Source organism: Streptomyces sp. NPDC102279 (assembly GCF_044766365.1).
GTDB lineage: Bacteria > Actinomycetota > Actinomycetes > Streptomycetales > Streptomycetaceae > Streptomyces.
In genome coordinates this window covers 1-54,227 of record NZ_JBIWLU010000012.1, presented here as the reverse complement: position 1 = coordinate 54,227, position 54,227 = coordinate 1, and the positions used below count along the sequence as shown (strand labels likewise).

Here is a 54,227-nt window from a genome sequence, read left to right as displayed (position 1 = left end):
GGGAGGCGCCTGCCGCAGGCCTCTCCGGGGAGCGCCATGAGGACGACAGGCCGGCTGTGCCGCGTCGTCGGCACACCCCCGTGATCGTCGCGGTCGCCGCGGCGGTGCTGCTCGTCGGGGGCGGCGGCGCGTACGTCGCCACGAGCGCGGCGGGCGGCAGCGGCTCCTCGGGGGCGCCCGGCGGCAATGGCACTCCCCCGCCGCTCACGCTCGACGGTTACTCCGAGACGGCCACGAGCACCGGACCCACCGGCGGCTCGAACGGCATCGCGCCCGGCGAGCCCGACCCCTACGGCACGACCTACCGCGCCGAGGGCAAGCTGCCGGCGGGGCCCGGTTCCGCGCCGGTCCGCTGGGCCGAGGGCAGCGTGACGCGGGTGGAGGTGGAGCGGCTGGCGAAGGCGCTGGACCTGGCCGGTACGCCCCGGCTGGTCGGGGACGCCTGGACGGTCGGTGCGGTGAAGGACGGTTCGGAGCCCAATCTGCGGGTGAACGCGGACGCTCCGGGGACCTGGACGTTCAGCTACGCGGTCCCCGGGACCGACAACTGCCCCCGGGGAAAGCCGTGCCGGCCCGGCGGGTCGGGCGGCCTGTCGGGGAAGGGGCCGGGTCCGGTCGGCGAGGCCGCGGCGAAGAAGGCGGCGGCTCCCGTGCTGAAGGCCGTGGGCCAGGACGAGGCGAAGGTCGACGCGACCCAACTCATGGACCGGGTACGGGTGGTGAACGCCGACCCGGTGGTGGGCGGTCTGCCGACCTACGGGTGGACGACGGGGCTCCAGATCGACGGTGAGGGTCATGTCATCGGCGGCAGCGGTCAGTTGAAGACGCCGGTGAAGGGCGACACGTACCCGGTCGTCGGGGCGCGCCGGACACTGGACCTGATGAACGGATCCACCTCGGGCGCCTCGCCGTCGGGAGGCGGGCGCATGGGGATCGGCGGCTGCGCCAGCCCCGTACCGCTGAAGGACCGGGACGAGATGCCGTGCGAGCACCCCACCGCGGCGGGCCGGGCGCCGACGGTGACCGTGGAGAAGGCGACCTTCGGACTGGCGGCGCACCGGGCGGACGGGCGGCAGGCGCTGGTGCCGTCGTGGCTGTTCGAGGTGCGGGCGCCGGGTGGAGGGGACACCTACACCGTGACGCATCCGGCGATCGACCCGGAGTTCCTGACCGCGCCCGAGTCACCGGGGCAGCCGACTCCCGCTCCCACCTCGCCGGGCGGCGAGCCGTCCCCGTCGGTGACCACGCGGGACGTGCACGTCCAGGGCTACACGGCGGACGGCAGGGAGCTGACCGTCTCCTTCACGGGCGGGGTGTGCGCCCACTACACGGTCGCGGCGAAGGAGAGCGGGGACCAGGTGACCGTCACGGTCACGGAGAAGCCCGAGCAGGGCAAGGTCTGCATCCTGATCGCCAAGATCTACGAGCGGACGGTGCGTCTGGACGGGCCTCTGGACGGCCGGAGCGTCGTCGGGAGTGACGGCCGGGCGATCCACCAGGGGCGGGTCACCGAGCCCGGAGCGTCCGGATCCACCGCCGCGGGACCGCGCTAGCGACGGCGGTCACGGCGGAGCGCGAGGTCGGCTGCGGCGGCCCGGCGGGTTCCGGATACACGAAGGCGGCGTCCCTGTCGGAGGGGGACGCCGCCTTCGTCCGTACTCGGCGTGCGGACGTGTTCGGCCGGAGCCGTGAGCCGCGGGCTCGGCTCAGTGGCAGTCGGCACCGGCGAACCCGGGCCCGGTCGATGCCGGGCCCGGCCGGGCCGTGCCGTCCTAGCTGAAGGAGTCGCCGCAGGCGCAGGAGCCGGTCGCGTTCGGGTTGTCGATCGTGAAGCCCTGCTTCTCGATGGTGTCCACGAAGTCGATCGAGGCGCCGCCGAGGTACGGGGCGCTCATGCGGTCGGTGACGACCTTGACGCCGTCGAAGTCCTTCACGACGTCGCCGTCGAGGGAGCGCTCGTCGAAGAACAGCTGATACCGCAGACCGGAGCAGCCGCCGGGCTGAACGGCGACGCGCAGCGCCAGGTCCTCACGGCCTTCCTGGTCGAGCAGGGCCTTGACCTTGCCCGCGGCGGCGTCCGACAGCATGATGCCGTCGCTCACGGTGGTGGTCTCGTCCGATACGGACATCTGCTTCTCTCCCGGGTTGTACGGAGACTGCTTGCCGACGGTTCCAACCGGCGGGGCCGCGGATTCATTCCGGGCCGTGTGCGTGTCTTTGCCTTCTCCGTTCATGCTCGCACACACGCCCGCGCACGGGCCACGGCCTGTGGACAACCCCACGGACACCGGGGGCACCCCGCCGGAACGGCGACCGGGATTCACGTCACATGGACGCTATGGACGTCGTCAACATGACGTGAAGCGGTTATGATAGATAACGTCAATTCGACGAAAAGGCACCGTTCCCGCCGGGCCCGCTCCCTTACGAGCCCGGCGAGCCGCAGAACAGAAAGGGTGCGTGTCGTGACCACCGCCCAGACCCAGGATCTCGACGTACAGCCGACGCCCCTCGCCCTGCTGCTGCTCGGCCGCGAGGCCGACCCGAGGAGCGAGCGCGGCGTCGAGTGCCCCGGCGACCTGCCCTCCCCGTCCGACCCGGACCTGGTCGAGCGCGCCCGCGCGGCCAAGGAGAAGCTCGGCGACAAGGTCTTCGTGCTCGGCCACCACTACCAGCGCGACGAGGTCATCCAGTTCGCGGACGTGACCGGTGACTCCTTCAAGCTCGCCCGCGACGCGGCGGGCCGCCCGGAGGCCGAGTACATCGTGTTCTGCGGTGTGCACTTCATGGCCGAGTCCGCGGACATCCTCACCGGCGACGACCAGAAGGTCGTCCTTCCCGACCTCGCCGCGGGCTGCTCGATGGCCGACATGGCCACCGCCGAGCAGGTCGCCGAGTGCTGGGACGTGCTGACGGAGGCCGGCATAGCCGAGCAGGTCGTGCCCGTGTCGTACATGAACTCGTCCGCCGACATCAAGGCGTTCACCGGCCGGCACGGCGGCACGATCTGCACGTCCTCGAACGCCGAGCGGGCCCTGGAGTGGGCCTTCGAGCAGGGTTCGAAGGTGCTCTTCCTGCCCGACCAGCACCTCGGCCGCAACACCGCCGTCCGCGACCTGGGCATGTCCCTGGACGACTGCGTGCTCTACAACCCGCACAAGCCGAACGGCGGGCTCACCACGGAGCAGCTGCGCGACGCGAAGATGATCCTGTGGCGCGGCCACTGCTCGGTGCACGGCCGCTTCAGCGTGGACTCGGTGAACGACGTGCGCGAGCGCATTCCCGGCGTCAACGTCCTCGTGCACCCCGAGTGCAAGCACGAGGTCGTGGCGGCGGCGGACTACGTCGGCTCCACGGAGTACATCATCAAGGCCCTGGAGGCCGCCCCGGCCGGGTCCAAGTGGGCGATCGGCACGGAGCTGAACCTCGTGCGGCGCCTCGCGAAGCGCTTCGCGCCCGAGGACAAGGAGATCGTCTTCCTCGACAAGACGGTCTGCTTCTGCTCGACGATGAACCGCATCGACCTGCCGCACCTGGTGTGGACCCTTGAGTCCCTCGCCGAGGGCAACCTCGTCAACCGGATCGAGGTCGACAAGGAGACCGAGGCGTTCGCCAAGCTGGCGCTGGAGCGGATGCTGGCGCTGCCGTAGTCCGTGCTCCGCGGGCCGTGCGTCCGCGGAGCACACGAGGGCCCCCGTCCCGGCGCGTGAACGCCGGGACGGGGGCCCTGTGCGGAACCGGGTCAGACTCCGGCCGGCTCCGGGGACCTGTCCTCGTGGCTGACGTCGTCCTGACCGGACGTCGCCGCCCGCTTCGCCGCCTTCTTCTTCGCCCGGCGCTCCTTGCGGAGTTCGACCATCGCGTAGAGCGTCGGGACGAGCAGCAGGGTCAGCAGGGTCGAGGTGATGAGACCGCCGATCACGACCACCGCGAGCGGCTGCGCGATGAAGCCGCCCTCGCCGGTCACACCCAGCGCCATCGGCAGCAGGGCGAAGATCGTCGCCAGTGCCGTCATCAGGATCGGACGGAGCCGGTGCCGGCCGCCCTCGACGACGGCCTCGACCACGCCGTACCCCTGCCTGCGGTACTGGTTGACGAGGTCGATCAGCACGATCGCGTTGGTCACCACGATGCCGATGAGCATCAGCATGCCGATCATCGCCGGCACGCCCATGGGGGTGCCGGTGAGGACGAGCAGGCCGATCGCGCCGGTCGAGGCGAACGGGATCGACACGAGCAGGATCAGCGGCTGGATCAGCGAGCGGAACGTCGCCACCAGCAGCATGAAGACGATCGCGATCGCCGCCAGCATCGCGAGGCCCAGCGACGCGAACGCGTCGTCCTGGTCCGACGAGACGCCGCCGATCGACGCCGTGGCGCCCGCGGGCAGCTTCAGCTTGTCGAGCTTCGCCGAGAGGTCCGCGCTGACCGCGCCCGTGTTGTCGCCGGTCGGCTTGGCCGTGACGGTGGCCGCGCGCTGACCGTCGATCCGGGTCATCGAGACCGGCCCGTCGACCAGCTCGACGTCCGCGATGTCACCGAGCTTCACCGCGCCGAGCCGCAGCCCGCGCAGCTCCGCGAGGGTGGTGGCCGGCTCGGCGGACCTGATGACGACGTCCCGCTCGGAGTCGTCCAGGATCGCCTTGCCGCTGGTCGTGCCGCGGACCGCCTCGCCGACGGCCGCGCCGAGCGTGGCGTCGTCGAAACCGGCCGCGGCCGCCTTGGAGTTGGCCTTGACCGAGATGCGCGGCACGCTCTGCGCGAGGTCGCTCGTGACGTCGGTGACGTCGTCGAGCTTCGCGACCTCGTCGCGGACCTTGCCCGCGGCCTCGCGCAGCACGTCCCCGTCGGCCGCCTTCACGACGACGCTGAGGTCCTGGCTGCCGAAGCCGTCACCGGCGGACACCGTGGTGGTACCGACGCCGGAGAGCTCGCCGAGCCCCTTCTCGATGCGGTTCTGGACGTCCTCGTACGACGCCGAGTCGTCCAGCATGACCTGGTAGGACGCCTGGTTGGTGTCCGTACCGCCGCCGAAGGCCGCCATGAAACCGGAGGAGCCGATGGTGACCTGGTAGTTCTTGACGCCCTTGATGCCGCCGAGGAGCTTCTCCACCTTCTTCGCCTGCGCGTCGGTCGCGGCCAGGCTGGTGCCGGGCTTCAACTCCTGCTTGACGGTGAGGACTTCCTGATCGCCCTGGTCGAAGAAGTTCGTCTTCAGCAGGGGCGCCATGCCGAACGTGCCGACGAGGACGGCGGCCGCGATCAGCACACTGGTGAGCCGGCGACGCGTCGCGAAGCGCAGGACGGGGACGTAGAAGCGCTGCAGGCGGCTGCGCTCCTCCTTCTCCTCGGCCTTGCGCCGGGCCTCCTCGGCGTCCGCGGGCGTGCCCTTGGGTGCGCGCAGGAACCAGTAGGAGAGCACCGGGACGACCGTCAGCGAGACGAGCAGGGAGGCGAGGAGCGCCGCCGTGACCGTCAGGCTGAAGGAGCCGAACAGTTCGCCCACCATGCCGCCGGTCAGGCCGATCGGCAGGAAGACGGCGACCGTGGTGAGGGTCGAGGAGGTGACCGCTCCGGCCACCTCGCGTACCGCCGCGAGGATCGCCTGTTCGCGCTCCTCGCCGTATCCGAGGTGCCGCTTGATGTTCTCCAGGACGACGATCGAGTCGTCGACGACCCGGCCGATCGCGATGGTGAGCGCGCCGAGCGTCAGCATGTTGAGCGACAGGTCGCGGGTCCACAGCACGACCAGCGCCAGCACCACGGACAGCGGGATGGACACCGCGGTGACCAGCGTCGAGCGGACCGACGCGAGGAACAGCAGGATGACCAGGACCGCGAAGAGGAGGCCGAGGGCGCCCTCGGTGGTCAGTCCGTGGATGGACTTGGAGACGGCGGGTCCCTGGTCGCTGACGACGGTGATCGTCGAGCCGGCGCCGAGGTCCTCGCGCAGACCGGGGAGCTTGTCCTGGACGGCGTCGGAGATGGCGACCGCGCTGCCGTCGTGGTCCATGGTGACGCTCACGGCGAGGCTCGGACGGCCGTCGGTGCGCGTGATGGAGTCGGCCGGGGCCTGCTCCTGCCGGACGGTGGCGACGGCGCCGAGGCGCACCGGCTTCTTGCCGGGGCCGCCGGAGACCATCAGGTCCTTGATCTGTCCGAGCGAGGTGAAGCCGCCGCCGACCTGGACGGTGCGGTTGCTGCCGTCCTCGTCGAAGGAGCCGGCCGGGACGGTCGCCCCGCCGGCCTGCAGCGCCTGGCCGAGGGCGGTGGAGCCGAGTCCGGCCTTCGCCATCTTCCCGTCGTCGGGCGTGACGGTGACCTGGAGGTCCCGCACACCGGCGACGGTGACCCGGCCGACGCCGTCGACGTCCTCGAGGGCCGGGACGACGGTGCGGTCGAGCCGGTCGGAGAGCGCCTGCTGGTCCTTGTCGGAGGTGACGGCGAGGACGACGGTCGGCATGTCGTCGGTCGAACCCGCGATGACCTGCGGGTCCACGCTGTCCGGGAGCTGGGCGCGGGCCCGGTTCACGGCCTGCTGGACGTCGGCGACGAGCTGCTTGGTGTCGTTGCCGTAGTCGAAGGACGCCATGATCACGGCGTTGCCCTCGGCGGCGGTGGAGGTGACACCCGTGATGCCGTCGACGCCTTCGAGGTTGTCCTCGATGGGCTCGACGACCTGCTTCTCGACCACATCCGGAGAGGCACCCTGGTACGGCGCGAGCACGGACACCATGGGCAGTTCGATGGTGGGCAGCAGTTGCTGCTTGAGCTGGGGGATCGCTATCGCCCCGAAAGCGAGCGCGATGATCGACATCAGCCCGATGAGGGCCCGCTGCGCGAGGCTGAATCTGGACAGCCAGGACATGGGTGGTGGGTCTCTCTTCTGTGGTTCGAGCGGAAGGCGGGGAGCGTGGGATCCCCACGTCACACCCTGGGCCATGAACGGGCGACGATCCGTAGCCCCTGGGTCCATTTCCTTACGCGGAACCTACTCCAGGCGCAGTACGCCCAGGTGAACCTCAGTCCACCCGTGGACGTACCAGGCCGGACTCGTACGCGATCACGACGAGTTGGGCCCGGTCGCGGGCGCCGAGCTTGGCCATGGCCCGGTTGACGTGCGTCTTCACCGTGAGCGGGCTGACTTCGAGGCGCTCGGCGATCTCGTCGTTGGAGTGGCCTCCGGCGACCTGGACGAGGACCTCGCGCTCGCGTCCGGTGAGTGCGGCGAGCCGGCCGGCACCGGCCGGGCCGGGCCCGTCCTCGGCGCCGTCGCCCTGCGCGAGGAACTTGGCGATCAGCCCCTTGGTCGCCGCCGGGGACAGCAGGGCCTCGCCGCCGGCCGCGATCCGGATGGCGGCGAGCAGTTCGTCGGGTTCGGCGCCCTTGCCGAGGAACCCGGAGGCGCCGGCCCGTAGCGACTGCACCACGTACTCGTCGACCTCGAACGTCGTCAGCATCACGACCCGGACGTGCGCGAGGCCCGGGTCGGCGGTGATGAGGCGGGTGGCGGCGAGACCGTCCGTGCCGGGCATACGGATGTCCATGAGCACGACGTCGGCCCGCTCGCTGCGGGTCAGCGCGACCGCCTCGGCGCCGTCGGCCGCCTCGGCCACGACCTCCATGTCCGGCTCCGAGTCGACCAGCACGCGGAACGCGCTGCGCAGCAGTGCCTGGTCGTCGGCGAGCACGACACGGATGGTCATACGGGGTCCCCCAGGGCAGGCGTGCGGTTCTTGACCGGAAGGATCGCATGGACGCGGAAGCCGCCTCCGTAGCGGGGACCGGCCGTGCAGGTGCCGCCGATCGCCGTGACCCGCTCCCGCATGCCGAGCAGTCCGTGCCCGCCGCCCTCCTGCGGGCCGATGTCCTGTCCCGGCCCGTTGTCGAGGACGGTCACCTCCACGTTGGTGCCGACCCGCACGACGCTGACCTCGGCCTTCGCCCCCGGCCCCGCGTGCTTGCGGACGTTGGTCAGGGCCTCCTGGATCACGCGGTACGCGGCGAGGTCGACGGCGGCGGGCAGCACGGTGTCCCGGTCGGAACGGGCCACTTCCACGGGCAGGCCCGCGTTGCGGAAGGTGTCGGCGAGTTCGTCGAGCCGGGCCAGTCCGGGGGCGGGTTCGGTGGGGGCCTCGGGGTCGCCGGTCTGGCGCAGCAGGCCGACGGTGGCGCGCAGCTCGTTCAGCGCCGACCGGCTGGCCTCGCGTACGTGGGCGAGGGCCTCCTTGGCCTGGTCGGGCCGCTTGTCCATGACGTGGGAGGCGACGCCCGCCTGCACGTTGACGAGCGCGATGTGGTGGGCGACGACGTCGTGCAGGTCACGGGCGATGCGCAGCCGTTCCTCGGCGACCCGTCGGCGCGCCTCCTCCTCGCGGGTGCGTTCGGCGCGTTCGGCGCGCTCCCGGATGGCGTGCACGAAGGCGCGCCGGCTGCGGACGGCGTCGCCCGCGGCGGCGGCCATGCCGGTCCAGGCGAAGATGCCGAGGTTCTCCTGGGCGTACCAGGGCAGCGGCCCGGCGAGCATCGCGACAGCGGTCAGGACGGTCATGGTGACCAGTCCGACCCGCCAGGTCGTGGGACGGTCGGTCGTCGAGGCCACGGTGTACAGGGCGACGACGGCGGACATCACCACCGGGGCCCGGGGATCGCCGGTGAACAGCTCGACGAGGGAGAACCCGACGGTCGCCAGAAGGACCTTCATGGGGGCCCGGCGGCGGAAGACCAGCGCGCCGGCGCCGAGCACCATGAGGACGAGGCTGAGGGCGTCGGGGGTGCGGGCGCTCCAGGTCGTGCCGTTCTCACCGTGCGGGTCGACGAAGGAGCCGGCCGCCATACAGGCGAGGACGCCGGCGGCGAGGGCGGCGTCCAGGGCGAGGGGGTGGGCCCGCAGCCAGTCCCTCGTACGCTCCAGGGTGCTCACCCCGCCCACGGTACGGTGCCCTGCCGTGGCCGGGACCGGGTGGTACGGGTGCTGTCGGCCACGCTCCCGCCGCTGTCCCGGGCCGCGCCGGACACCGGCACCGGGACCGGGGCCGACCCCGCCGTTGGAGGTGGGGTCAGCCCGGGATCAGGCCGTCGTCGCTGAGCATCTCCCGGACCTCTTCGAGCGTGGCGTCCGGGGACGGGAGGATGAGTTCCGACGGCTCCAGCGAGTCGTCGGGGAGCGGGGACCCGGCCGCGCGGACCGCGTCCAGGAGTGCCCCCAGGGTGCGGCGGAAGCCGGAGTCGTCGCCGCGCTGCATCTCGGCGAGCAGCTCGTCGTCCAGCCTGTTCAGCTCGGTGAGGCGGGCATCGTCCAGCCTCACCTGCCCCTCCCCCATGATCCGTACGATCATGTCGCCTCCTCAGGCGTGGGCCCGGTAGGTCACTGCTTGTCGAAACGGGGTGTGTCCTGGGGCTGCGGCGACGACTGGGACTGACCCGGGCCGCCCTCGATCGCCTGCTGCGACGACGAGGAACCGCCGGCCAGCTCCGCCTTCATGCGCTGCAGCTCCAGCTCTACATCCGTACCACCGGAGAGCCGGTCCAGCTCGCTCTGGATGTCGTCCTTGGCCAGACCCGACTGGTCGTCCAGGGCGCCGGAGGCGAGCAGTTCGTCGATCGCGCCGGCCCGCGCCTGGAGCTGCGCGGTCTTGTCCTCGGCCCGCTGGATGGCCATGCCGACGTCGCCCATCTCCTCGGAGATGCCGGAGAAGGCCTCCCCGATCCGGGTCTGCGCCTGCGCCGCCGTGTACGTGGCCTTGATCGTCTCCTTCTTCGTGCGGAAGGCGTCGACCTTGGCCTGGAGGCGTTGGGCCGCGAGGGTGAGCTTCTCCTCCTCGCCCTGCAGCGTCTGGTGCTGCGTCTCCAGGTCGGTCACCTGCTGCTGCAGCGCGGCGCGACGGGACAGCGCCTCACGGGCGAGGTCCTCGCGGCCGAGCGCGAGGGCCTTGCGGCCCTGGTCCTCCAGCTTGGTGGACTGGCTCTGGAGCTGGTTCAGCTGCAGTTCCAGGCGCTTGCGGCTGGTCGCCACGTCGGCGACACCACGGCGCACCTTCTGGAGCAGCTCCAGCTGCTTCTGGTACGAGTAATCGAGGGTTTCGCGCGGGTCCTCGGCCCGGTCAAGGGCCTTGTTCGCCTTCGCGCGGAAGATCATCCCCATACGCTTCATGACACCGCTCATGGGCTTCGCGCGCCCCCTTCTGACGGACTCCAGCTCCAGGTACTGCAACAGAACCCACAGTACGGGCCCTGCATCCATTACCGCACTGTTCGGGGACGGATGCGCTCATCCCCAAGGACGACTGCGAGCGGCACCACTCCGGCGTAGGGAGTAGGTGACACCCGGGTTCCACCCGGGCGCAACGTCCCCTCTGTCCCACTACAGACGTACGGTGTTGCCGGATCGTTCCCCACTCGCACGACGTCCATGCCCGCGAACCCCGTACCCTTGGGTTTTGTGTTCCGAAGCCGTGCGAAGGAAGAGAAGGCCCCCGCCGCCAAGGCGCAGGCCGACTCCAAGATGACCCGTGACCCGCAGGCCCCCAAGGGCCGCCCCACTCCGAAGCGCAGTGAGGCCCAGACCCAGCGCCGCAGCGTCGCCACGACGCCGACGACGCGCAAGGAGGCGGCCAAGCGCCAGCGCGACGACCGTCGCACCCAGATGGAGCGCCAGCGCCAGGCACTGGCCAGCGGCGACGAGCGCTACCTGCCCGCGCGCGACAAGGGCCCGGTGCGCCGCTTCGCGCGTGACTTCGTGGACTCGCGGTTCTGTGTCGCCGAGTTCTTCCTGCCCATGGCCGTGGTCATCCTCATCATGAGCATGCTGCGCGTCGGCGCGCTGCAGAACATCGCGCTGCTGCTGTGGCTGGTCGTCATCGTGCTGATCGTGCTCGACTCGGTCGGCATCGCGATCCGCATGAGGAAGCAGCTCGCCCAGCGCTTCCCCGACCAGCCCACCAAGGGCGCGGTCCGCTACGCGCTGATGCGCACCCTCCAGATGCGTCGTCTCCGGCTGCCGAAGCCGCAGGTCAAGCGCGGAGAGCGGCCCTGAGCGCGACGTCTTTCTCCGGGGGCGCGGCGGATGCCTGGCTGAGCAGGCTGAGCGGCCTGCGTGATGTCGTACGACAGGAGCTGGTGGCCCGGCAGCTCGACGAGCAGATAGCCGGGCGCTACCCGGTGGGGCAGCGGCTGCGGGTGCTGGACGTCGGGATGGGCCAGGGCACGCAGGCGCTGCGGCTCGCCCGGGCCGGCCACCAGGTGACCGGCCTCGAACAGGACGCGACGATGCTGTCCGCGGCCCGGCAGGCGCTGGCCGCCGAGCCCGAGGGCATCCGGAGCCGGGTGCGTCTCATCGAGGGCGACGGGCGCGAGACCGGTGTGCACTTCCTGCCGGGCAGTTTCGACGTGGTGCTGTGCCACGGCGTCCTGATGTACGTCCAGGAGCCGGACGCGCTCCTCGCGGGCCTCGCGCGGATGCTGGCCCCGGGCGGCCTGCTCTCGCTGCTGGTGCGCAACGCGGACGCGCTGGCCATGCGCCCCGGTCTGCACGGCGACTGGGCGGCGACGCTGTCCGCCTTCGACACGACCGCCTACACGAACCGACTCGGGCTGGACGTCCGCGCCGACCGGCTCTCGACGCTGACCGGCGCGCTCGCCGGGATCGGGGCACCGCTGCACGCCTGGTACGGGGTGCGGGTCTTCACGGACACCGCGACCGACGGTGCGGCCGTTCCCGGGGACGTGGAGACGCTGCTGGCCGCCGAGGAGCGGGCCGGGCGCACCGATCCGTACCGCCAGGTGGCGGCACTGCTGCACCTGTGCGGCGTACGGGGCTGACGGCCCGGCCGACAGCAGGGCCCGTAAGAGCCCCTCGACCCGTTCGGGTGAGCACCGGAGGCAGTGACGCCCGGCGCGAAGCGACACTTCGGGCATGGATGCCTCCCGTGCCCCCGCCCGCGCCCGTGTTCATCCCCTCCGCCGCCGCGCGTCGCTGGCGCTGCTGGCCGGCGTGGCGGTGCTGGTGTCCGGCTGCTCGGCCGACGAGGCGGCGACCGGCTCCGGCCGGAAGGAGGGCTCGACCACCACGCGGGCGGCGGTGCCCGCGGCGGCAGACGACCTCCAGGACAACTACCTGAAGGTGATCAAGAACGTTCTGCCGTCGGTGGTGCAGATCCAGGCGAGCGGCGCGCTCGGCTCGGGCGTGGTGTACGACGACTCGGGACGCATCGTCACCAACGCGCACGTCGTCGGGGACGAGAAGAAGTTCACGGTCACGACGGCCAGCGACGAGGGCGAGCTGACGGCGAGCCTGGTCTACGCGTACCCGGAGCAGGACCTCGCGGTCATCAAGCTGGACAAGCCGCCGCAGGGACTGAAGGCGGCGGTCTTCGGGGACTCCTCGAAGGTGCAGGTCGGGCACATCGTGCTCGCGATGGGCTCTCCGCTCGGCCTGTCGTCCAGCGTGACCCAGGGCATCGTGTCGGCGACCGGACGCACCGTCAGCGAGGGCGGTTCCGGGGGCGGTACGGGCGCCACCATCGCCAACATGGTGCAGACCTCGGCGGCGATCAACCCGGGCAACAGCGGGGGCGCGCTGGTGAACCTCGACGGCCAGGTCATCGGCATCCCGACCCTCGCCGCCACCGACCCCGACCTCGGCAACAGCGCGGCGCCCGGCATCGGCTTCGCGATCCCCGCCTCCATGGTGAGAACGGTCGCGGACCAGATCATCAAGGACGGCCGGGTCACCGACTCGGGCCGGGCCGCGCTCGGCATCACCGGACGGACCGTGGTGGACTCCGCCTCGCAGCCCGCGGGCGTCGCCGTGGCTCAGGTGAAGAGCGGCGGCGCGGCCGACAAGGCCGGGATCGAGCCGGGCGACGTCATCGTCGGGCTCGACGACACGGCGGTCACCAGCATCACCTCGCTCTCCGAGGCGCTCGCCGCGGACAAGCCGGGCGACAAGGCCAAGGTGACGTACACCCGCGACGGGAACCGCAGGACGGTCGAGGTGACGCTGGGTGAGATCTAGGGCGTGATCCGAACCAGGGGCCCCGGGACGGGCCGGCCGCGCGGGTTGCCGGGGCGGGGCCCCGGCAACCCCGACCGGCCTACTCCGGTTCGGCGTGCAGACTCATCGGACCATAGATCCGCGTGCTGTCCTCGGAGAGGAACACCTGGTCCGCGCCGCCCGCCAGCAGGTCCTTCCAGACCTCGCCGATCCAGGACTCGGCGTCGCCCTGCGTGGTGAACTCCTCGGGCTGCACCGCGGGTTGGACCTCTGTCCCGTCGGACTTCTCGAACCGCCACGTCCATGCCGCCATGTACGCCTCCAAGATGTGAGCACACTGCACAGCGCGAGCCGGACAAGATCCGGCTCCCGTCAGAAGCCTAGCCGGACGCGCAAGACCTGCGGGGACACGGGAAAATCGTCGGCGTGGAACTGACTCTGCTCGGCACCGGTGCCCCCGCGGGCCTGCCCCGCCCCGACTGTCCCTGCGCGGCCTGCGCGTCCGCGCTCGGTGAGAGGGCGCGCGCGGCGACCGCGCTGCTCGTCGACGGCACGCTGCTCCTCGACCTGACCCCGGGCGCCGCGTTCGCGGCGGCGCGGGCCGGACAGTCGCTGAGCGGCGTCCGGCAGGCCCTGCTCTCGCATCCGCACGACGGGCCCGCCGTCGAGGTGCCGGCCGGGCTGCCGCAACCCGGCCGGGTGCCGGACGGGCGGGAGTTGACGCTGCTGACCGGACACCGGGTACGGGCGGTGCCGATGGACGCGCCCGGCACGGGATACGCGGTGACCGGGCCGGACGGGCTGCGGCTGCTGTATCTGCCGCCGGGCGGCGCGCCGGCGGGCCTGGACGAGAACGGCGATTCGTACAACATGGTGCTCGCCGACGTCGTGGGGCGGCCTGACGCGCTGGCGAGGCTGCGGGCGGCCGGTGCGATCGGCCCGACGACGGACGTGATCGCGGTGCACCTCGACCACGACGTGCCGCCCGGGCCCGAGCTGCGGCGGCGGCTCGCGGCGGCGGGCGCGCGGGCGGTGCCCGACGGGACGACGCTCGACGTGGGTGTCTACGAGGACGTGCCGGACGTGCCGCGCAGGACGCTGGTGCTCGGCGGGGCGCGGTCGGGCAAGTCGGTGGAGGCGGAGCGGCGCCTGGAGGCGTTCCCGGACGTGCTGTACGTCGCCACCGGGGGCACGCGCGGCGGGGACTCCGAGTGGGCGTCGCGCGTCAGCACCCACCGTGAGCGGCGGCCCGGGTCCTGGCGCACCGTCGAGACCTGCGACCTGGTCCCGCTCCTCACGGAGAACGGGCCGCCGCTGCTCGTCGACTGCCTCTCCCTGTGGCTGACCGACGCCATGGACGAGGTGAACGCGTGGGACGACGCCGAGTGGTCCGGCGGCGGCGAACGCGCCCTGCGCGCCCGTACACGGGAACTGGTCGCCGCGGTCCGCGCCACCCGCCGTACGCTCGTCGCCGTCTCGAACGAGGTCGGCTCGGGCATCGTCCCGGCCACGGCGTCAGGGCGCCGCTACCGTGACGAACTCGGGCGACTGAACGCGCAGTTCGCCGACGAGTGCGAACACGTGCTGCTGCTGGTGGCGGGGCAGGCGTTGCGGCTGCGGGGCTGAGGCGGAGGCCGCGCGGCTCTTCCCTCAGGGCTCCCGGCGGGCGACGACGCGGTACGCGTTCGAGAAGCGGGTGCGGCGCAGGAGGGGGGCCATCAGATGGTCGAGGGCCGCGGTGGTGGCGAGCAGCGGGGCGGACGCCCTGGTCAGGCCCGTCCGCAGCCTGCGCTTCAGGGGCGTCGGGGGCGCGGGGCGCCAGGGGGCGTCGAGGCCGGGGAGGGCCCGGCCGATGGCCAGCGCGACGGCGCCCGCGAGGTCGTAGGGGACGTGCGGCTCGCGGCGGTCCGTCACGACGACGGCGCAGCCGAGGGACTCCAGTTCGCCGAGCAGGTTGGGCAGCGGCATGAGGTGGAGATGGCGCGGCTGGCCGTACGCCACCCACCACTTGCCGAGCAGGGGGCCGAACGCGCTGTCCGGGTCGGGGACTTCGACGAGGAGGTGGCCGCCGGGGCGGAGCACCTCCAGGGCGGCGCGCAGTTCCTCGCGCGGGTCGGGGGTGTGCTCCAGATGGTGGAACATGCTCACGACGTCGTACCGGCCGCGCAGCCGCTCGGCGATCCGCGGGTCGGTGAGCAGGCCGACGTGGGCCTCCTCCACCCGCCCGGCGGCGCGCGCCGTCTCGACACGCCGTGTCGCGTCGAGCCCGTCGAAGGACGTGTACGGGAGGACCTCCCGCGCCGCCTCCGGGAAGTGTCCGAGCCCGGTGCCGATGTCGAGCCAGCTCTCCGGCTCGGGGAAGGGCAGCATGGCGCGGGCGGCGGCGCGGTGGCGGCGGGTGCCGCCGCGGGCGCCGAGCAGCCGGTCGGCCAGGCCCGCGTGGGCCTCCTCCCGGCCGTCCCGGTCATAGAAGGCCAGCCCCTCGGCGGTGAGCCGGGGGTTCTGGAAGGCGTGGGCGCAGTCCCCGCACTGATCGACGACGAACGTCCCCGGCTTGCGCTGCCGCAGGTCGGGCGTCCGCAGCCGGGTGCGCAGGCGCCGCGAGCCGCACCAGGGGCAGTCGGCGCGGCGCGGTTCGTGGAACCGCTCGGTGCCCTGGGCGAGTTCGGCCGCGTAGGCGGCCCGGCGTTCGGCGATCGGCAGCGAGGTGGGGGGCATGGGCGCTCCTGTCGGGGACGAGCCGTACGACAATCCGACACAAACGGTACGTATGTGAGCGCGTTCCGGAGCGCAACGACGTGGCGCGGACGTGTTCGATCGGGGCCGGTACTGTTCGGCGAATGAGCTCGCTTAATCTCGACGACTTCACCGATCTGATCGAGCGCCCCGACGGAGGCGTACGCCGTGACGCCGAGGCGCGGCGGGAGCGGCAGATCGTCCCGCCCGGCGCCCTGGGCCGCCTCGACGACCTGGGTGAGTGGCTGGCGGCGGCGCAGTCCGCGGTGCCGGTGCGGCCGATCGAGCACCCGCGTGTCGTGCTGTTCGCGGGTGACCACGGGATCGCCGCCCTGGGCGTGTCGGCACGTCCCGCGGGCAGCGCCTCCCTTCTGGTCCGGTCGGTTCTGGAGGGCGCCAGCCCCGCCGCGGTGCTGGCCCGCCGGCTCGGCGTGCCGGTGCGGGTGATCGACATGGCGCTGGAGGCCGACCCCGAGGGGCTGCCCGACGAGGTCGTGCGGCATCGGATCCGGCGCGGTTCGGGCCGGATCGACGTCGAGGACGCGATGACGCTGGAGGAGGCGGAGGCCGCTTTCCGTGCCGGGGTCGCCCTCGCGGACGAGGAGGCGGACTCCGGTACGGACCTGGTGGTGCTCGGCGACATCAGTGTCGGCGGGACCACGGCGGCGGCCGTGCTGGTCGCGGCACTGTGCGGGACGGACGCGTCGGTCGTGACCGGCCGGGGCGGCGAGGCCATCGACGACCTCACGTGGATGCGCAAGTGCGCCGCCGTGCGGGACGCGCTGCGGCGCGCCCGGCCGGTGCTCGGCGACCAGTTGCAGCTGCTCGCGACCGTGGGCGGTGCCGACCTGGCGGCGATGACCGGGTTCCTGCTGCAGAGCGCGGCGCGGAAGATGCCGGTCATCCTCGACGGTGTCGTGTCGGCCGCGTGCGCGCTCGTCGGCCAGCGCGTCGCGTTCCGCGCCCCGGACTGGTGGCTGGCCGGACAGAACAGCGGGGAGCCGGCGCAGGCGAAGGCGCTGGACCGGATGGCCCTCGAACCGCTCCTCGACCACGGGGTGACGGTGGGCGAGGGTGCGGGCGCGCTGCTGGCGCTCCCCCTGGTCCAGGCCGCGGCAGGCCTCGCGGCGGACCTCCCGGAGGCCCCCTCCCCCGCGGCCGCCCCGGAGCCCGGGACCAAGCCCGACCCGGACCCCGACCCCGACCCCGGGTCAGAGCCGGTTCCCGAGCCCGGCACCGGCTCCTGAACCAGAACCGCCCCGGCCCCTGACGACGAGCCCGCCGCCGGGGGCCCGCCGCGTTCCCGGACCACACCCGGTCCGGGCCCGGGCGGGCGGCACCCTTCCCGTGCGGTGCCGCCCGGCGTCGAGAGTGGGCAGCGTCCGGAGCGGCGGGGCCTCGGTCGGCACGCGGGTCCGGGGCGCGTCGCCCGTCCCGTCCCTCCCTCGCACCGGCGGTCGCGCCCCATATCATCGCGATTTATGGGAGATGCCCGAATTGCGGTAGATCAGGAACGGGCGCCGGCCCGCCGGAGCGACGGGGACCGGCGGTCCACTGCCGCCTCACGGCGGGCCGCGTCCTTCGCCGTCTGGTATCTGCGCGCGGTCACGTTCATCAACTTTCTGAGCGCCGCGTGGGTCTCGCTCGGACAGGACGTACGGCGGCACAACACGGAGAACTACTTCACGCCCTACCTGCTGACCGCGGGTTTCGCGTCCGGGGTGTTCACCATGTTCCTGGCCATCACGATGCGGCGCCGCAAACGGGCCGCGTGGATCCTCAACTCCGTTCTCAGCGGTCTGTTCCTGCTGCTCTTCACGGTCGCGATGGCGTTCCCGGAGATCCGCCAGTACGCGCAGAACTGGGTCTCCCTCGCGCTGACCGCGGGCTTCGTGGCCGCGCTGGCCGCCGGCCGCCGGGAGTTCTACGCCAAGGGCGACCGGTCGAACCCGAGGCTCGCCGCGGTCGTCGCGGTCGGCGGCCTGCTGGCCACCTCACTGCTCGCGGCCCTGCTGGTCACGGTCACCAACACCGCGGGCGACGCGTACCGTTCGACCTTCCTGGACCGCTGGCGCTACGGCACCCTGCGGCTCGTGTCGGTCGCCGCGGACGACTCCCACTACTCCGGCATCACGACGCCCAACTGGGTCAACGTCACCGTCAACGTGCTCAGCACCCTGCTCGTCCTCGCCGTGCTCTACGCCGCGTTCCGCTCCCGGCGCGCCGTCGACCCGTTCACGGAGGAGGACGAGAAGCACCTGCGGGTCCTGCTCGAACGCAACGGCGACCGGGATTCGCTCGGCTACTTCGCGCTGCGCCGGGAGAAGAGCGTGGTCTGGTCGCCGACCGGCAAGGCGGCGGTGGCGTACCGCGTGGTGGGCGGGGTCTCGCTGGCCAGCGGCGACCCGCTCGGCGACCCCGAGGCCTGGCCCGGCGCCATCGAGCCCTGGCTCGCCGAGGCGCGGGAGCACGGCTGGATCCCGGCGGTGATGGGCGCGAGCGAAGAGGCCGGCACGATCTACGCCCGGCATGGTCTCGACGCGCTGGAACTGGGCGACGAAGCCCTGGTCGAGACCGCCGACTTCACCCTCGAAGGGCGCGCGATGCGCACCGTCCGGCAGGCCTACAACCGGGTCCGGCGAGCCGGGTACCGGGTGCGCGTCCGGCGGCACGAGGAGATCCCGGCCGACGAGATGGCGTACCTGCTGCGGCGCGCGGACGACTGGCGCGACGGGGCCACCGAGCGGGGCTTCAGCATGGCGCTCGGCCGACTCGGCGATCCGGACGACGGGCGCTGCGTGATGCTCGAATGCACGGACGCCGAGGGTGAGTTGAGGGCGGTGCTGTCCTTCGTCCCCTGGGGTCCGAACGGGCTGTCCCTGGACCTGATGCGACGTGACCGCGACTCCGAGAACGGGCTGATGGAGTTCATGGTGATCGAACTCCTGCGGAACGCCAGGGAGATCGGGAGCACGCAGGTCTCACTGAACTTCGCCATGTTCCGCTCGGTCTTCGAACGTGGCGCGCGCCTCGGCGCCGGACCGGTGTTGCGGCTGTGGCGCTCGCTGCTCAGCTTCTTCTCCCGCTGGTGGCAGATCGAGTCGCTGTACCGCGCCAACGCCAAGTACCGGCCCATCTGGGAACCGCGGTTCCTGCTCTTCGAGAAGAGCGCGGACCTGCTGCGCATCGGTGTCGCGTCCGCGCGGGCCGAGGGGTTCCTGGAGGCGCCGGGCCTGCCGAAGTGGCTGCACCGCAAGCATTTGGAGTCGCACAGATGAGACGGACGGGGACCGACGCGGGGCGAGCCGCGGGAACCCGCGGATGAACCGACTCGCCCGCTGGGCCCGCGCCGAGTGGGGTCCGCTGTACCTCGCCGTGCGGCGGGGCCTCGCGCGGCGGCGGTGGCGGGCGGTCCCGGTGACGCTCGGCGCGGTGTGCCTGACGGCGGCGCTGCAGTTCGTCCAGAACCGGTCGTGGGGCTTCCAGGCGGTGCAGGACTTCGGCTCGGTGCGGGCCGAGGACCCGCTGTGGCTCGCCCTGCTGCGCACCCCGCTCTCCCTGTTCGTACCGGCGCTGGACCTGCCGGTGTGGGGCGCGCTGGCCCAGATCCTGATCGTGTTCGGGATCGCCGAGATCTGTCTGGGCTGGTGGCGCACGCTCGTCATCGCGTACGTCGCCACGCTGGCCGGGACCCTGTACGCGCGGGTCGGCATCGCGCTCGGCCCGCACCATCCGCTGGGACTGCCCGGCGCCGACGCGCAGATCGTGGACACCGGCCCGTCGGCGGCCGTGGTGGGCCTCGCGGTGTTCCTCGGCTGGCGCTACCGGGCGTACGTGACGGCGGGCCTGGTGATCGCGGCGATGGTGGTCGAGGTGCTCCTCAAGGACAACCTGGCCGGCAAGGAGCATCTGGCGGCCATCGCGGCCGTGCTGGTGATGTGCGGCGTCTCCGCCGCACGTCACCGCCGGTCGGGCAGGGCTCGGGCGGGCTCCGGGTCGGGTTTGCCGCCGATCCATTCCTGAACTCTGCGGCTGGGGCCCGCCCAGCGGCGGTCGTGCCGGTAGGCACGCAGCCGGGACCGGGCACGCGCGCGCGGCCGGCGCCGGTAGAAGCGCTTGGCCCAGGGCGAGCCGGGCTTGGCCAGCCGGATCATGCCGATGAGCGCGACGAAGGGGACGATGATCCCGAAGATCGCCGTGCGCGCCTTGCCCTTGCTGAGGGCGAGCAGCGCGAAGCAGAAGTTGAGGGCGATGGTCACGATCGCGCTCGTGCGGTCCTGGAGTTCCTGGTCGTTGACGTCGTTGACGCCGAAGGGCGAGAAGCCGCTGAGCACCAGGCCGACGAGGGCCGCCGTCAGCACCACGACCTCGACGCTCTTGCGCCCGTCCTCGGTCCAGTAGACGTCGTCGAGGTGCAGGATGAGGGCGAACTCGTCGAGCACGAGGCCGGCGCCGACGCCGAACACCACGGCGAACGCGGAGGCCCCGAAGCCGTACCGGCCGCTGGCCACCGCACCGAACCCGCCGATCACCGTGAGCACGATGCCGGGGACCACGTGGTGGATGTGCAGGTCGCCGGCCTTGACGTTGCCGAAGGGGCCCTTGCCGGCCCGGATCATCCGCACGATGACGCGGGTGACGACGAAGGTCACGACGAACGAGGCCAGCGCGAGCAACATGGGGAGTTTGCCCGGCTCGACGATGTTCCGCTGCAACCAATGAACCATATGCGAACTTTATCCACCGGCGCCGTGTCCGCCCTCCGAACGTCCGGATAGCCTGCGCCGGTGTCCACGACCCCTCCCGCCCCCTCCCGCGCCGACGGCCTCCGCTTCGCCTTCGGCACCCTCACCGTGCTCCCCGTCAACGTGACCCGCTGGGACCGGGACGCGGCCCGCGGCGGCATGCTGTGCGCTCCGCTGGCCGGCCTGGTGGTCGGGGCGGGCGCGGCGCTGGCCGGCGTGGCGCTGCTGGCCATGGGGGCCGGGCCGTTGCTCGCGGCCGTGGCCACGGCTGCCGTCCCCGCGGCCCTGACCCGGGGTCTGCACCTCGACGGCCTCGCGGACACCGCGGACGGGCTGGGCAGCGGCAAGCCCGCCGAGGACGCGCTGCGGATCATGAAGCAGTCGGACATCGGCCCGTTCGGGGTGATCACCCTCCTGTTCGTGCTGCTGGCCCAAGTGGCGGCACTCGCCGAGGCCTACGGCACCTCGTGGTCCCGTGGTGTCCTCGCGGCCGTCCTGTCGGCGGTCGTGGCCCGCCTCGCGCTGACCCTCGCCGCCCGCGCCGGAGTGCCCCCGGCCCGCCCCGAGGGCCTGGGCGCGGCGGTCGCGGGCACCGTGCCGGCTCGCTCGGCCCTGCTGGTGGCAGCGGCCGTGACGGTCGCGGCGGCCGGCGGCGGTGCGCTCGTCGGGGTGGCCGACCCGGTGCGCGCCGTGGTGGCGGTGGCCGCCGCCTGCCTGGCCGCCGAGCTGTTGCTGCGGCACTGCACGCGCCGCTTCGGCGGCGTCACCGGCGACGTGTTCGGCGGCCTCGCCGAGACGGCCGCCACGACGGCGCTCGTGGTGCTGGCCCTCGGCTGACGGCCCCGCGCCGCGGGCCCGCGCGGTTCACGGCGCGGGCTCCAGGCCGCAGGGAAGGGTGCCCCAGGGATGGTCGCCGACGCCGGGAACCGCGCAGTACAGGCCGGCTCCCCGCTCCCGGGCCAGGGCCGCCGGATCGGCACCGGCCGGCACCCCGTGGACGAGATGGCACACGTCCGCCCCGGTACCGGTCCACGGCGGCGGGGCCTTCCTGCGGTAGCCGGCCCAGGTCCCCTCGAAGGTGACGAGCACGTCGGCGACGCGGGCGTACGCGGGGTGGGGTGTCGTCCCGTGGTTGAGGACGAGCGTGCCCCGGGAGGCCGCCGCGAGCCGCCGGTAGTAGGCCACGCCCGTCTCGGAGGCGGCGGCCCGGTCGAGGAACGTGCCGTCGGTGTCGTACCAGGAGCGGTGCCGGGACACGTCGCGCAGGACGTCGGCGAGGGGCCGGCGTCCGTAGTCCGTGTCGACGTAGCCGAGGACCCGGACGTCCGCTGCGCGCAGCCGGGCGGCGACCGCCGCGAACGCCGGGTCGGGGTCCTCGCCGGGTCCGTCGGCCGGGTTCAGCACCACGCCGTACAGCCGGGGCGCGGCGGCCAGGAGCGCGTCCCATTCGGCGGGACGGACGGAGGGGTGCTCGTAGTACGGGACGAGGAGCGACCGGTCCGTGGGGGAGGTGGCCGGGCCTCCGGATCCTCCGGACGGCCCGAGGTCGGGGGTGCGCATGGGCGGGCTCTCTTCCGGATGCCGGGTGTCGGACGGGGTTCATCGGTGGGCCGTGGCCCTGCGCAGCCGGACGCAGACCAGGGCGGTCTGGGCGACGGCCGCGGTGCCGTACACGAGCAGGGCCACCCGGTTCGGGTCGCCGGTGCGGGTGGCGAGGGCCGCGGTCTGGGCGAGCGCGGCGGCGCAGGCGACGACGGCCGTGCCGGTGACCGCTCCGAAGGACTGGAGCAGCAGCCCGGTCCACAGGACCGCGCCCAGCAGGAGCAGCCCGGCGAGCCGGATCCCGTCCGTGGAGGCGGTCGCGTGCGGCCACAGCGCGGAGGTGCCGAGGATGAGGGCGAGCAGCGCGGCGAGGTAGGCGGCGAGGCAGCGGACGAGGACGCCCCCGGTGACCCGCCGGAAGGCCCGTGCCGAACCGCTGGCCCGCAGTCCGGCGAGGCTCCCGCTGCGGAAGCGGTACAGCAGCCACTCGGCGGGTCCCATGCTGAGGGTCAGCGCGACGGCGGCCGGCGCGGCGACGGTCGTACGCGCTCCCGCGAGGATGTCGTCGAGGGCCGCGTGGAGCACGAGGACACCGCTGCCGAGGCCGAAGAGGGCGTACGGGAGGGTGCCGGCGGGGCGGCGGGCGGCGGACCGGCGCGCGCGGATCCGGCGGGCGACGCCTCGCCGTACGGGAGGGACGGTGCGTGTCCCGCCCGCAGGCCGGCCCGCGGAGGCCGGGCGCGGCACTCCGGTGCGCCCGGCGGGGTCCGCACCGCGCCTCCGCGATCCGTACGGCAGCAGCGCGGCGAGCCCGGCCCACCGGCCGCCCTCCCCCGACTCCTTTGCGGTGGGCGCCACTTCGAGGAGACCGAACAGGGCGACGGCGGCGAGCGAGACCAGCAGGAGGGCCGTGCGCGCGAGGTCGGGGACCGGGTGCAGGACGGTGACCATCGCGCCCGCCGTCATGGGAGCCAGGGCGGCGAGCAGGAGGCGCTCCCGCCCCATCACCAGCAGCACGGTGGCGGCGCCCAGGTAGGCGGACTGCCCGGCGGCGAAGACGACGGCGCCGGGCCGGGCCGGACCCGCCGCCGCGAGGGCCACCAGGGAGCCGAGCAGCACACCGGCCGGGGTCCCGACGAGCAGCACGCGGCGCGCGGCCGCCCGGTCGCCGAGCCCGAGCCAGGTGTACGCGCGGTGCGCGAGCCCCTGGTTCCAGGTCCAGCCGCACAGCGCGCCCGCGAGCATCGGGACGGTTCCGGCCGGGAGCCCGAACGCGTCCGCGGGGCCTGCGAGAAGCGGTCCGGCGAGGACGTGGCCGAGGCCGGGGAGGGCGAAGACGATGCCCCGGAGCAGGCAGCCGAGGAGGCCGATCCGCCAGGGGTCGTGGGGCGGGTCCGCGGGTTCGGGGTGGTGGCGTGCGACCCGGCCGTACAACTCCTCGGCGAGGGCGAAGGAGTTGCGGACGCCGTAGCGTTCGCGTATCTGGTCGTCGGACATGCCGTCCGACTCCAGGGCCGCGGCCACCTCGTCGGGGTGGACGGCGGCGGCGACGAACTCCGCCATCCTGTCCGCGAGTTCGTCGATCGGATCAGGGTGTGCCCAGTTCGGCGGACGTCGTCGGGCCGGCAGTGGGGCGAGCGTGACCTCGAAGGCGCCCGGCGGGCGCAGGGTGTCGCTCACCAGCCGGTCCCGTCCGTGGCGACGGCTTGGTACCAGGGGTCGCGGAGTTCGAGGGTCCAGTCGGTGACGGTCTCGACGGTGGGCTCGTAGACCGCGGGCCGTCCGGCGAGTTCCTGGTAGATCGTCCGGAAGGCGTCGACGGAACGGCGCAGCGTGAACCGGTCGATGACCCGCTGCCGGGCCGACTCCCCCAGCTCCGCGCGCCGTTCGTCGTCGCGGAGCAGGGTGAGGGCTGCGGCCGCCATCCTCTCCGGCTCGCGGGGCGGGACGACGATGCCGGTGTCGCCGACCGCCTCACGGACCCCGCCGACGTCCGTGGAGACCGTCGTCCGGCCGCACGACATCGCCTCGATGATGGAGAACGGGAAGCCTTCGGAGATGGACGACAGCATGACGACGTGCCCGGCCGCGTAGGCCCGCCACACCTCGCCGATACGGCCCTCGAAGGTCAGCCCGTCGGTGACGCCCAGTTCGGCGGCGAGCTTCTCCAGGCGGGTCCGGTACGCCTGCCCGCCGGGTGGCACGGGGCCGAACAACCGCAGCCGGGTTTCGGGGAGTTCGGCGCGCACCATGCCGTAGGCGCGCAGCAGTGTCTCCAGGTCCTTGATGGGGTCGACGCGGCCGCACCAGGTGAGGGTGGGCACGGCGGGTTCGGGGCCGGCGTGCGGGAAGGCGTGCGGGTCGACGCCGTTGTAGACCGTGCGGATCCGGTCGCCGTCGGCGCCGCCGCGCTCCTCCCACCGCCGGTTGTACTGGTTGCACGGCGTGATGAGGTCGGCCGCGCGGTACCCCAGGGAGTTCAGTTCGCGGTAGAAGCCGAGCATGAACGCCTTGACGGGCCAGCGCTGTTCGGCGGCGCGGTAGCCGAGGTAGCGCTCGCGCAGGTAGATGCCGTGCTCGGTGAGCAGGAACGGGACGCCGTCCAGCCGGTGTGCCGCGAGGGCGGGCAGGGTGGCGAGGCCGCTGCTGACGGCGTGGGCGACGGAGTCCTCGGGGATGCGGACGCCGAGCGGGCGCAGCGCGTGTTCCAGCAGGTCCGTCGCCGTGAGCGCGTCGTGCACGGTGGGCGCGGCGGCTGCCGTCGGCAGGTGCGGCAGGGTCCAGATCCACATCAGGGAGCGCAGTGCGGCCTCGCTGCGCAGGGCGGCGCAGAGGCGTCCGTCGCGGGCGAGGACGGCCAGTTCGTACAGGGCGTCGCCGAAGTCCCCGGGCCGGTCCGGATCCGGGTCGAGGAAGGCGAGCAGGAACCGCTCGTAGGTGTCGGTGAAGCGGCGCCGGGCCCGGCCGAGCGGTGCCCGGGTGCGGCCGGGCCGGGGGCCCCAGGTGGGCACGGACGTGTGCCGGTAGACGTTGGGCGGCAGGTCCCAGGTCACGGGTTCGCGGCCGCTGCCGGTGAGCGAGACGATGTGGAAGTCGACCTCGGGCATGCCCTTGACGAGCTGGTCGCACCAGGTGCTGACCCCGCCGTGGACGTGCGGGTAGGTGCCTTCGGTGAGCATGGTGACATGACGGCCGGTGCGCATCACGCGCGGTTCCCCCCTGGGACGGTTCCGTCCGGAGGGCACCCCCGGCCCCCCGGTTGCACGGCTCGGACGCGCACCCCGGCCCGTCGGACCGGGGTGCGCGTCGTGCCGCGAGGCTGCCTGGCTAGGCGGGCAGGGTGAGCTTCAGAGCGGACTGGAGGAGCTCCGGGGTGGTCCAGTCGTTGCGCTGCCCGGCGTACGCGGTGCCGAACACGGCGGTACCGAGCAGGAGTTGCTTCTTGGTCCCCTCGGGCACGGTCACCGGGATCTGGGTGCCGGACGGCGCGGTGACGGTGACGGTGCCGCCGACGCGGTAGGCCGTGACCTTGCCGCCCGCCAGGGCCGCCTGCCAGGCGCCGCGGCGCTGGAGTTCGGTGCCGATGGCGCTCTGCCGGGGGTTCTGCAGCGGGGCGTTGTCGGCGTAGACGGCCCGGTAGTCGGCGAGCACCCTGTCCAGGACCGGGTACAGGATGCGGTCCTCGGCCAGGTTGGACTGGTGGACGTAGTGCGGGCGCGGGTCGTTGCCGATGGCGTGCCCGAGCGCGGTGCGCGCCTCCAGCGGGACGATGTGGTCGGCGTAGCCGGTGGCGGTGTCCAGCGGTGCCGGCAGGCAGGTGGACGTCGCGTTGTTCTCGCAGATGCCGCTGCCGCCGTCGGCCTTCGAGGTGTAGATCCAGTTGTACTCGTCGGCCATCTCCTCGGCCCGGCCTGCGTTGTAGTACACGTTCATCGGATAGCGCGGCACCGTCAGCGCGCCGCCGACCGAACGCTGCTCGGGCTCACGGGAGTTGTCGGAGCCCGTCCACTTGACGCCGTTCGCGGAGAGCGCGCCCGCCAGGTTCGGGTTGTCGTCGGGCTGCTGGGGCAGCGTCCGCAGGCCCGAGTGCTCGCCGGTGACCAGCTCGGTGCGGTCGGTGGACAGACCGTGCGAGGACGCCCAGCTGTTGTTCTGGGAGATCTCCGCGGAGATGTCCGCCCGGCTCATGTACTTCGTCGTGCCGCCGGCGTTCTTCGAGCAGCTCCACGGCACGGTCGTGGTGTCCTGGACGCAGCCGAGGAACAGGTGCGTGTAGGTGTGGTTCACCCAGCGGTACTTGGCCCGGTCGGCGAGCAGCCTGGTGGTGAGGGCGTCGGTGCCGCCGTTCTCGCTCTTCCACTCCTCGCCCGCGCCCGCGTTGAAGACCATGTCGAGGGTGAAGCCGTGGGCGGCCTGCCACTGGGCCGCGTAGGTGGCGTCGTCGGCGGTCATCCGGATCGGCGTGGTGGTGTCCTCGCCGTTGCCGCCCGCGCAGTCGATGTCTCCGGGCGTGCAGTTGCGCGCGGAGTCCCAGCGGGCGTCGGGGGCGAAGACGTCGTCGACGTGGACGGAGAAGTAGTTCCTGCTCTGCCCGAGGTGCACGCCCTGCGTGAGCCACTCGACGATGCCGCGGGCGAGGACCTTGAACTGCTTCTGGTACTGGTTGTACGCGAACGTCACCACGAGTTCGCGGCGGCCGTCGTGCGCGTACTGCCCGAGGAGCGTGCCGCCGGTGGGGGCGTCCAGATAGCTGGTGAAGCCCTCCCTCGGGTGCGCCGCGTAGCCGTAACTCTCCTGCACAGCGGGGTCGTTGTCCTCGAAGGTGAGCGGTCCGTCGAGGTAGCGGAACGGTCCCGCCGTGCCCGCGGCGGTGACCTGTGTGCGGACGCCGTCGAGGACCCCGGACCATCCGCCGTTCTGGTCGGTGTAGTCGAGCCCGACCTCCGGGTGCGCCCACGTGTAGGCGTCGACCTGGGGGACGGCGAACGTCTTCTCGTACGTCTCCAGGGCGGTCTGCTCGGCCGAACCCTGTCCGAACGGCGCCTCGTTCGGCAGGACGACACCCTGGTACTTGGCGCGCGGGGCGCCGTTGACCGTGTCGCTCAGGAAGGCGGCGTCGATCTTCGGGCGGCCCGTGTCGGTCAGGTCGAGCGTGGCGTACGGGATGCCGCTGTTCCTCAGCTCGGCGGTGACGGCAGCGACCTGGCCCGCGCCGTTGTCGACGACCAGGACCTTGAGATCGATCCTCGGCGTGGTCGCGGCGGTCGCGCCGGGAGCCCCCACTCCCAGCGCCAGAAGTCCGGCGGCCGCCGCGACGGCGGCCGTCGCTCTCTTTCGGTGCGTGTTCGGTGCCATGTCGACGTCTCCCCCTCGAAGATCCCCATTTCGGTGGATACCGAGTGGGATCTGTGGAAATCATGCAAAGCAGTGAGCGCCGTGCCCACTGGAACACGACGAGTGTTGCTCAGGTCACCACGAGTGAGGGGCGGGAACCGGACAATGGCACCACCTGTAGGTGAACGCCCGCAGGAATGAGCGAAACGCGGCCCCGAGCGTAGGCTCGTCCCGGGTACTCGCCCGGCTCCTGGCAGGGGCCCCGGCAAGGACCGCCCCCGAGGACGGATCTAGGGTCAGCCGTCGGGCCCGGTCGACCCACCTCTCTCGGCCAGAAGAACTTTCAAGGAAGCGGAGATCTCACCACCGTGACTGCTCTCACTCTCAGCACCGCCGCAGCGTCCGGTCTGCGGGCCGACGCGATCGTCGTCGGCGTCGCGAAGGGCCCCAAGGGCCCGGTCGTCGCGCCGGGCGCCGAGGCCGTGGACAAGGCGTACGACGGCGGGCTCGCCGGAATCCTGGAGACCCTCGGCGCCTCCGGCTCCGAGGGCGAGGTGACCAAGCTGCCCGCGCCCTCCGGATTCAAGACCCCCGTCGTGCTGGCCGTGGGCCTGGGAGCGGCCCCGGAGGACGACGACAGCTTCGACGCCGAGGCGCTGCGCCGCGCCGCCGGTGCCGCCGCCCGCGCGCTCGCCGGTGCCAAGAAGGCCGCGTTCGCGCTGCCCGTGACGGACGCCGCCGACGCCGGTGCCGTCGCCGAGGGCGCGCTCCTCGGCGCGTACTCCTTCGACGCCTACAAGGACACCGCCCGCTCCGGCGACGCCGCGAAGAACGGCAAGGGCCCGCTCGGCGAGGTCACGCTGCTCGGCGGCAAGCCCCGGGACGCCGCGTACAAGGCGGCCGTCGCGCGGGCCACCGCCCTGACCGACGAGCTCAACCGCGCCCGCGACCTGGTCAACACCCCGCCGAACGACCTCAACCCGGAGTCCTTCGCCGCCGTCGCCACCGCGGCCGGCAAGGAGCACGGCGTCAAGGTCCAGGTGTTCGACGAGAAGGCGCTCGTCAAGGGCGGCTTCGGCGGCATCCTCGGCGTCGGCGCCGGCTCGGCCGCCGGTCCGCGCCTGGTGAAGCTGTCGTACACCTCCTCGAAGGCCAAGAAGCACCTCGCCTTCGTCGGCAAGGGCATCACCTACGACTCGGGCGGCATCTCGCTGAAGCCGGCCGGCCACAACGAGACGATGAAGTGCGACATGGCCGGCGCCGCCGCGGTCTTCGCCGCCGTCGTCACCGCCGCGCGTCTCGGCCTGGACGTCAACGTCACCGGCTGGCTCGCGCTCGCCGAGAACATGCCGTCGGGCTCCGCCACCCGCCCGGGTGACGTGCTGCGCATGTACAGCGGCAAGACCGTCGAGGTCCTCAACACCGACGCCGAGGGCCGGCTGGTCCTCGCCGACGCGCTGTGGAAGGCCTCCGAGGAGAAGCCGGACGCGATCGTCGACGTGGCGACGCTGACCGGCGCGATGGTTCTCGCGCTCGGCAACCGCACCTTCGGCGTGATGGCCAACGACGACGCGTTCCGCGCCTCGATCGTCGACGCCGCCGCGGAGGTCGGCGAGGAGTCCTGGCCGATGCCGCTGCCCGAGCACCTGCGCAAGGGCATGGACTCCCCCACCGCCGACATCGCCAACATGGGCGAGCGGATGGGCGGCGGCCTGGTCGCCGGCCTGTTCCTGCGCGAGTTCGTCGGCGAGGGCATCACCTGGGCGCACGTGGACATCGCGGGCCCGGCGTTCAACGAGGCCGGTCCCTTCGGCTACACCCCCAAGGGCGGCACCGGCTCCGCGGTCCGCACGCTGGTCCGCCTCGCCGAACTGACGGCGGCAGGCGACCTGGGCTGAGCCTCCGGGCGACGAACGGCCCCGGGTGTTCCCTCACCCGGGGCCGTTCGTATGGCCGTACGAGGGTTTCGCCTTCGACGAAATCCGCAGGTTCTCCGTACCCCGCACCCTGTCGACGTGATGGATCAGACGTCCCACACACCGGCCCGGCGTCTCGCTCGCCCTCGACAAGTGCGAAGATGGGTTCTCGGCAGGACAGGGCCCCCACCACAGGGCCGAAGAAGAGCGGCCGGACACCAGCCGCCGACCGGTCACTGGAGACCGGCGTGGCGCACATGCATGGAGGACGTGACGTGGCGAACGACGCCAGCACCGTTTTCGACCTAGTGATCCTCGGCGGTGGTAGCGGCGGTTACGCCGCGGCGCTGCGCGGAGCGCAGCTGGGCCTGGACGTCGCCCTGATCGAGAAGGACAAGGTCGGCGGTACCTGCCTGCACCGTGGGTGCATCCCCACCAAGGCTCTGCTGCACGCGGGCGAGATCGCCGACCAGGCCCGCGAGAGCGAGCAGTTCGGCGTCAAGGCGACCTTCGAGGGCATCGACGTACCCGCCGTCCACAAGTACAAGGACGGGGTCATCTCCGGTCTGTACAAGGGGCTGCAGGGTCTGATCGCGTCCCGCAAGGTGACGTACATCGAGGGTGAGGGCCGTCTGACGTCCCCGACCTCGGTCGACGTGAACGGCACGCGTGTGCAGGGCCGCCACGTGCTCCTCGCGACCGGCTCCGTGCCGAAGTCGCTGCCGGGCCTGGAGATCGACGGCAACCGCATCATCTCCTCGGACCACGCCCTCGTCCTGGACCGCGTGCCGCAGTCCGCGATCATCCTGGGCGGCGGGGTCATCGGCGTGGAGTTCGCCTCCGCGTGGAAGTCCTTCGGCTCCGAGGTCACGATCATCGAGGGTCTCAAGCACCTCGCGCCCCTCGAGGACGAGAACTCCTCCAAGCTTCTTGAGCGCGCGTTCCGCAAGCGCGGCATCAAGTTCAACCTGGGCACCTTCTTCTCGAAGGCCGAGTACACCCAGAACGGTGTCAAGGTCACCCTCGCCGACGGCAAGGAGTTCGAGGCCGAGGTACTGCTCGTCGCCGTCGGCCGCGGCCCGGTCTCGGCCGGCCTCGGCTACGAGGAGCAGGGCGTCGCGATGGACCGCGGCTACGTCCTGGTCGACGAGTACATGCGCACGAACGTCCCGACCATCTCCGCCGTCGGTGACCTGGTCCCGACGCTCCAGCTCGCGCACGTCGGCTTCGCCGAGGGCATCCTGGTGGCGGAGCGTCTGGCCGGTCTGAAGACCGTCCCGATCGACTACGACGGTGTCCCGCGGGTGACGTACTGCCACCCCGAGGTCGCCTCCGTGGGCATCACCGAGGCCAAGGCCAAGGAGATCTACGGCGCGGACAAGGTCGTCACTCTGAAGTACAACCTGGCGGGCAACGGCAAGAGCAAGATCCTCAACACCTCGGGCGAGATCAAGCTCGTCCAGGTGAAGGACGGTGCCGTGGTCGGCGTCCACATGGTCGGCGACCGTATGGGCGAGCAGGTCGGCGAAGCCCAGCTGATCTACAACTGGGAAGCGCTGCCGGCCGAGGTCGCCCAGCTCATCCACGCCCACCCGACGCAGAGCGAGGCGCTCGGTGAGGCCCACCTCGCCCTCGCGGGCAAGCCGCTGCACTCGCACGACTGATCGGCCTCCGGGCTGTCCCCAGTCACCCGCGTCGAGCAGGGCGCGACGACGACCACAGACTTCCGCAAAATTCGTAAGGAGCAACAGAAACCATGCCGGTTTCCGTAACCCTTCCGGCGCTCGGTGAGAGCGTCACCGAGGGCACCGTCACCCGCTGGCTGAAGGCCGAGGGCGAGCGCGTCGAGGCCGACGAGCCGCTGCTGGAGGTGTCGACGGACAAGGTCGACACCGAGATCCCCTCGCCCGCCGCGGGCATCCTCGCGTCCATCAAGGTCGCCGAGGACGAGACCGTCGAGGTCGGCGCCGAGCTGGCCGTCATCGACGACGGCACGGGCGCGCCCGCCGCCGCCCCGGCCCCCGCCGAGGAGGCTCCGGCCGCCGAGCCGGAGCCCGCCCCCCAGGCCACCCCGTCCGCCGAGGCCGAGGCCCCCGCGCCGGCCCCGACCGCCGAGGCCGCGTCCGGCGGCGGTTCCGCCGAGGGCACGGACGTCGTCCTGCCCGCGCTCGGCGAGTCCGTCACCGAGGGCACCGTCACCCGCTGGCTGAAGGAAGTCGGCGACGAGGTCGCGGAGGACGAGCCGCTGCTGGAGGTGTCGACGGACAAGGTCGACACCGAGATCCCCTCGCCCGCCGCCGGCGTGCTGCTGGAGATCGTGGTCGGCGAGGACGAGACCGCCGAGGTCGGCGCCAAGCTGGCCGTCATCGGCGCTCCCGGTGCCGCTCCGGCCGCCGCGGCCCCGGCCGCTCCCGCCGCCCCCGCCGAGCAGCCCGCACCGGCTCCGGCTCCGGCCCCCGCCCAGCCGCAGGCCCCGGCCGCCCCCGCCGCTCCGGCTCCGGCTCCGGCCGCAGCCGCTCCGGCCCCCGCCCAGCCGCAGGCCCCGGCCGCTCCGGCTGCTCCGGCCCCCGCGCCGGCCGCGCCCGCTCCCGTCACCCCGGCCCCGGCGCCCGCCGCGACCTCCGGTGACGACGGCGCGTACGTGACCCCGCTGGTGCGCAAGCTCGCCGCCGAGAACGGCGTCGACCTGGCCGCCGTCAAGGGCACCGGCGTCGGCGGTCGTATCCGCAAGCAGGACGTCATCGCCGCCGCCGAGGCCGCGAAGGCCGCCGCTGCCGCTCCGGCTCCGGCCGCCGCCGCTCCGGCCGCCTCCGCCAAGAAGGCGCCGGCGCTGGAGGCCTCCCCGCTGCGCGGTCAGACCGTCAAGATGCCGCGCATCCGCAAGGTCATCGGCGACAACATGGTGAAGGCCCTGCACGAGCAGGCGCAGCTCTCCTCGGTCGTCGAGGTCGACATCACGCGGCTGATGAAGCTCCGCGCGCAGGCGAAGGACTCCTTCGCGGCCCGCGAGGGCGTCAAGCTCTCCCCGATGCCGTTCTTCGTGAAGGCGGCGGCCCAGGCGCTGAAGGCCCACCCGGCCGTCAACGCCCGGATCAACGTGGACGAGGGCACGATCACCTACTTCGACACCGAGAACGTCGGTATCGCGGTGGACTCGGAGAAGGGCCTGATGACCCCGGTCATCAAGCGCGCGGGCGACCTGAACATCGCCGGTATCGCCAAGGCCACCGCCGACCTGGCGGGCAAGGTCCGGGCGAACAAGATCACTCCGGACGAGCTGTCCGGCGCGACCTTCACCATCTCCAACACCGGTTCGCGCGGCGCGCTCTTCGACACGATCATCGTGCCCCCGAACCAGGTCGCGATCCTCGGCATCGGCGCCACGGTCAAGCGTCCGGCCGTCATCGAGACGGAAGAGGGCACCGTCATCGGCGTCCGCGACATGACCTACCTCACGCTCTCCTACGACCACCGTCTGGTGGACGGCGCCGACGCGGCCCGTTACCTGACCGCGGTCAAGGCGATCCTGGAGGCGGGCGAGTTCGAGGTCGAGCTCGGCCTGTAGTCAGCGCCGCGGCACCGACCGCACCTTCACAGCGCCCCCGTCCGGAGTTCCGGGCGGGGGCGCTGTGTGCTCGGACCCGCCGCCGGCCCCCCGCAGACGTCAGTCCAGCGGGCCCCCAGGGCCCTCCACCGCCCGGGAGACCGCGGCCTGCGCCCGTCCGGACCCCGGGTCCGCCGCGCGGGTCTCCATCGGACGGCAGCCCGTCAGCACGCCCGCCACCAGCGCGGCCACCGCCACCGTGACCGCCGCGCGGAGTCCCCGTACGTGTGCCCGACCGTTCATGACTCCCCCTGGTGCGGACCGGGGCACACCGTAGGCGCCCCTGTGTCCGTCACCACCGCGAGCCGGGCGGCGGGGTTCCCGGGGTGACACGGACGTGACGCGTCCGGACACCGTCCGGTACGGGTCTTTACGAGCGGGATCACTCTGACAACGTGTAAGTCTCGTCTCACCTGCGGTAAAGCGCCCCCATGCGCCCCTCACCGACACGGGCACGGCCTTATTGTCTAAACGTCAAACGCCCTCGGGGTCCCGCACTCCTCCCAAAGGAGCCTTCATGACCGCGCCCGTCGTCCACTCGCTGCGCGAACAGATCCGCGAGCACATCGTGGAGGGGATCGTCAGCGGTCGCTGGAAGCCGGGCGAGCGGATCGTGGAGCGGCGGATCGCCACCGAGCTGGAGGTCAGCCAGACCCCGGTGCGGGAGGCGCTGCGCGAGCTGGAGTCGCTGCGGCTGATCGAGTCGGCGCCGAACAAGGGCGTGCGGGTGCGGAACCTGACGGCCGCCGACCTGGAGGAGAGCTACCCCGTACGCGCCGGTCTGGAGGCCATCGCGGCGGAGCTGGCGGCCGAGCGGCTCGCCGACGACTGCTCGGCCCTGGAACCGCACGTGACCGCCCTGTACGAGGCAGACCGGCTCTCCGACGGAACCGGCCAGGTCCGGCACACCGTGGCCTTCCACCGGGAGCTGGTGCGGGCGGCCGGGAACTCCGTCCTCCTGCACACCTGGGAGGGCCTGGGGATCGAGGTCTTCACGGCCCTGTCCATAAGGTGGCTGGGGACTGTGCAGCAGTCGTACGCGGAGGAGCACGAGGCGCTCGTGGACGCCTTCCGGCGGCGCGACCCGCTGATCGCCGACCTGGTCAAGGCCCATGTCCTCGGGTGCGCGCCCCGTCCGTGAGAAGTGCGCGGCAGCCGTGCGCCAGGAGCCGTGACCGACACCCGGCGGCACCCGGCGGCACCCGGCGGCACAGTGGAGCACACCCGCGCTCAAGCGTGTTCTCACCTGCGGCGATCCCCGATTTCCACGGCACCGCGTGCCTGAGGGCGAGGCACGCCGTGCCGACTTTTCCGATCTGAAGAGGTTTTCTCCCGGAACCCTTTGATCGATCATCGATCAGGGAGTTACAGTCACCGACAGGCTCCCACCCGAGCCTCCCGCCCTGTCCTGCCAAAGACCAAGGGCACCCCCGAAAACCCCTTGCCGATGAGGGAACCCCCCTCCGCATCCGGAAGGCGGCGCAATGACCGACCCCACCGCTATCCAGCCGAGCGAGCTCGACCAGCTCCCGGACCGCGACCCCGAGGAGACCGCCGAATGGCAGGCCTCCCTGGACGCCGTCACCCAGGCGGCCGGGCCGCACCGTGCCGCGTACCTGATGCGCCGCACCCTGGAGCGCGCCGAGGGCAACGGTCTCGCGCTGCCCAAGCTGCTCGAGACCGACTACGTCAACTCCATCCCGACCTCCGCCGAGCCCACCGTGGACGGCGACGAGGCGATGGAGGCCCGGATCACCGGGTGGAACCGCTGGAACGCGGCCGCCATGGTGACCCGGGGCGCGAAGCACGGCGTAGGTGGCCACATCGCCACCTTCGCCTCCGCGGCCTGGCTCTACGAGACGGGCTTCAACCACTTCTTCAAGGGCAAGGAGGGTGACGGGTCCGGCGACCAGCTCTACATCCAGGGCCACGCCTCCCCCGGCATCTACGCCCGCGCGTTCCTCGACGGACGGCTGAACGAGCAGCAGCTCGACAACTTCCGCCAGGAGGCGGGCGGCAACGGCCTCCCGTCGTACCCGCACCCGCGCCGGCTGCCCTGGCTGTGGGAGTTCCCGACCGTCTCCATGGGCCTCGGCCCGCTGTCGGCGATCTACCAGGCCCGCTTCAACCGCTACCTCACCAACCGCGGCATCAAGGACGTCTCGGCGTCCCACGTGTGGGCGTTCCTCGGTGACGGCGAGATGGACGAGCCGGAGTCGACCGCGGCACTCGCACTCGCCTCCCGCGAGGGTCTGGACAACCTGACCTTCGTCATCAACTGCAACCTCCAGCGCCTCGACGGCCCGGTGCGAGCGAACTTCAAGATCGTGCAGGAGCTGGAGGCCCAGTTCCGCGGCGCCGGCTGGAACGTCGTGAAGTCGCTGTGGGGCAACGCCTGGGACGACCTGTTCCGGCTCGACACCACGGGCGCGCTCGTCCGCCGCCTGCGCCAGGTGCCCGACGCGCAGGTGCAGACGTACCAGACCCGCGACGCCGCCTACATCCGCCAGGACTTCTTCGGCGCCGATCCGGCGCTCGTCGAGATGGCGAAGCTGCTGAGCGACGACAAGATCCTCGAGTGCTTCCACCTCTCGCGCGGTGGCCACGAGGCCCGCAAGGTCTACGCCGCGTACCGGGCCGCCGTCGAGCACAAGGGCGCGCCGACCGTGATCCTGGCCCAGACGGTCAAGGGCCACACCCTCGGCGAGGGCTTCGCGTCGAAGAACGCCAACCACCAGATGAAGAAGCTGTCGACGGACGAGTTCAAGCAGATGCGTGACCTGCTCGAACTGCCCATCTCCGACAGCCAGTTCGTCGACGGCGTGGTCCCCTACGGCCACCCGGGCGCCGACTCCCCCGAGGTCCGCTACCTCCAGGAGCGCCGCGCCGCCCTCGGCGGTCCGGCCCCGGCCCGCCGCACGCATCCGCTGGCCCCGCTGCCCGCCGCCGCCGACAAGACGTTCGCGTCCTTCGACAAGGGCTCCGGCACGCAGAACCTGGCGACGACCATGGCGTTCGTCCGCCTCGTCAAGGACCTGGTCCGCGACAAGGAGACCGGCAAGCGCTGGGTGCCGATCGTCCCCGACGAGGCCCGTACCTTCGGTATGGAGTCGCTCTTCCCGTCGCTCGGCATCTACTCGCCCAAGGGCCAGACGTACGAGCCGGTCGACCGCGACCAGCTGATGTACTACAAGGAGGCCAAGAACGGCCAGATCCTCAACGAGGGGATCACCGAGGCCGGTTCGATGGCCGACTTCATCGCCGCGTCCAGCGCGTACGCCACGCACGGCGAAGCGATGATCCCGTTCTACATCTTCTACTCGATGTTCGGCTGGCAGCGCACGGCCGACCAGATGTGGCAGCTCGGCGACCAGCTCGGCCGCGGCTTCCTGGTCGGCGCCACCGCCGGCCGGACGACGCTGACCGGTGAGGGCCTCCAGCACGCCGACGGTCACTCCCCCGTCATCGCGGCGACCAACCCGGCGGCCCTGTCCTACGACCCGGCGTTCGCCTACGAGATCGCGGCGATCGTCAAGGAGGGTCTGCGCCGGATGTACGGCGAGGCCGCCCCGGGCGAGGACCAGAACGTCTTCTACTACCTGACCGTCTACAACGAGCCGATGAAGCAGCCCGCCAAGCCGGCCGGTGTCGACGAAGGCATCGTCAAGGGCCTGTACCGCTTCAACACGGCGGAGTCGGCCGGCCTGGACGTGGCCGCCGCCAACGCCCCGCGGATCCAGCTCCTCGGCTCCGGCACCGCGATCCACTGGGCCCTCGCGGCCCAGAAGCTGCTCGCCGAGGAGTGGGGTGTGGCCGCCGACGTGTGGTCCGCCACCTCCTGGACCGAGCTGCGCCGGGACGCGCTGGAGGCCGACGCGGCCCTGCTGCGCGGCGAGGAGCGGGTGCCGTTCGTCCGTCGGGCACTGCAGGGGGCGGAGGGCCCGGTCCTCGCGGTCTCCGACTACATGCGCCAGGTCCCGGACCAGATCGCGCAGTGGGTCGAGCAGGACTACTCCTCGCTCGGTGCCGACGGCTTCGGTCTCTCCGACACCCGCGCGGCGGCCCGCCGTCACTTCGGTGTCGACGCCGAGTCGATCGTCGTCGCGGCGCTGGCGCAGCTCGCCCGCCGCGGTGAGGTCAAGGCGTCCGCGGTCAAGGAGGCCCGGGAGCGCTACGGCCTGTAGGCCTCGGCCGCGACAGCGGCGGTAGGGACGACCCGATGAGGGGCACGGCGTTCGCCGTGCCCCTCATCGGCGTTCCGCCGTGGCCGGGGTGTCAGCGGTCCGTCCCTTCGTTGTCAGTGGGGCCCGGCATCATGAACGCATGCGTGCTGCTCGTCTGATCAAGATGGTGCTGCTGCTCCAGACCCGGGCGTCGATGACCGCCGCCGAGCTGGCGCGGGAGCTGGAGGTGTCCGAGCGCACCATCACGCGGGACGCGCAGGCGCTCTCCGAGGCGGGCGTCCCGGTGTACGCGGACCGGGGCCGGGCCGGCGGTTACCGCCTCGTCGGGGGCTACCGCACCCGTCTCACGGGTCTGGCGCGCAGCGAGGCGGAGGCGTTGTTCCTGAGCGGGGTGCCGGGGGCGCTGCGCGAGATGGGCCTGGAGGACACGGCGTCGGCGGCGAGGCTGAAGGTGTCTGCGGCGCTCCAGCCCTCCGTGCGGGACGCCTCCCAGACGGCGGCGCAGCGTTTTCATCTGGACGCGCCCGCCTGGTTCAGCGAGCCGCAGACGCCCGAGCTGCTGCCGTCGGTCGCGGACGCGGTGTGGGACGACCGTCCGTTCGTCGCGCGGTACCGGCGGGACGCCTCGGAGGTGGAGCGGACGCTCGAACCGTACGGTCTCGTCCTCAAGGCGGGCTTGTGGTACCTCTGCGCACGTGTGTCCGGGACGGAGGCCTTCCGGGTGTACCGGATCGACCGGTTCACCGCCGTCGAACCCGGCGCGGAGCGGTTCCGGCGGGAGGACGCGTTCGACCTGCCGGGGTTCTGGGCGGAGCGGGCCGAGGAGTTCGCGCGGTCGATCCTGCGCGCCGAGATCGACGTACGGCTGTCCCCGGACGGTGTCCGCCGGCTGCCGTACGTACTGGATCCGGCGTCCGCGAAGGAGGCGCTGGGTACGTCCGGTGTGCCCGACGGGCGGGGCTGGGTGGGCCTCACGTTGCTCATGGAGTCGGAGGAGGTCGCCCGCGCCCAGCTGCGCGGACTCGGACCTGAGGTGGAGGTGCTGGCCCCCGCGACGCTGCGGGAGCGCTGCGCCGAGGACGCCGCCCGATCGGCCGCGCTCTACCGGTGATCGCGGTCCCGTGGAGGGCCGTGACCGCGCGCCGCTTGAAATCCGTACGAACCCGGCGGTTTTACCTTCGGCATGTGCACGCATAACAATCTGCGCCACTCCGCGTGCGTCGCTCCCGCGCAGGCCCGATGCTTGACCCGTGATGGACGAGACGGAGTTCTGGCAGCTGGTGGATTCGACCCGCGAGACTGCCGAGGGAGACCCCGAGGAACAGGCCGACCTGCTGGTCGAGCGGCTCGTCCAGTTGGACCCGGACTCCGTCCTCGACTTCGCGCGGCACTTCGAGTCCCGCTACAACCGTGCCTACCGCTGGGACCTGTGGGGCGCCGCGTGGGTGCTGCTCGACGGGGCCAGCGACGACGCCTTCGACTTCTTCCGGTGCTGGCTGATCGGCCAGGGCCGGGAGGTCTTCGAGGGCGCGATGCACGACCCCGACACGCTCGCCGAGCTGCTGGACGACTTCGACGAGGAGATCGACGGCGACGGCGAGGAGCTCGGTTACGCGGCGGACGAGGCCTATGAACAGCTGACCGGCGCCGTGGCGCCGGATCTCGGCATCCCCGCCGCGGCCTCCGAGCCCGCGGGCACCCCGCTCGACTTCGAGAACGAGCCCCTCGTCGCGGAGCGTTACCCCAAGCTGTGGGAGCGGTTCCGCGAGAGCTGACGGCCGCATGTGCCCGCAGGAGGGCCCGGAGTACCTGTCCGGGCCCTCCTGGACGGTGTGCCGCGCCGACCGCCGGCCGCGGGCTCAGGCCGTCGTCCGGCGGCGGGCGAGGTCCGCGGCGAGGTAGGCCCGCGGCTGTTCGACCCGCACGGTGTGCCGCGGCGGTGCCGCGTTGGCCCGGTCCAGCGCCGAGGCCGTGACCGCCGCCGGACCGAGGACGACCGTCGCCACCGCGCAGAGCACCACCCAGGGGCCCCGCACGGCCTTCGTCCAGCCGGCGGTCCGCTCCGGCGCCTCCGCCCGTTCCGGGCTCCCGCCGCTCCCCCGGCATCCGGTGCGTGCCGCGCGCCGGGCGTGGCGCGGGTGTCCGACGTGCCCCGGGTGAGCCGGGGCCGCCGGGTGCCCTGGGCTCTCCGGCCGACTGATCCTCATGATCCCCACCTCCGGTCGGTACGTACGACGACGCTAGGCCGCTCGGCTCTGCGGAGTCTGTGAGTGGCCTGCGGCGTGCCTGTGACCGGTCGGCCGGGCTCGTACGGCGCGCCGGGGCGCGGGACGGGGCGGGTGGTCAGCGGCCCTGGTACCGGGCCGCTGCGGCGCGGATCTCGGGGAGGCGGGCGGTGAGGGCGGCGCCGGGGCAGCTCGTCATGAAGCCGTCGTTGTGCCCGGCGATGGTGGGCAGGACGGCGGTGCTGCCCTTGGGGTAGCGGCTGAGGCTGTTGCTGGAGACGAGGCGGACGGTACCCCGGGGGTCGACGTCGCCGAGACCGAGCTTCCAGGCGGCGAGGCGGGCGATGGCGTCGGTCATGGCCTTCGGCACCGGGGTGCCCGCCGTGAACGTGCCGATCGCGGCGATCCCCGCGGTGCGGTGGTTGAAGCCCTGGGCGTGGGCCCCGGTGACGGGCCGGTCGACGCCGCCCGCGCGGCCCTCGTAGATCGTGCCGCAGCGGTCGACGAGGAAGTTGTAGCCGATGTCGTCCCACTGCTTGGCGCCGGTCTGGCCCGCGTAGAGGTCGCCGATGATGTGGGGCACGTCGGCGCAGTCGTAGCCGTTCGGCGAGTCGGTGTGGTGGACGAAGACCGCGACGACGCGGTCGTCGTAGCGGGGCGGTGGCTGCTTGTGCGGGCTCGCGGAGCCGAGCCATTTCGACCGCGGCACGATCGGTGGCCGCTCGACGGGGCGTTCCGCGGCCGCGCGAGCCGTCACCGGTGGCGGGACGGCGGCGCGGGTCGCGGTGCGGTCCACGCCCGCCGCGCAGGTCACGAGCGCCGCGACGGCGAGGAGGCCCGGCACGCAGGCCAGCAGGACGAGGGCCGGTTTCGGCAGCGCCGCCCAGGGGCGGCGCGGACTCCACGGTCCGGGGGGCCGGGGCTCGCGCCCCGATCGTATTCGGGCCCCGTTCGCCCGGTGTTCCGGGCGTCCGTGGCGTACGGGGCGGGGTTCTCGCCGCCCGTTCCGTATTCGAGGCCCCCGAGTCTTCCCGAAGACACGCATGGACCCACCCTGACCCGGATCCGCGCGGGCCGCGATGTGTGGTGTGCCACCCGGTGGAACCATCGGGCGTGTCCGGGACGTTTTTACAGGTCCACGGGTGTGTGGTCGTTTCCGCGGCACCACACGCGCGTGGCTGATCAATGGGCCCGCCCGGCGCGTACTAAGGGGCCCCAGAGAAAGGCGGCTCCGTGGACGTGCTCGACCTCCTGCTGATGCTGGTCATCCTGGCCTACGCGGCGTCCGGGTACCGCCGTGGCCTGGTCGCCGGCTGTGTCTCGTTGGCAGGTTTCGTGGGCGGCGCCGTGATCGGCGTGTGGGTGCTGCCCTGGATGATGGAGCTGGCCACGGCGGGCACCCCCGCGGCGACGGTCACGGCGGTGCTCACCGTGCTGGTGCCCGCGGTGGTGGGTCACGAGCTGGCCGGACGGCTGGCCCTGAAGCTCCGCCGGGAGCTGGACCGGGGACCGCTGCGGGTGGCGGACGGGGTCGGCGGGGCCGCGGCGAACACCCTGGCGGTGCTGCTGGTGGCCTGGGTGGCCGCGAGCGTGCTGGGCGCTTCCTCGTCACCGGTGGTGACGCAGTCGATCCGCAACTCGGCGCTGCTGGGCGCCGTGCAGAAGACCATGCCGGAGACCACGCCGACCTGGTTCTCGCGCGCCACCTCCGCGCTCACCGAGGCGGGCTTCCCGCAGGTCTTCAACCCCTTCGAGAACGAACCGACGGCGGGTGTCGCGCGCCCCTCCGGCGACAGTGTGACGCCGTCCGCGACGAACGCCGCGAAGCTGAGCACGGTGAAGGTCGAGGGCGTCTCGGGCAACCAGGGCCGCGAAGGCAGTGGTTTCGTGTTCTCCGCGCAGCGCGTGATGACCAACGCCCACGTGGTGGCGGGCATCGACCGGCCGACCGTGCGGGTGGGCGGGGTCAGCCGGCCGTATCCGGCCCGCGTGGTGCTGTTCGACCCGCAGAAGGACGTCGCCGTGCTGTACGTGCCGGGGCTGCGGGCCCCGGTGCTGCACTTCGACGGGGTCGCCTCGCGCGGCGACTCCGCGGTGGTCGCGGGCTATCCGCAGGACGGCGGCCTCGACCTCCAGGCGGCCACGGTGGCGAGCCGGATCAACGCGACGGGCCAGAACATCTACAACTCCGGCACGGTGACCCGCGAGATCTACTCGATCCGCTCGACGGTCCGCCCGGGCAACTCCGGCGGCCCCCTGCTGACCACCGACGGCAAGGTGTACGGCGTGGTGTTCGCCCGGTCGACCTCGGACAGCGAGACGGGGTATGTCCTGACGGCGCACGAGGTGGCGGGGGACGCCCGCAAGGCGACGCACGCCACGGCCCGCGTCGACACGGGCGACCTGGTCACGTCCTGACCCGCACCTGACCCCGGCCCTGGCGCCGGTTCCCACCGGGGCCCCACGGCTCCCCGGCGCCGGGAGCCGGCGGCTCAGAAGTGGGTGCCGCCGTCGACGCGCACCTCGGTTCCGGTGATGAACCGGCCGTCCTCCGAGGCGAGCATGGCGACGACGCCGGCGACCGCCTCGGGCCCCGCGAAGCCCTCGCCGAGGGCCGGCGCCAGCCTGGTGAACAGGCTCCGGTCGGCGTCGGCCGGCAGTCCGGGGCCGACGCTCAGCCGGCTGGCGCCCGAACCGTCCGTCATGCCCGAGGAGATCGATCCGGGCTGCACGGCGGTGAAGCGCACGCCCTGCTTGCCGTACTCGCTCGCCAGGGCGTGCGTCATGGACTGGATGCCACCCTTGGAGGCCGCGTACGCCGCCATGTAGGGGTGGGCGAAGGCCGCCGAGGTGGAGCTGAAGTTGACGACGGCGGGGCCCTGTCCGGCCAGCAGGTGCGGCAGCGCCTCACGGATCATCAGGAACGTGCCGGTCAGGTTGACGGCGATGACCTGGTTGAAGTCGGCGAGCGGCATCGTGTGGGTGTGCGCGGAGCGCAGGATCCCGGCGGCGTTGACCAGCACGTCCAGACCGCCGAGGACGCGTACGGCCTCGGCGACGGCGGCCCGGACGGAGGCCTCGTCGGCGATGTCCACGACGACGGTGGCCAGCCGCCCGGCGTGGGCGCCCGCCCTGGCCACGGTGTCGGCGAGGCCCGCCTCGCTCACATCCGCGGCGACGACGTGCCCGCCCTCGGCCAGCATCCGCTCCACGGTGGCCTGGCCTATGCCGGAGCCGCCTCCGGTGACGAGCGCACGGCGTCCTGTGTATCGGTTCATGGTGGGTCTCCCGGTCCTCGGGCCGCTGCCGGGTCTCCGGGCACCGGCCGCAGCATGGCGGTGATACGGCGTTACGTACTGCACAGTACGTCGATGTGGCACGTTTTGCCATTGCGGCGAAGCGTGCCCCTCACCACGTTCGCGGCGTACGCTTTCCCCGTGACCAGCCAGCCGTCCCCGGCCCCCGAACCCCCCGCCCTCTCGCTGACCGAACGCCGCAAGGCCGCGACCCAGCTCGATATCGCCCGAGCGGCGGCGGAGCTCTTCACGGAGTTCGGTCCGGACGGCACCACGGCCGAGGACATCGCCCGCCGGGCCGGGGTGGCCCTGCGCACCTTCTACCGCTACTTCCGCAACAAGCAGGACGCCGTGGGCCCGTTGCTCGCGTCGGGCGGCGACCGCTGGCGCGCCGTGCTCGCGGCGGCCGAACCGGGCACGGCGCTGCCCGAGGCACTGGAGCGGGCGACCGCCGAGGCGTTGTCCGCGCCGGACGCGCGCGCGGTGGACGGGCTGGAGCAGACGCGGGCACTGCTGCGCGCGGCGGCCGACGACGCGGCGCTGCGGGCCGTCTGGTACCGGGTGAACCAGGAGTCGGAGGAGCGGCTGATCCCGGTGGTGGCCCGGCTCGCGGGCACCGGCGCGGACCCGCTGGAGGTCCGGCTCGCCGCCGCGGCGGCCACCGACGCGATCCGGGTCGCGCTGGAGACCTGGGCGGCCACGGACGCGGCGGCCGACGGCCCGGGCTCCCCCGCCGAACTGGCGGTCCGCTGTCTGCGTCATCTCCTGGGCGGCATGCGCCCTTCGCTCACCGCGGGCGGGAACTGACGGACACGTGCGGGGACATCGGCGCGCCCGGCCGGGAACGGAGCGGGTCGGCGCGGCCGGTTCGACCGGGGGAACGCGTGTGGGTCAGAGGGAGCGGCCCATGAAGACGTCGTCCACGTAGACCCCGTCCAGCAGGAACTCCTCCCGCAGGACCCCCTCGACGACGAAGCCCTCGGACGCGTACAGGCCGCGGGCCGGGGCGTTGTGGCCGAGCACCCGCAGCGTGACGCGCCGGGCGCCCTGGCCGCGGGCCTCCTCGCACACGGCCCGCAGCAGCGCGCGGCCCACCCCGGCGCCGCGCGCCTCGTCGGCGACGGCGAGTCCGAGGATCTGCCGGACGTGCGCGTTGCAGGCGAGCGGGGTCGGGAAGCCCAGCCGGATGTACCCGACGACCCGGCCGTCGAGTTCGGCGACGAGGTGGTCCCGGGGGCCGAACCGCTCGCTGTAGAACGGCTCGTACGGCGGCTGGGGCCGCGGCATGACGGCGTGCAGCGTGGACCAGGTGTCGCGGTCGAGCCTGCCGAGCGTGTCCTCGTCGTCGAGGGTGGCGGTACGTATGTGCGGTGCGGCTGCCATGCCGATCACTGTACGGCGGCCGTACGGAGGTCCGTTCCGGGATTTCCGCCGCCTTCCGGGCAGGATGGACCCATGAGCGACTCCCCCCTTCCCCCGGGTTCCCGTATCGCGATCGCCGGCGCGTCCGGCCTCATCGGCTCCGAACTCGCGCGCTCCTTGCGGGCGGACGGACACGAGGTGGTCCGGCTCGTGCGGCACGCCCCCCGTTCGGGGGACGAGGTGCGCTGGGATCCGCAGCGGCAGCTGATCGACGCGGCCGGGCTCATCGGGTGCGCCGCCGTGGTCAACCTGGCCGGCGCCGGTGTCGCTTCGCGGCCGTGGACCCAGGCCTACAAGAAGCAGATCCGGGACAGCCGGGTGCTCGGTACGGCGACGCTCGCCGAGGCGGTGGCCTCGCTCGACGAGCCGCCCCGGGTCTTCGTGAACGGCAGCGCGATCGGCTTCTACGGCGACACGGGCAGCCGCGCGGTCGACGAGTCGGCGGCGCCCGGCGACGGGTTCCTCTCCTCGGTGTGCGTGGAGTGGGAGGAGGCGACGGCTCCCGCGCAGGAGGCCGGGGTGCGCACGGTGCTGCCCCGGACCGGGCTCGTGGTGTCCCGGGCGGGCGGGGCCTGGGCGAAGCTGTTCCCGCTGTTCAAGGCGGGCCTCGGCGGCCGGCTGGGCGACGGCGGCCAGTACTGGAGCTTCATCGCCCTGCACGACGAGGTGGCCGCGATCCGGCACCTCATGGACACGGAGTCGGTGTCCGGGCCGGTGAACCTGACGGCTCCCGACCCGCTCACCAACCGGGAGATCACCGAGGCCATGGGCCGGGTCCTGCACCGCCCGACCCTGCTGGCCACGCCCGCTCCGCTCATGCGCCTCGCCCTGGGCGAGATGTCGGGGGAGATCCTGGGCAGCCAGCGTGTGCTGCCGACCCGTCTCCTGGAGTCGGGCTTCGCGTTCGCGTTCCCGTCGATCGACGGGACGCTGCGGGCCGCTCTGGGCTGAGGCCCGGAAAGGGGGAGCGCTCACGCCGGGCGCGCCCCCGTCCGGCCGCTCCACCGGCCTCTTGGCCTCCCCCGGCGGGCACATGCACCCCCCCGTGCCCCCGTGCACGGCTGCCGCGCGGCTTCCGCCGGGGGCGCGGGCCTCGCACCCTCGATCCGAACTCGGGTATTCCTGAAGCCTGTTGGGGGCATGACGTTCCCACCGGCCGCGCAACCTCGAGGAGGGGCACGTGCCAGAGCCCGCACGCCAAGCCGCGCACAGGGCGGCGACAGCGGAAGACGCAGAAGACGCGGACGTCGTGGTGGTGGGAGCCGGTGTCGCCGGTCTCGCGGCCGCACGACATCTGACCGGGGCGGGGCTGAGGACCGTCGTCCTGGAGGCCGCCCCCCACGTGGGCGGCCGGATGTCCACGGAGAAGGTCGACGGCTTCCGGCTGGACCGGCTCGGCCGGCTCCTGTCCACCTCCTACCCGGAACTGCGCCACACCCCGGGCCTGGACGCCCTGACCCTGCGGCCGTTCTCGCCCGGCGTGCTGCTGCACAGCGACGGCCACCACCACCGGGCCGTCGCACCCGGCACGCCGCGGAGCGCAAGGGGCGCATTCACCACCGCACGCGCCCTCGCGAGCGCCCCCCGGCTGCCGCTGGCCCGTCCGGCGCGCGGCACCTCCCGGCCCGGACCACTCGGCGGCCCGCTGGACCAGTCCCGTCTGGCGATGGCCCTCGGGCGGCTCGCCGCCACCGAGCCGGAGCGGCTCCTCGCGCGCCCCGACCTCACCGCGACCCGTTCGCTGATCGCCCGGGGGCTGCCACCCCGTACGGTCGACGGGTTTCTGCGCCCCCTCCTGGCCGCCCTGCTCTGCGACCCGGAACTCGGGACGTCGAGCCGGTGCGCGGACCTCGCGCTGCACGCGTTCGCCACCGGCCGGCTGTGCCTGCCGGAGGGCGGCGCGGACGCCCTCCCGGAACTGCTCGCGGCCGGCCTGCCACCGGGCACCGTGCACACCAACGTCGAGGTCACCGCCGTCTCCACGACCACCGTGTCGACGCGGGACCACGGCGAGATCCGCTGCCGGTCCGTCCTGCTGGCGACCGGGGCGCGCGCCGCCGCGGACTTCCTGCCGGGGCTGCACGTCCCGGCCTTCCATCCGGTGACCGTCCTGCACCACACCATGGACGAGCCCCCGCTCACCGACCCGGCCCTCCTGCTGGACGCCGACCGGGGCGGTCCGGTGGCCCACACGGCGGTCGTCAGCCAGGTCGACCCGACGCGGGCCCCGGCGGGCCGCGCCCTGGTCTCCTCGACCGTGCTCGGGACCCCGCCCGGCGCGGCCCACCTGGACGCGACGGTCCGCGCCCAGCTGGCCCGCCTCTACGGGACGTCGACGTCCCGCTGGGAACTGCTGGCGGTCCACCACGAACCCGAGGCGGTCCCGGCGATGCCTCCCCCGCACGACGCGCGGCGCCCGGTACGGCTGCTGGCGGGCCTGTACGTGTGCGGCGACCACCGGGACACCAGCACCGTCCAGGGCGCGCTGCACTCGGCCCGGCGGGCCGCCCACGCCCTCCTGAGAGACCTGGACGTCCGCCCGGTCCCGTCGGCGGAACAGCTGGAGTCCGCGGCCGCCTGACCGTTCCCGCCCCGGGGGTGCCGGCGGGCACGGCGAGCTTCCCGGTCTCCGGCACCCCAGGCCGGAGACCGGGGACGACCGCCGCGGTCCCCCGGCTCAGCTCAGCGTGGACACCTTGTCCCGGTACCCGCGCACGGGCGCCGCGTCCTTGTACGGTTCGAGCCGCTTCTCGAAGTCCCGTACGTACTCGATGGCCCGCGCCGACCGCATCTCCGCCGCCTGACCGGCCGCCTCCGCCCCCAGCAGGCAGGCCTGGTCGAGCTCGCCGAGCCCGAGCCGGGCGGAGGCGAGCACCACCCGGCAGAACAGCCGGCTGCGGGCGTAGCCGGGCGCGCGCAGTTGCAGCGAGCGCTCGGCGTGCTGCGCGGCGGCCCGGAACTGCTGGAGGTCCCGGTGGCAGTGCCCGAACTCGTCGGCGAGCTGCGCCTCGTCGAAGAAGCGGGCCCAGTGCGGGACCTCGTCGCCGGACCGGGACGCCTCCAGCGCCCGTTCGGCCCGGACCAGCGAGGCCGTGCAGGCCCGCACCTCGCCGAGCACACCGTGCCCCCGCGCCTCGACGGCGTGCAGCAGCGCCTGCACCAGGTGCGGTCCCGACGACCCGAGTCCCTGCTGGGCGACCCGGGCGAGCTGCACGGCCTCGCGCCCGTGCCCGAGGTAGACGGCCTGCCGGCTCATCGTGATGAGGACGTACGCGCCGTACACCCGGTCACCCGCGGCCTGGGCGAGCCGCAGCGCCTGGACGAAGTACCGCTGGGCGAGCCCGTGCGCTCCGATGTCGTACGAGGTCCAGCCCGCGAGCCGGGTGAGGTCGGAGGCGGCGGCGAACAGGTGCCGGCCGGTCTGCTCGCCGTACGCGCCGCGCAGCATCGGTTCGGTCTCGTGTTCCAGGTAGCGCACCAGTGCCTGCCGGGCGTGGCCGCCGCCGTAGGCGTGGTCGAGGACGCGGAAGAGCTCGCCGACCGAGCGGAGGGCGGCGATGTCCCCTCCGGTGACCCGCTGCCCGGGCCCCCGCTCGGTGCGAGCGCGCCGGGCCGTTGGGACGCCCGGTTCGGGCGGCGCCGTGAGCCGGGGGACCGCCGGGCGGCCCTGGGGAGGCACCCGGGAGTGCTGGTCGCCGTGGGCGACGCGGTCGTCGGCCCGGCCGATCAGCCAGTCCCGGCTGGGCACGACGAGTCCGGCCGGGGTGAAGGCGATCTTGCGGAGTTCGGCGTGGCTGCCGGAGTCCTTGCGCCACAGGCCGCTGACGATGTCGACGGCCTCCTCCGGGGAGGCGGCGAACTCCAGCCCGGCGTAGACGGGTGCGCAGGCGTCGAGTCCGAGGTCCTGCGCGGTCAGGCGCCGGCCGAGGCGGCGGGTGAAGACCTCGGCGATGAGCGCGGGCGTGGTCCCGCGGGGCTGCTGCCCCCGCAGCCACCGCGTCACCGATGTCTTGTCGTATCTGAGGTCGAGTCCGTGTTCCAGACCGAGCTGGTCCACGCGACGGGCGAGACCTGCGTTGGAGAACCCCGCTTCTGCGATGAGCGCGGCGAGCTGGCGGTTGGGAGTGCGCTGCGCGGGTCGTTCCGTCATCTGCGGTGCGGTCTCCTGCCTTTCGGGTCACCAAGGGCTCGGGGCGGCGTGGAGCGTGCTCGGGCCGCCCCGAGGCCGCCTGGTGCCCGGATTGCCTGTGAGCAGCCCTTATGGCCTCGTGAACGGCGCGAATGTAGCGGAGCGTGAGCACGTCATCGCACACTTCGACATTCATTCATCCGATCGTGTGAGGATTGACCGTCGGGCTGACGCGTTTCCGGCGGACGTACAGTGGCGTGGGCGCCGACGGACCTGACGAAAGGTTCTTTCGCGTGCCGCGCACGGGGCCACCACCGCCCCAGGAAGCTTCGAGGGAGGCGCTTGCCGTGAGTGAGTTGCGGTTCGTCCGCATGGGATTCGGCGACGAGGCCGTCGAGTACCAGGAGGCGTGGGACGAGCAGCGCCGCGTGCACGCCGCCCGGTTCCTGGACGAGATCCCCGACACCTGTCTGCTCCTGGAGCACCCGCCGGTCTACACGGCGGGCCGGCGCACGGCGGACAGCGAGCGGCCCCTGGACGGCACGCCGGTCATCGACGTGGACCGCGGCGGCAAGATCACCTGGCACGGCCCGGGCCAGCTCGTCGGCTACCCCATCCAGAAACTCCCCCGCCCGGTGGACGTCGTAGCACACGTGCGCCGGCTGGAAGAGGCCCTCATCCGTACGTGTGCGGAGTTCGGCCTGGAGACCAGCCGGGTCGAGGGCCGCAGCGGCGTGTGGATCCTCGGCGACGCCAAGGACCCCGCCGAACAGCGCACGGCGCTCGGCGGTCTCTCCCTGGACTTCGACCCGAGGCTCCAGGACGAGGAGTTCGACCCCCGGCTCGACGGCCCGGAGTACGCACCCTCCAACGCCGGCCAGCGCCGCGAGGACCGCAAGATCGCCGCGATCGGCATCCGCGTCGCCAAGGGCGTCACCATGCACGGCTTCGCGCTGAACGTGAACCCGGACAACGCATGGTTCGACCGGATCATCCCGTGCGGCATCCGCGACGCGGGCGTCGCCTCCCTCGCGGGCGAACTCGGCCGCGACGTGACCATCGCCGAGGTCCTCCCGGTGGCCGAGCGGCACCTGCGGGACGTACTGGAGAACGCGGAGCTGCAGCCGCGGGTCGTGGAACGGACGCCGGCCTAGAAGCCCTCCCCCGGACGGAGCGGCCGTACGGGAATGGACCCCCGTTCCCGAAGGTTGCCCACCTCGGGGGCCGAGAACCGCACGGGCGTACCCTGGTGTACGCCGAAGAATCGAAGCTACAGGGAGCCGATGTGTCCGCAGTCGCACCCGACGGACGCAAGATGCTGCGCCTGGAGGTCCGGAACAGCCAGACCCCCATCGAGCGCAAGCCCGAGTGGATCAAGACCCGGGCGAAAATGGGCCCCGAGTACACGAAGATGCAGGCGCTCGTGAAGAGCGAGGGCCTGCACACCGTCTGCCAGGAGGCGGGCTGTCCCAACATCTACGAATGCTGGGAAGACCGCGAGGCCACCTTCCTCATCGGCGGTGACCAGTGCACGCGGCGCTGCGACTTCTGCCAGATCGACACGGGCAAGCCCGAGGCGCTGGACCGTGACGAGCCCCGCCGTGTCGGCGAGTCCGTCGTCACGATGGACCTGAACTACGCCACCATCACCGGCGTCGCCCGCGACGACCTGGAGGACGGCGGCGCCTGGCTGTACGCCGAGACGGTCCGCCAGATCCACGCCCAGACGGCGGGCCGCGAGACCGGCCGCACCAAGGTCGAGCTGCTGGCCCCGGACTTCAACGCCGAGCCCGCGCAGCTCGCCGAGGTCTTCTCCTCGCGCCCCGAGGTGTTCGCGCACAACGTCGAGACCGTCCCGCGGATCTTCAAGCGCATCCGCCCGGGCTTCCGCTACGAGCGCTCGCTCAAGGTCATCACCGAGGCCCGTGACTACGGTCTGGTCACGAAGTCGAACCTGATCCTCGGCATGGGCGAGACCCGCGAGGAGGTCAGCGAGGCGCTCCAGCAGCTGCACGACGCGGGCTGCGAGCTCATCACGATCACGCAGTACCTGCGGCCCACCGTGCGCCACCACCCCGTGGAGCGCTGGGTCAAGCCGCACGAGTTCGTGGAGCTGAAGGAGGAGGCCGAGGAGATCGGTTTCTCCGGCGTCATGTCGGGTCCGCTGGTCCGTTCCTCGTACCGCGCCGGCCGGCTTTACCAGATGGCCGTCGAGAAGCGCGGGGCCTACGTCGCCTCCCAGGCGGTCTGATTACGCCGAACGGGAGTCGCTCGCGATTTTTTGCGAAACGAAGGCGGTGGCACTGAGTGCCACCGCCTTCGTGTGAGTCCGCGCACAGCCAACTCGCCGTTCACACCGGCCCGTTCACGGCCGTCGCGGCCATCCGCGCAGTTCGAGACGCCACCGGGGACGCGTCGGAAATACGACCCTCGGCATCAAGGTTTCATTGGTGTTTGACCGGTCGGTCACGCCCTGGTAACACCAATCAGTGACCCTTGTCCTACACCCCGTACCGTCCCGCACGAGCCGCCTATCCCGAGGGGGGACCTCCACCATGCAGGCCGCGCCCGTTCGCGCCACCGCGATCCCGTCGTTCACCGATGCACTCCGTGCCGTCGAGTCGCTGCTCATGAGCAGTGGTCAGCGCACCGCCCGCCGCAACGCGTGGACCTCCGTCCTGGAGGACCGCCGCCGTGCGAAGGACCGGGTCGAGGCGCAGCTCGTGCTGGAATCCGTTCTCACGCGTCCCTGACCCCGACGCGGGCACCTCGCGGCCCCGCTCGCCCGGGTACTGCCGTCGTAGGCGCTTCCCGGGCCACGTAGACTTCCTGGCATGGCGAGGAAGGAACCCGCAGCGGACGCTGCGAACCCCGGGCGACTCAAGCAGATCGTCCAGACGTACAAGATGACCCGCAAGGCCGATTCGTTGATCGGTCTTGTACTCGCGGCTGTCGGAATTGTCACCTTCGGTGTCATCCTCGCGATCGGCTTCTTGATCGGCCACCCGGTCTATCTCGGCATCCTCGGGCTCCTGCTCGCCTTCCTCGCGACGGCGATCGTCTTCGGGCGCAGGGCCGAGCGGGCCGCCTTCGGGCAGATGGAAGGGCAGCCCGGCGCAGCCGCGGCGGTGCTCGACAACATCGGCCGAGGCTGGACCACGACTCCGGCGGTGGCGATGAACCGCAGCCAGGACGTGGTGCACCGCGCGGTCGGCAAGGCCGGCATCGTGCTGGTCGCCGAGGGCAACCCGAACCGGGTGAAGAGCCTGCTGGCCGCCGAGAAGAAGAAGATGGCGCGGATCGTCTCGGACGTTCCGGTGCACGACATCCTCGTGGGCACGGGCGAGAACACGGTGGAGCTGAAGAAGCTCCGCACGACGATGCTCAAGCTGCCGCGCGTCCTCACCGGCCCGCAGGTCACCGCGACCAACGACCGGCTGCGCGCGATGGGCGACCTCATGAGCAACATGCCGCTGCCGAAGGGCCCGATGCCCAAGGGCATGCGGATGCCGCGCGGCGGCAAGGGCCGCTGACGCTCCCCCAGAACTCAGAACGCCGATGGGGCGCCCGGAGAATTCTCCGGGCGCCCCATCGGCGTCTGTGCGTCGGGTGCGCCGCGCTCCGGGATGCCGCCGCGGCCCGCCGGGCGGAGGGGGATCGCTCACTTCTCGACCGGCCAGGTGTCACTCCCCCGCAGACCCTCCAGGACGCAGCCGGGGCGGTCGGCGCCGCATACGGGGACGGCCCGGACCGGCGTCGTACAGGACCAGCGGGGATGGATCAGGACCACGGGGCGGTCAGGACCGGCCGTCCGTGACGGGGCGGGGCGGCCACGACGGCCGGGGCTCACGGAGCGGCGGCGCCGTGCGCGTCAGGCGCGGACCTCGACCGTGCGGGCCAGCCGGTCGTGCAGGCCGCGGCCGTCGCGGTCCCAGATCAGCGCCGGGACGGCCACGCACAGGAGCGCGGTACGCAGCAGGACGCGCAGCGGGTTCAGCCGGCCGCCGCCCTCGGGGACGACGCGCAGGCCGAACAGGCGCTTGCCCGGTGTGAAGCCGAGGGTACCGACCGTGAGCAGGCCGAGGACGAAGAAGACGAGGAGGGCCCAGTTGCCCGTGGCCTGGTCGTAGCCATGGGTGAGCAGCCCGTATGCGATCAGGAGGCACAGGCCCCAGTCGACGACCAGGGCGCCGAGCCGGCGGCCGGGGCGGGCGATCGAGCCAGGTCCCTGCTCCGGCAGACCGAGCTGCTCGCCGCGGTATCCGAAGTCGACACCGGCGTCCTCGGCGGCCGCGCGGGGTCCGGAGAGCCACGATCCGATTGCTTGCCTGTTGTCCACGCGTCCACGGTACTGTGCCCGTTTTGACCTGTGGACAGGAGGGGCCTTACGGGCCCGGGTCGGTTAACTTGGGCGAAACAAATGGGTCACGCTTGAGAAATCCCCCGTCCCTATGGTCGGCTCCAGCGTGTGCCACCGCACTGGCCGCACGAACGAACTACCACCCCGGTCCACAGTGGGCGGGAGTAGGAGGAGCTGGATGTTCCAGAACGCCGACGAGGCCAAGAAGTACATCGCGGACGAGGGCGTCAAGTTCGTCGATGTCCGCTTCTGCGACCTGCCGGGTGTGATGCAGCACTTCACGATCCCGGCCGAGGCCTTCGACCCGGCCGAGGAGCTTGCGTTCGACGGCTCCTCCATCCGCGGCTTCCAGGCCATCCACGAGTCCGACATGGCGCTCCGCGCCGACCTGTCCACCGCGCGCGTCGACCCCTTCCGCCGCGACAAGACGGTCAACATCAACTTCTTCATCCACGACCCGATCACGGGCGAGCAGTACTCCCGTGACCCGCGCAACGTGGCCAAGAAGGCCGAGGCCTACCTCGCGTCGACCGGTATCGCCGACACGGCGTACTTCGGTCCCGAGGCCGAGTTCTACGTCTTCGACAGCGTGCGCTTCAAGACCGCCGAGAACGAGTCCTTCTACCACATCGACTCCGAGGCAGGCGCCTGGAACACCGGTGCGGTCGAGGACAACCGCGGTTACAAGGTTCGCTACAAGGGCGGCTACTTCCCGACCCCGCCGGTCGACCACTTCGCCGACCTGCGTGCGGAGATCTCCCTGGAGCTGGCCGCGTCCGGCCTCCAGGTCGAGCGCCAGCACCACGAGGTGGGCACCGCCGGCCAGGCCGAGATCAACTACAAGTTCAACACGCTGCTCGCCGCGGCCGACGACCTCCAGCTCTTCAAGTACATCGTGAAGAACGTCGCCTGGCGCAACGGCAAGACCGCGACCTTCATGCCGAAGCCGATCTTCGGCGACAACGGCTCGGGCATGCACGTCCACCAGTCGCTGTGGAGCGGCGGCTCCCCGCTGTTCTACGACGAGGCCGGTTACGCGGGCCTGTCGGACATGGCCCGCTACTACATCGGCGGCATCCTCAAGCACGCCCCGTCGCTGCTCGCCTTCACCAACCCGACGGTGAACTCGTACCACCGTCTGGTCCCCGGCTTCGAGGCCCCGGTCAACCTGGTGTACTCGCAGCGCAACCGCTCCGCGGCCATGCGTATCCCGATCACGGGCTCCAACCCGAAGGCCAAGCGCGTCGAGTTCCGCGCGCCCGACTCCTCCGGCAACCCGTACCTGGCGTTCTCGGCCCTGCTCATGGCCGGCCTGGACGGCGTCAAGAACAAGATCGAGCCGGCCGAGCCGATCGACAAGGACCTGTACGAGCTGGCTCCCGAGGAGCACGCGGGCGTCGCCCAGGTGCCGACCTCGCTCCCGGCCGTCCTCGACCGCCTCGAGGCCGACCACGAGTTCCTGCTCGCCGGCGACGTCTTCACGTCCGACCTGATCGAGACGTGGATCGACTACAAGCGCACCAACGAGATCGCCCCGCTGCAGCTGCGTCCGCACCCGCACGAGTTCGAGCTCTACTTCGACGTGTAAACCCCGCCCCACCGCGACACCACCGGCCGTGTCCCACCACCGGGGGGGGGACCCGCCGGCCGGGTGCCCCGGCCCGGGCCGGGGTGGGGGCGGGCGGAAAAACTGGGGGTTGTAAGGGGCGATCTTTTGCCGGGTGGGGGGGGGTCGGGCCC

Annotated in this window: 46 protein-coding genes; 26 read left to right on the top strand and 20 right to left on the bottom strand. The window is 72.5% G+C overall.

The genetic code is table 11. The features are described 5' to 3' along the window. The first annotated feature begins 56 nt into the window (after nt 1-56). Nucleotides 57-1,553: a hypothetical protein gene (locus ACIRQH_RS29195; RefSeq protein WP_404227899.1), complete on the top strand. Its 1,497-nt coding sequence runs from the start codon at nt 57-59 to the stop codon at nt 1,551-1,553. Between the two features lie 219 nt (nt 1,554-1,772). Here ACIRQH_RS29195 and ACIRQH_RS29190 read toward each other — a convergent pair whose 3' ends face one another. Beyond that, complete coding sequence (locus ACIRQH_RS29190; RefSeq protein ID WP_328555957.1) at nt 1,773-2,129, bottom strand: iron-sulfur cluster assembly accessory protein; 357 nt, start codon at nt 2,127-2,129, stop codon at nt 1,773-1,775. Between the two features lie 336 nt (nt 2,130-2,465). Here ACIRQH_RS29190 and nadA point away from each other — a divergent pair, with 336 nt between their 5' ends. Continuing rightward, entirely contained in the window at nt 2,466-3,650 is a 1,185-nt protein-coding gene (gene nadA / locus ACIRQH_RS29185) for a quinolinate synthase NadA (protein ID WP_358815177.1), read from the top strand. Nucleotides 3,651-3,742: 92 nt separating this feature from the next. Here nadA and ACIRQH_RS29180 read toward each other — a convergent pair whose 3' ends face one another. The 5 genes from ACIRQH_RS29180 to ACIRQH_RS29160 form a co-directional block, all read right to left on the bottom strand. Further along, entirely contained in the window at nt 3,743-6,868 is a 3,126-nt protein-coding gene (locus ACIRQH_RS29180) for an efflux RND transporter permease subunit (RefSeq protein WP_388929822.1), read from the bottom strand. Nucleotides 6,869-7,022: 154 nt separating this feature from the next. Beyond that, nucleotides 7,023-7,706, bottom strand: coding sequence for a response regulator transcription factor (locus ACIRQH_RS29175; RefSeq protein WP_358815179.1), 684 nt, complete (start codon nt 7,704-7,706; stop codon nt 7,023-7,025). After that, the gene (locus ACIRQH_RS29170) at nt 7,703-8,923 is read right to left on the bottom strand and encodes a sensor histidine kinase (protein ID WP_388865059.1); all 1,221 of its coding nucleotides are present in this window, start codon (nt 8,921-8,923) and stop codon (nt 7,703-7,705) included. Before ACIRQH_RS29170 ends, ACIRQH_RS29175 begins: the two co-directional genes overlap by 4 nt. 136 nt (nt 8,924-9,059) lie before the next feature. After that, complete coding sequence (locus ACIRQH_RS29165; RefSeq protein ID WP_351424478.1) at nt 9,060-9,338, bottom strand: hypothetical protein; 279 nt, start codon at nt 9,336-9,338, stop codon at nt 9,060-9,062. Between the two features lie 29 nt (nt 9,339-9,367). Further along, nucleotides 9,368-10,165, bottom strand: a complete 798-nt coding sequence (locus tag ACIRQH_RS29160) for a PspA/IM30 family protein (protein WP_358815343.1) — start codon at nt 10,163-10,165, stop codon at nt 9,368-9,370. Between the two features lie 246 nt (nt 10,166-10,411). Here ACIRQH_RS29160 and ACIRQH_RS29155 point away from each other — a divergent pair, with 246 nt between their 5' ends. The 3 genes from ACIRQH_RS29155 to ACIRQH_RS29145 all read left to right on the top strand — a co-directional run bounded on the left by ACIRQH_RS29155 (nt 10,412) and on the right by ACIRQH_RS29145 (nt 13,015). Next, on the top strand, nt 10,412-11,035 hold the full coding sequence (locus tag ACIRQH_RS29155; protein ID WP_358815181.1) for a DUF3043 domain-containing protein: 624 nt from the start codon (nt 10,412-10,414) through the stop codon (nt 11,033-11,035). An 83-nt stretch (nt 11,036-11,118) separates the two neighbouring features. Continuing rightward, entirely contained in the window at nt 11,119-11,820 is a 702-nt protein-coding gene (locus ACIRQH_RS29150) for a methyltransferase domain-containing protein (RefSeq protein WP_358815182.1), read from the top strand. A 94-nt stretch (nt 11,821-11,914) separates the two neighbouring features. After that, nucleotides 11,915-13,015, top strand: a complete 1,101-nt coding sequence (locus ACIRQH_RS29145; protein ID WP_388865056.1) for a S1C family serine protease — start codon at nt 11,915-11,917, stop codon at nt 13,013-13,015. A gap of 79 nt (nt 13,016-13,094) precedes the next feature. Here ACIRQH_RS29145 and ACIRQH_RS29140 read toward each other — a convergent pair whose 3' ends face one another. After that, nucleotides 13,095-13,307, bottom strand: coding sequence for a hypothetical protein (locus tag ACIRQH_RS29140; RefSeq protein WP_358815184.1), 213 nt, complete (start codon nt 13,305-13,307; stop codon nt 13,095-13,097). Between the two features lie 113 nt (nt 13,308-13,420). Between ACIRQH_RS29140 and ACIRQH_RS29135 the strand changes: the two genes are divergently transcribed. Beyond that, nucleotides 13,421-14,620, top strand: coding sequence for a bifunctional adenosylcobinamide kinase/adenosylcobinamide-phosphate guanylyltransferase (locus ACIRQH_RS29135; RefSeq protein WP_358815185.1), 1,200 nt, complete (start codon nt 13,421-13,423; stop codon nt 14,618-14,620). Between the two features lie 24 nt (nt 14,621-14,644). Here ACIRQH_RS29135 and ACIRQH_RS29130 read toward each other — a convergent pair whose 3' ends face one another. Beyond that, entirely contained in the window at nt 14,645-15,712 is a 1,068-nt protein-coding gene (locus tag ACIRQH_RS29130; protein WP_358815186.1) for a class I SAM-dependent methyltransferase, read from the bottom strand. Between the two features lie 122 nt (nt 15,713-15,834). Between ACIRQH_RS29130 and cobT the strand changes: the two genes are divergently transcribed. The 3 genes from cobT to ACIRQH_RS29115 all read left to right on the top strand — a co-directional run bounded on the left by cobT (nt 15,835) and on the right by ACIRQH_RS29115 (nt 19,753). After that, nucleotides 15,835-16,977, top strand: a complete 1,143-nt coding sequence (gene cobT / locus ACIRQH_RS29125) for a nicotinate-nucleotide--dimethylbenzimidazole phosphoribosyltransferase (RefSeq protein ID WP_404227629.1) — start codon at nt 15,835-15,837, stop codon at nt 16,975-16,977. 234 nt (nt 16,978-17,211) lie between these two features. Beyond that, complete coding sequence (locus ACIRQH_RS29120; protein WP_404227626.1) at nt 17,212-19,008, top strand: phosphatidylglycerol lysyltransferase domain-containing protein; 1,797 nt, start codon at nt 17,212-17,214, stop codon at nt 19,006-19,008. A 43-nt stretch (nt 19,009-19,051) separates the two neighbouring features. Continuing rightward, nucleotides 19,052-19,753, top strand: a complete 702-nt coding sequence (locus ACIRQH_RS29115) for a hypothetical protein (protein ID WP_358815189.1) — start codon at nt 19,052-19,054, stop codon at nt 19,751-19,753. Here the strand turns inward: ACIRQH_RS29115 and ACIRQH_RS29110 are convergent. After that, nucleotides 19,690-20,457: a hypothetical protein gene (locus ACIRQH_RS29110; protein WP_358815190.1), complete on the bottom strand. Its 768-nt coding sequence runs from the start codon at nt 20,455-20,457 to the stop codon at nt 19,690-19,692. The two genes, ACIRQH_RS29115 and ACIRQH_RS29110, sit on opposite strands and share 64 nt — an antisense overlap. A 60-nt stretch (nt 20,458-20,517) precedes the next feature. Between ACIRQH_RS29110 and cobS the strand changes: the two genes are divergently transcribed. Next, nucleotides 20,518-21,312: an adenosylcobinamide-GDP ribazoletransferase gene (gene cobS, locus ACIRQH_RS29105; protein WP_388929826.1), complete on the top strand. Its 795-nt coding sequence runs from the start codon at nt 20,518-20,520 to the stop codon at nt 21,310-21,312. Between the two features lie 27 nt (nt 21,313-21,339). Here the strand turns inward: cobS and ACIRQH_RS29100 are convergent, their stop codons facing one another. The 4 genes from ACIRQH_RS29100 to ACIRQH_RS29085 form a co-directional block, all read right to left on the bottom strand. Then, the gene (locus ACIRQH_RS29100) at nt 21,340-22,035 is read right to left on the bottom strand and encodes a spherulation-specific family 4 protein (RefSeq protein ID WP_388929827.1); all 696 of its coding nucleotides are present in this window, start codon (nt 22,033-22,035) and stop codon (nt 21,340-21,342) included. A gap of 39 nt (nt 22,036-22,074) precedes the next feature. Further along, complete coding sequence (locus ACIRQH_RS29095) at nt 22,075-23,697, bottom strand: hypothetical protein (protein ID WP_404227622.1); 1,623 nt, start codon at nt 23,695-23,697, stop codon at nt 22,075-22,077. Next, a complete protein-coding gene (pelF, locus tag ACIRQH_RS29090; protein WP_404227896.1) occupies nt 23,694-25,220 on the bottom strand; it encodes a GT4 family glycosyltransferase PelF in 1,527 nt (508 codons plus the stop codon). The genes ACIRQH_RS29095 and pelF overlap by 4 nt, the downstream gene beginning before the upstream one ends. 124 nt (nt 25,221-25,344) lie before the next feature. Beyond that, nucleotides 25,345-27,372 carry a hypothetical protein gene (locus tag ACIRQH_RS29085; protein WP_388865039.1) on the bottom strand — a complete coding sequence of 676 codons (2,028 nt, stop codon included), beginning with the start codon at nt 27,370-27,372 and terminating at the stop codon, nt 25,345-25,347. A 347-nt stretch (nt 27,373-27,719) separates the two neighbouring features. Between ACIRQH_RS29085 and ACIRQH_RS29080 the strand changes: the two genes are divergently transcribed. The 3 genes from ACIRQH_RS29080 (at nt 27,720) to sucB (ending at nt 32,832) form a co-directional block, all read left to right on the top strand. Further along, nucleotides 27,720-29,249 (top strand): leucyl aminopeptidase, encoded by a 1,530-nt coding sequence (locus ACIRQH_RS29080; protein WP_358815195.1) that lies wholly within the window; start codon nt 27,720-27,722, stop codon nt 29,247-29,249. 293 nt (nt 29,250-29,542) lie between these two features. Next, nucleotides 29,543-30,931, top strand: a complete 1,389-nt coding sequence (gene lpdA / locus ACIRQH_RS29075) for a dihydrolipoyl dehydrogenase (RefSeq protein ID WP_358815196.1) — start codon at nt 29,543-29,545, stop codon at nt 30,929-30,931. Between the two features lie 92 nt (nt 30,932-31,023). Then, complete coding sequence (sucB, locus tag ACIRQH_RS29070; protein ID WP_404227618.1) at nt 31,024-32,832, top strand: 2-oxoglutarate dehydrogenase, E2 component, dihydrolipoamide succinyltransferase; 1,809 nt, start codon at nt 31,024-31,026, stop codon at nt 32,830-32,832. A gap of 99 nt (nt 32,833-32,931) precedes the next feature. Here sucB and ACIRQH_RS29065 read toward each other — a convergent pair whose 3' ends face one another. Then, nucleotides 32,932-33,114, bottom strand: a complete 183-nt coding sequence (locus tag ACIRQH_RS29065; protein WP_404227617.1) for a hypothetical protein — start codon at nt 33,112-33,114, stop codon at nt 32,932-32,934. A gap of 274 nt (nt 33,115-33,388) precedes the next feature. On the opposite strand from ACIRQH_RS29065, the gene ACIRQH_RS29060 reads away from it, so the two are divergent. From ACIRQH_RS29060 to ACIRQH_RS29045, 4 genes are all read left to right on the top strand, one after another. Beyond that, complete coding sequence (locus tag ACIRQH_RS29060; protein WP_358815198.1) at nt 33,389-34,012, top strand: GntR family transcriptional regulator; 624 nt, start codon at nt 33,389-33,391, stop codon at nt 34,010-34,012. Between the two features lie 343 nt (nt 34,013-34,355). Continuing rightward, nucleotides 34,356-37,055: a pyruvate dehydrogenase (acetyl-transferring), homodimeric type gene (gene aceE / locus ACIRQH_RS29055; RefSeq protein ID WP_358815199.1), complete on the top strand. Its 2,700-nt coding sequence runs from the start codon at nt 34,356-34,358 to the stop codon at nt 37,053-37,055. A gap of 139 nt (nt 37,056-37,194) precedes the next feature. Then, nucleotides 37,195-38,166, top strand: coding sequence for a helix-turn-helix transcriptional regulator (locus tag ACIRQH_RS29050; RefSeq protein WP_388865032.1), 972 nt, complete (start codon nt 37,195-37,197; stop codon nt 38,164-38,166). 142 nt (nt 38,167-38,308) lie between these two features. Further along, nucleotides 38,309-38,830: a DUF4240 domain-containing protein gene (locus ACIRQH_RS29045; RefSeq protein ID WP_358815345.1), complete on the top strand. Its 522-nt coding sequence runs from the start codon at nt 38,309-38,311 to the stop codon at nt 38,828-38,830. A gap of 84 nt (nt 38,831-38,914) precedes the next feature. Here ACIRQH_RS29045 and ACIRQH_RS29040 read toward each other — a convergent pair whose 3' ends face one another. Next, nucleotides 38,915-39,262 (bottom strand): hypothetical protein, encoded by a 348-nt coding sequence (locus tag ACIRQH_RS29040; protein WP_404227614.1) that lies wholly within the window; start codon nt 39,260-39,262, stop codon nt 38,915-38,917. A 136-nt stretch (nt 39,263-39,398) separates the two neighbouring features. Further along, nucleotides 39,399-40,124, bottom strand: coding sequence for a peptidoglycan recognition protein (locus tag ACIRQH_RS29035; RefSeq protein ID WP_404227611.1), 726 nt, complete (start codon nt 40,122-40,124; stop codon nt 39,399-39,401). A 389-nt stretch (nt 40,125-40,513) separates the two neighbouring features. Between ACIRQH_RS29035 and ACIRQH_RS29030 the strand changes: the two genes are divergently transcribed. Beyond that, nucleotides 40,514-41,698: a MarP family serine protease gene (locus ACIRQH_RS29030; protein WP_358815203.1), complete on the top strand. Its 1,185-nt coding sequence runs from the start codon at nt 40,514-40,516 to the stop codon at nt 41,696-41,698. A gap of 74 nt (nt 41,699-41,772) precedes the next feature. Here the strand turns inward: ACIRQH_RS29030 and ACIRQH_RS29025 are convergent, their stop codons facing one another. Then, a complete protein-coding gene (locus tag ACIRQH_RS29025; RefSeq protein WP_404227608.1) occupies nt 41,773-42,558 on the bottom strand; it encodes an SDR family NAD(P)-dependent oxidoreductase in 786 nt (261 codons plus the stop codon). Nucleotides 42,559-42,717: 159 nt separating this feature from the next. Here ACIRQH_RS29025 and ACIRQH_RS29020 point away from each other — a divergent pair, with 159 nt between their 5' ends. Then, nucleotides 42,718-43,383 carry a TetR family transcriptional regulator gene (locus tag ACIRQH_RS29020; protein WP_388865024.1) on the top strand — a complete coding sequence of 222 codons (666 nt, stop codon included), beginning with the start codon at nt 42,718-42,720 and terminating at the stop codon, nt 43,381-43,383. 84 nt (nt 43,384-43,467) lie between these two features. Here the strand turns inward: ACIRQH_RS29020 and ACIRQH_RS29015 are convergent, their stop codons facing one another. Beyond that, nucleotides 43,468-43,959 carry a GNAT family N-acetyltransferase gene (locus ACIRQH_RS29015; RefSeq protein WP_358815205.1) on the bottom strand — a complete coding sequence of 164 codons (492 nt, stop codon included), beginning with the start codon at nt 43,957-43,959 and terminating at the stop codon, nt 43,468-43,470. A 72-nt stretch (nt 43,960-44,031) separates the two neighbouring features. Between ACIRQH_RS29015 and ACIRQH_RS29010 the strand changes: the two genes are divergently transcribed. Both ACIRQH_RS29010 and ACIRQH_RS29005 read left to right on the top strand, forming a co-directional pair. Then, nucleotides 44,032-44,949 carry a TIGR01777 family oxidoreductase gene (locus ACIRQH_RS29010; protein WP_404227604.1) on the top strand — a complete coding sequence of 306 codons (918 nt, stop codon included), beginning with the start codon at nt 44,032-44,034 and terminating at the stop codon, nt 44,947-44,949. A 229-nt stretch (nt 44,950-45,178) separates the two neighbouring features. Further along, a complete protein-coding gene (locus ACIRQH_RS29005) occupies nt 45,179-46,579 on the top strand; it encodes an NAD(P)/FAD-dependent oxidoreductase (protein WP_404227602.1) in 1,401 nt (466 codons plus the stop codon). A gap of 96 nt (nt 46,580-46,675) precedes the next feature. Here ACIRQH_RS29005 and ACIRQH_RS29000 read toward each other — a convergent pair whose 3' ends face one another. Continuing rightward, a complete protein-coding gene (locus tag ACIRQH_RS29000; RefSeq protein WP_404227599.1) occupies nt 46,676-48,148 on the bottom strand; it encodes a regulator in 1,473 nt (490 codons plus the stop codon). A gap of 326 nt (nt 48,149-48,474) precedes the next feature. Here ACIRQH_RS29000 and lipB point away from each other — a divergent pair, with 326 nt between their 5' ends. The 4 genes from lipB to ACIRQH_RS28980 all read left to right on the top strand — a co-directional run bounded on the left by lipB (nt 48,475) and on the right by ACIRQH_RS28980 (nt 51,660). Continuing rightward, on the top strand, nt 48,475-49,281 hold the full coding sequence (gene lipB / locus ACIRQH_RS28995) for a lipoyl(octanoyl) transferase LipB (RefSeq protein ID WP_358815209.1): 807 nt from the start codon (nt 48,475-48,477) through the stop codon (nt 49,279-49,281). 131 nt (nt 49,282-49,412) lie between these two features. Next, a complete protein-coding gene (gene lipA / locus ACIRQH_RS28990; RefSeq protein WP_358815210.1) occupies nt 49,413-50,378 on the top strand; it encodes a lipoyl synthase in 966 nt (321 codons plus the stop codon). Between the two features lie 304 nt (nt 50,379-50,682). Next, nucleotides 50,683-50,880, top strand: coding sequence for a hypothetical protein (locus ACIRQH_RS28985; protein WP_081216839.1), 198 nt, complete (start codon nt 50,683-50,685; stop codon nt 50,878-50,880). An 81-nt stretch (nt 50,881-50,961) separates the two neighbouring features. Next, complete coding sequence (locus ACIRQH_RS28980; RefSeq protein WP_388865013.1) at nt 50,962-51,660, top strand: DUF4191 domain-containing protein; 699 nt, start codon at nt 50,962-50,964, stop codon at nt 51,658-51,660. Nucleotides 51,661-51,998: 338 nt separating this feature from the next. Here ACIRQH_RS28980 and ACIRQH_RS28975 read toward each other — a convergent pair whose 3' ends face one another. Next, nucleotides 51,999-52,466, bottom strand: a complete 468-nt coding sequence (locus ACIRQH_RS28975) for an RDD family protein (RefSeq protein WP_358815212.1) — start codon at nt 52,464-52,466, stop codon at nt 51,999-52,001. 199 nt (nt 52,467-52,665) lie between these two features. Between ACIRQH_RS28975 and glnA the strand changes: the two genes are divergently transcribed. After that, nucleotides 52,666-54,075 carry a type I glutamate--ammonia ligase gene (gene glnA / locus ACIRQH_RS28970; protein WP_358815213.1) on the top strand — a complete coding sequence of 470 codons (1,410 nt, stop codon included), beginning with the start codon at nt 52,666-52,668 and terminating at the stop codon, nt 54,073-54,075. Nucleotides 54,076-54,227: the final 152 nt, after the last annotated feature.

Coding starts and splice junctions, on each gene's coding strand:
- ACIRQH_RS29190 (WP_328555957.1), bottom strand. CDS start 2,129: ATGTCCGTATCGGACGAGACCACCACCGTGAGCGACGGCATCATGCTG.
- ACIRQH_RS29180 (WP_388929822.1), bottom strand. CDS start 6,868: ATGTCCTGGCTGTCCAGATTCAGCCTCGCGCAGCGGGCCCTCATCGGG.
- ACIRQH_RS29175 (WP_358815179.1), bottom strand. CDS start 7,706: ATGACCATCCGTGTCGTGCTCGCCGACGACCAGGCACTGCTGCGCAGC.
- ACIRQH_RS29165 (WP_351424478.1), bottom strand. CDS start 9,338: ATGATCGTACGGATCATGGGGGAGGGGCAGGTGAGGCTGGACGATGCC.
- ACIRQH_RS29160 (WP_358815343.1), bottom strand. CDS start 10,165: ATGAGCGGTGTCATGAAGCGTATGGGGATGATCTTCCGCGCGAAGGCG.
- ACIRQH_RS29155 (WP_358815181.1), top strand. CDS start 10,412: ATGCCCGCGAACCCCGTACCCTTGGGTTTTGTGTTCCGAAGCCGTGCG.
- ACIRQH_RS29145 (WP_388865056.1), top strand. CDS start 11,915: ATGGATGCCTCCCGTGCCCCCGCCCGCGCCCGTGTTCATCCCCTCCGC.
- ACIRQH_RS29140 (WP_358815184.1), bottom strand. CDS start 13,307: ATGGCGGCATGGACGTGGCGGTTCGAGAAGTCCGACGGGACAGAGGTC.
- ACIRQH_RS29130 (WP_358815186.1), bottom strand. CDS start 15,712: ATGCCCCCCACCTCGCTGCCGATCGCCGAACGCCGGGCCGCCTACGCG.
- cobT (WP_404227629.1), top strand. CDS start 15,835: ATGAGCTCGCTTAATCTCGACGACTTCACCGATCTGATCGAGCGCCCC.
- ACIRQH_RS29120 (WP_404227626.1), top strand. CDS start 17,212: ATGGGAGATGCCCGAATTGCGGTAGATCAGGAACGGGCGCCGGCCCGC.
- ACIRQH_RS29115 (WP_358815189.1), top strand. CDS start 19,052: ATGAACCGACTCGCCCGCTGGGCCCGCGCCGAGTGGGGTCCGCTGTAC.
- ACIRQH_RS29110 (WP_358815190.1), bottom strand. CDS start 20,457: ATGGTTCATTGGTTGCAGCGGAACATCGTCGAGCCGGGCAAACTCCCC.
- ACIRQH_RS29100 (WP_388929827.1), bottom strand. CDS start 22,035: ATGCGCACCCCCGACCTCGGGCCGTCCGGAGGATCCGGAGGCCCGGCC.
- pelF (WP_404227896.1), bottom strand. CDS start 25,220: ATGCGCACCGGCCGTCATGTCACCATGCTCACCGAAGGCACCTACCCG.
- ACIRQH_RS29085 (WP_388865039.1), bottom strand. CDS start 27,372: ATGGCACCGAACACGCACCGAAAGAGAGCGACGGCCGCCGTCGCGGCG.
- sucB (WP_404227618.1), top strand. CDS start 31,024: ATGCCGGTTTCCGTAACCCTTCCGGCGCTCGGTGAGAGCGTCACCGAG.
- ACIRQH_RS29065 (WP_404227617.1), bottom strand. CDS start 33,114: ATGAACGGTCGGGCACACGTACGGGGACTCCGCGCGGCGGTCACGGTG.
- ACIRQH_RS29060 (WP_358815198.1), top strand. CDS start 33,389: ATGACCGCGCCCGTCGTCCACTCGCTGCGCGAACAGATCCGCGAGCAC.
- aceE (WP_358815199.1), top strand. CDS start 34,356: ATGACCGACCCCACCGCTATCCAGCCGAGCGAGCTCGACCAGCTCCCG.
- ACIRQH_RS29050 (WP_388865032.1), top strand. CDS start 37,195: ATGCGTGCTGCTCGTCTGATCAAGATGGTGCTGCTGCTCCAGACCCGG.
- ACIRQH_RS29045 (WP_358815345.1), top strand. CDS start 38,309: ATGGACGAGACGGAGTTCTGGCAGCTGGTGGATTCGACCCGCGAGACT.
- ACIRQH_RS29040 (WP_404227614.1), bottom strand. CDS start 39,262: ATGAGGATCAGTCGGCCGGAGAGCCCAGGGCACCCGGCGGCCCCGGCT.
- ACIRQH_RS29025 (WP_404227608.1), bottom strand. CDS start 42,558: ATGAACCGATACACAGGACGCCGTGCGCTCGTCACCGGAGGCGGCTCC.
- ACIRQH_RS29015 (WP_358815205.1), bottom strand. CDS start 43,959: ATGGCAGCCGCACCGCACATACGTACCGCCACCCTCGACGACGAGGAC.
- ACIRQH_RS29010 (WP_404227604.1), top strand. CDS start 44,032: ATGAGCGACTCCCCCCTTCCCCCGGGTTCCCGTATCGCGATCGCCGGC.
- ACIRQH_RS29000 (WP_404227599.1), bottom strand. CDS start 48,148: ATGACGGAACGACCCGCGCAGCGCACTCCCAACCGCCAGCTCGCCGCG.
- ACIRQH_RS28985 (WP_081216839.1), top strand. CDS start 50,683: ATGCAGGCCGCGCCCGTTCGCGCCACCGCGATCCCGTCGTTCACCGAT.
- ACIRQH_RS28980 (WP_388865013.1), top strand. CDS start 50,962: ATGGCGAGGAAGGAACCCGCAGCGGACGCTGCGAACCCCGGGCGACTC.
- glnA (WP_358815213.1), top strand. CDS start 52,666: ATGTTCCAGAACGCCGACGAGGCCAAGAAGTACATCGCGGACGAGGGC.